The following is a 57,671-nucleotide window of genomic DNA, read 5'->3' on the forward strand; positions in this document are numbered from 1 at the left end:
CCATTTTTTCACGATAAGTTGCCAAAACTTTTTCAAAAGTCGTGTTAACTTCTTTAAGATCTGCACGAAGTTTTCGTGGCTGCAGCCCTAAATGTTGGGCAATTAATTTTAAATCTAATTGCCCTGATTCTAATAAACCAGAGCTGAGTAGGTTTTCTATATCATTAATCAAATAATATTTATCGACAACTTTCACCTGCTGTTTAGCTACATGCTCATGTATTTTTAATAGCATTGGTTCAGCCGATGCTGAAGCTAAACTCAATATTTCCGCATCAAAAATTATACAGCCGTACTGCATACCTAAACGAGTCGGGCATTTCCAGATACGTTGATATTCATCTAAACTCGCGCCTTCTTGGTAAGGCAACCATATTTCTTTGGGATGAAAATGATTGTTACTGATATAGTTTAAAAAATTAAGCATAACGCTTATGGCACATTCTAGATAATGACGAACTGGGTGCTGAAGATTCGTGATCATTGCATTTTGATTTTCAATGTGTAAATGAGCCACAAAAGCATCGGTAAAAATTTTCTGATAACGCAAGGCTCTTTGTAAGCCGTCCCCAAATGTAGGGCTACTCATAAAAATGTATTCTAATATTTCGCCTCTAAAAATGGGGAAATGTTCACCTACATGGAGTCCGATATCCTGATCAGCACTGATTTCTTCAGCTATTTCCCAAAAGCGTTGTTGGGTCGAATTATCTCGCCGAATGGTTTTGTCAGGTGGTTGTTCAGATAATCTTATTTGTGAAAATATCCGATTTGCGTCCAAATTCATTTTATTAAGCGTGTGATATGTTAACCAGAGGAAAACACCAGAATCACTAGATTTGCTTTGATCCATAAATCAAAAATACCGATTTCAACAGATACAATTTATATTCGTAGATCAGGCTACAAACGTATAAAAGTCATGAAAATTTAAGCTTGTTTTATCATCTTAGAGAAAGCCATTTGACTGTTCAATGTCATTGCGTGCTAATTTTAATTATTGTTCTACAATCTAATTTAGCTATTCAGCAAATACTCATCAAAAATCTTTTAAAAATTTCTTTTATTTCTGAGCTGCCTTCTCAACTAGTCGCTTAAAACTAGGACATTGCAAATGCGATGGTGCAGGGCAGTCACCTACGTGACGAAGTATGTCACGGAGTGCGATCAATTTATGAATTTGAAGATCGATCTCATCAGCTTTTTGGTGAATAACACTTGGGGAAAGATCAAGTGCGCCATGACTATCGAACATTGCTGCGATCTCTTTAAGCGAAAAGCCCGCCGACTTCCCCATTGAAATCAAAGTGAGTCGTAACAGAACTTCCGAAGAGAATTGTCTACGTAATCCATGACGAGAAATTGAGAAAATCAAACCGATTTCTTCGTAATAGCGTAGTGCCGAAGGTTTAATTCCACTTTTTGCTGAAACTTCACCAATATCAAGAAATTTCATACTTGACCTCAAGTCAACTTGAATTAGTAGTATGTGATTAAACACCACTGCTGACAAGAGCGCAACATGACAGAGCAGACAGAATCATTAACATTGACAAACAAGACCCAAACTGGAATCACCATCACTTTGGGGTTATCCATCTTATTGGCATCGTTGGGAACAAGCATTGTCAATATCGCATTACCTACACTTGCTGAGGTATTTCTACTGCCATTTATTCAAGTACAGGCAGTTGTAATTGGATATCTTATCTCGTTGACGATCACGGTTGTGATTGCTGGACGCTTAGGTGATCGATATGGATGTAAGTCTATGCTGATCGTTGGACTGGTTATATTCAGTTTGGCTTCATTGCTATGTAGTGTTGCACCTAGCATATGGATATTGGTTGCTGCACGATCATTTCAAGGAATAGGTGCAGCATTCTTAATGACACTTGCAATGGCACTTACACGTCAGACCGTCAGTAAATCACAGTTAGGAAGAGCAATGGGAATGCTTGGAACGATATCTGCTTTAGGTACAGCACTTGGACCTGTGTTGGGTGGGCTTCTGATTACCTTGAGCGGTTGGCAAAGCATTTTTGGATTACAGTTTATACTTGCGAGTATCGCGATTATTCTGGCTTGGGTGTTGTTGCCTAATGATTGCATTAGAAAACAAATTCCTACGTTAAGTTCATGGCAACCAGACCAGAACATAACGCCAAACCTGCTGATTAACTTGATGGTTGCCGCTGTTATGATGACCACGCTCGTCATTGGACCTTTTTATCTGAGCCTAGGTCTAAGCTTGAATCAAATGCAAGTGGGTTTGATTATGGGAATTGGACCAGTGGTTGCTATCTTAAGTGGGATTCCATCGGGTCGACTTGTCGATCGTTGGGGCAGTCGCTATATCGTCGCTATAGGGTTGATTTTTCTGATTATCGGTAGCTTTATGCTCGCTATCGTACCGAAATTGATGGGTCTAAGTGGCTATATTTTCCCTATCATTATTTTGACTTTAGGTTATCAACTGTTTCAGGCGGCCAACAATACTATGACTTTGGCGGATGTTCCCAAAGCTCGACAAGGGATGGTATCAGGACTTCTTAGCTTATCTCGTAATATGGGCTTAATTATCGGGGCTTCTGTGATGGGAGCTATTTTTTCATTCGGTGTCGGCACAATTCAGTTCAATCAGGCAACGGCTTTAGCAATCATTGATGGGATGCAATTTACCTTTTTGTGTGCTGGAACATTGATGATTGTGGGCTTGCTCATCAGTTGTGTCTCATTTCGTAGACGATATTGATCAGAAGGGCTTGTAGTGCAATCGTATAAAATAAGCTAGATTCAACAAGCCCTTAAAAAGGGCTTGTTTGCATTTATTTTTGTTTGGTTTCAATTAAATCACTTAAATCATAGCCTAAGCTTTTAGCATAATTTAAATATTCTTCAGTCGTGGCTGGATCAAGCTGTTGAGATCGACTGAGTAACCATAAATATTTTTTATTAGGAGTACCGATCAATGCAACTTGATAATTTTCATCCAGCTTTAAAATCCAATAATCACCACGTCCTACAGGCAGCCAACGAAGTACTTTTGGTAAAAAACTCACTTTTAATTTGGAGTTCGTAGGCGCGTTTTGTACAGATGCTTCGCCAATCGATTGTTGAAGCTTGCCATTTTTATCATAACAACGATTATCCACTTTGATTGAGCCATTTTCATTTAAGGAATAATCAGCAGTAACGTTATAATCGCATTTCTTTTGAAAATACATTGGTTTGCGCGCAATTTCATGCCAAGTACCCAGATATCTCTTTAAATCTACATTGTTAACGGTTTGAATCTTTTCATTTCCTGCATAAGCAAATGCCGCAACACTAAGTAATGCTATTCCACCGACGAGCGTTAATATTTTAAACTTGTTGTTCATGACATAGCCCTATATTTAAGTATTTAATATATATATTCATTATGTCGCGCCTGATGCGGGGGTATTGTAATTTTGCTTACAAGTCATGTAGTTTTTTCATGTAAAAATCTCTTCTAAGCAGTCCAAGTTGTCTTTTTCTTGCGATAATTTCATCATGCTGGTAAGGCAGTATTTCAACCAATTGATCAACAGTTAAATGGTTGTTTTCAATGAGAAAGCAATCTTGATCTGTTGACCAAGCAGAGGATAACAATTGTTTTGTGTTTGGCTTATTTCTAGGGGGCATGGATTAAATTCTTTACACCTTAAATGGCTGACAATCAATAAAATTGCGAGTGATTGAATTTTCACTCTCAGCACTTTTAGTTAATTAGATTTGATCTGTTTATATCAAATCTTGATTTTGTTACTTAATCAAAATTTTAATACGTATTTTAGAAAAACTCAAATTTTAATTGTTATCGATAAATTGAGAGGGTGATATAAGATATAAATAGTTTATGGTCAGCTTAACCTAAGAACAATGAAGCAAGTTTATGAAAAAAATAACAATGATATTGTTGCTTATGCTTATAGGTTGCATTACTCCAAATCCGCATAGTTTGGTATTGATGAAAAAAGAAAAATCCATTGAAGTCATGCATGAGCAACTGGATGATGAAAATACCAGTACTGAGGTAAATAGAGCATTATTCTGTGGTGAATATGAGCGTGTCTATAAAACAGAATACCTGCCTACTTTAATGAAATTAGACTAATCCTTGGGACAAGAAAAACCCAAACAGTATTATTTGGACGAATTAAATAACACCATTACTCAATACTTAGATCTGAAAAAGATAACCTGTTAAGGCTATTTAGTTTGTTCAGTATTTATGTTGAATTTCTTCCATTTTCTGATTTGAACTCTAAAATTGGTAAAAGGGGCGACAGTGTTGATATGAATCCATTTATACAGTGGCCAGTTGGCAGGTGTGGTTGCCCATTTACGTTGATTTATTTCAAATAGTTCTTCATCTGTTAGATTTTCAATCCAGTCTGTGACTTCTTTGACCCGTTTAGACAATAACTGAGTATTTTCTTTTAATGAATGCTGGGCATGGGTTTGATAAAAATTTTGATATAGACTTGCTAAGTTATTCCATTTATAGCCTTCTTTCGGCATTGAAACGGGGAAACCTGCAAGTTCTTTGCTTTCCCATTCTAATAATAAATTTACCCATCCCAATTGATAGGATAAATTTTGGGCAGGGGTTTTATCTACAGCTGCAACTTTATGATCTTTTAAGTCTTCGGATATTTCTTCAAATTCTGTTAAATATTGATTTAATGAATTATTGATTGCAACAATCAGTTCCTGTTTAGATTGATAGGTTTTCATCTATTCAATATTCCCAAAATAAATACAATACTGTTTATATTTAGTGCATGTTTAGATCTAATTTATTTTAACTATGAAAAGGGTGGAGCAACTCATTACCGTAGTGAATATACAGTAATGAGTCTAAAATTTATACCAATAGAGAATCAGTCATTCCAGAAGGCTTGTCTATTGTTTATATTCCGCAGCGATTATTCAAAATTATTTAGCAGCAGCTTGCTCATCGCCTTGTGCACTTCTAAACAACTTCCATTCATCAACCACTGTTCCATTTGGAAGCTTACAATATCCAGCTTCATTTCCTAATGCATCTTTTTTAATCTGAGACTCGCCTCCCATTTTTTGACAATACACACTTGCAGGATTGGCCATGCCAAGCGGTTTAGCATTTTGAGTATTTACTTCAGGGGTAGAACATGCAGAAAGAAGTGTTGTCATGAGCACAGATGCGCCAATATATATTTTATTCATTGCAAACAAAGTCTTGGTTTTAAAGTATGCAGTATAAATAAATCAGCAAGTTTTAATGTATCTACTCTGTATAATCCTGTAGCTCAAAAATAATGATGAGTACGGCTTAGTATAAAATATTAAGTGTGATTAAGTAATGTTACATGTAAATAAAGAAAATCTTTTTAATGTAAATGGTATAGTCAGTTAAATATAGGCAATGCAGTATTGATATTATATTTCGAGCAACGCTGTATTTATGGGGGAAGAGTAAATAAGATATAAAAAGCACGAAACAGAAAAGTCTATTTCATGCTGATATAGATAAACAGATTATACATTTAAGTGTTTGATAAAATGCTCTAAAACCAGTGGTGATTTTAATTCAAGATTTGGTGCATATTTTTCATTTTCAGCTCGTAAATGAGGAATATTTAAGCCAGCTTTGCGTAATTCACAAGTATGACCAATCAGCCATTTTTCCATATCATCTGCCGCAACTTCGACATGGAATTGTAACGCCAAGATATTTTGCCCGACTCTAAACGCCTGATTTGTATAAATTGCTGAACTGGCAAGTAATTCAGCCTGTACAGGCAAGTCAAAGGTATCACCATGCCAATGTAAAACTTCGGTATTAACGAGTGGCAATAACGGATTATTTTGAGCCAGATTTAGCTTCAATTGACTCCAGCCAATTTCTTTTTGATGGCCTGCATAAACCTTTGCGCCTAAAGCATGTGCAATCAATTGTGCACCTAAGCAAATGCCAATCGTTGGTAAATTCTTGGCTAAACGTTGTTTAAGATAAGCAATTTCATCATTTAAAAAGGGATAATCTTCAGTTTCATAAACACCAATTGGGCCACCTAGAATGATAACTAGACCTTCAAATTCAAATGCTTGCTTTAAATCATCCATACCCGCTTCAAAATAACGTATGCGATAGCCCAAATCATAAAAAGTGTCTTCAAGAATACCTAAATCTTCAAATGCTAAGTGTTGAATGGCATAGATTGTCTTCGGCAAAGCGTGTGTGGAGGAAGTCATGGTTTTATAATGATTTAACGAGAATATTGCTAATTTATACTAGATTGTATTGGGTTGAAAACTAAATTTATGCTGTGATTTGCAACATAGAATAAATACAGTGTTTGCTTGATTCCAAAATGGTCAATTTAACCGAATCATCAGAAACACTTCTTGCTATCAGTATAGCACCCACCAGTTGACATAAGACGCCCCAAGCTTTTTCTTCACTCCCGAGGCGTTGAGTAAATAGGGCATGACCGCGTTGTAATTCTTGTTGATAGCGTTGTTTAATCTCCTCATCAGAACGTGCGACTTCTGTAGCGAGTGTTGGCAATACACAACCATAATCTGGATGTTCAACATGCGAGAGGGTTAAGTAACGATTGAGTTCAAATTCAATCCATAGCTCAGCCTGATCATGAGGGTTGTTTTGCCACATCTGAATGCTATTTTTGAGTTCGTTTTCAACCAATGCTTTAAACAAATCCTGCTTGGAAGAAAAATGTGAATAGAATGCACCACTGGTCACACCAGCAGCTTTCATAAAGCCATCTACACCGGTTGCAGCAAAACCATCTTTTTTAGCAAGCTGTCCACTGATTTTTAATAGCTCTTTTCTTTTTTCTTGTTTATAGCCAGATTTGTATCGCATATTTTCCTCGATCAAATTTTTCCTTGACGCTCTAGTAAAACTATAACATAGTAATCGTTATAATAACGATCGTTATGCAAAAAGGGAAGCATGATATGCAAGATGAAATAACAACATCAAATCAGAAAGTTGCATTGATTATTGGAGCAGGTGATGCAACAGGTGGCGCAATTGCGAAACGTTTTGCCAAAGGGGGATATATTAGTTGTATGACCCGTCGCAATGCTGACAAGTTACAACCACTGATTGATGAGATTGAACAGGCAGGTGGAACAGCATATGGTTTTGCATCTGATGCTCGAAAAGAACAGCAAGTTATACAATTGATCGAAGAAATTGAAAGCAACATTGGCGAAATAGAGGTACTGGTTTTTAATATCGGTGCTAATGTTCCATGTAGCATCCTTGAAGAAACAGCGCGTAAATATTTTAAAATATGGGAAATGGCGTGTTTTTCTGCTTTTTTAACTGGTCGTGAAGTGGCGAAACGAATGGTAAGCCGACAACGCGGGACATTGATCTTTACTGGCGCGACTGCTGGTCTACGTGGTGCTGCTTATTTTTCAGCATTTGCAGGGGCAAAGCATGCACTTAGAGCTTTGGCACAGAGTATGGCGCGTGAACTTGGTCCACAGAATATTCATGTGGCTCATGTGGTAGTTGATGGTGCAATTGATACAGATTTTATTAAAAACAGTTTTCCTGATCTTTATGAGAAAAAAGACCAAGATGGTATTTTAAATCCTGAACATATTGCTGAAAATTATTGGCATCTTGCCCAGCAACCACGTGATGCATGGACGCATGAGCTAGATTTACGACCTTGGATGGAAAAATGGTAAGTCACTTTATATTAGTAAGTTGGTTTGTATGAGTAGGTTAATATAGCTAGATGACTTATCTCGATATAGCGAGATTAAGAAGTGATGATTTAAGTTTTTTCTAGAATCATTTTTACAGTAAAAATATGATCAGTACAGTTAAGGAATAACACTAAATGAAACAGGTAGAATTTTATTTTGATTTGGGTAGTCCATATAGTTATTTAGGCTTTTATCAGGTTCAAAAAATTGCAAAACAAAATCAAGCACAAGTGATCTGGAAACCAATCTTGCTTGGCGGCATTTTTAAAGCCACAGGGAACAGTAGTCCAATGGCTGTGCCAGCAAAAGCCAGTTATTCGATGATCGATATGGGGCGTTGGTCAAAACTCTGGAATATTCCAATACAAATGAATCCCTATTTTCCTATTAATACTTTAAATCTGATGCGCGTGATTACAGCGGTTCAGCTTTATCAAGCTGAAAAATTCTTAACAGTGTTAAACGCTTTATTTGATGCAATGTTTGGGCATCCGCGTAATTTAGATGATATCAATGAACTTATTACCTTGCTTCAATCATTGGGTTTTAGTACAGAGCAGGTTCAAACTTGGCTTTCAGATGAACAGGTTAAAGCCCAACTAAAAAATATGACAGAAGAAGCCATTGGGCGTGGTGTTTTTGGTGCACCGACATGGTTTATTGGCGATGAAATGTTTTGGGGCGTTGATCATCTTCATTTTGTTGAGATGGAATTGGCTAAATCTTGATAAATAAGCTTATAGATTCTGATTCCATTATTTAGACTGCTAGCATGAGAGAATTGCGTTGTATTGTGCTGCAGCTTGCCATGCAGTACAGCAATTCTACAAAAAAGCCAAACCATATCAAATCAGTAAAATATTTGATAAATCAACGCTATTCAAAAATATAATAGATTAAACATAATAATGCTGTAATAGCGCAAGGATCAGTGCCAAAGTAAATACTGATAAAAGTGTTTGCATGCTGATGCTTGCTGCCATTAATTGATGATCGCCGTTTAACAGTTTGGTTAAGATATATGCGGAAGATGCGGTTGGGATAGAAAAGAAAATCATGATAGCAATCACCGCGGCATGACTTAGCTCAAAAAACTGCAAACAGATAAAGGCAATAAGCGGGATCAGCAATAATCTGAGTAGGCTAATGAGCAAAGACTTTTTCAGATAAACTCTGAGCGTCGAAAACTGAATTGCTGTTCCTACACATAATAAGCCCAACATCAGGCTACTACTTGAAAAAGCATTTAACAGATTTGCAAAGCCAGACCAAATAGGGATGTTTAAAACATTAAATGTAATTCCCAATATACAAGAGCTGATCAGTGGATTTTTGATTAAAGACCAGAAAATATTTTTAATGTTCAGTTGATCTTTATCTGTCAATGAAAGGATCGAAACAACATTAACCAAGGGAATTGCTATAGCAAGGATATTTACCAAGATACTTTTGATTTCAGCATGATTGAGTGTCGTGGCAATCGAGAGTCCGAGATAGGTATTAAAACGAATCAAGCTTTGGACATATACACCGATCTGGGCAATAGGTGTGCGGTTTAACTTTGCAAACAGATAAACGCCAGCAATGATCATGGCCATAATTAAAAAAATGACTGTAAGAATGCTGTTGAGATGCCCCATATTCATATCTGCATTTGCAAGAGAACTAAACAATAAGGCTGGAAATAAAATATAGTAATTGAGCTTTTCTGCGCCATTCCAGAATTTTTCATCAAGTATACGCGACTGGAACAGATAAAAACCTAAACCAATCAGGGCGATGGATGGAAAAAGGATAGTAATCATTTGTAGCATGCTGAACGCTCTATGCAGAAACTAATTCGACCAAGTCCCAGCCACTGATTTTTTCATCTGTAAGCTAAACCCAAGTAAACTTTAATCAAGAATATGACTTATGCCTATTCATGGTAAAATGAGTCTTTACTCATGGATGGAGTGGCGATGACATTTACTCAACTGACTATTTTTGCCATGTTGGCTGAACAGAAAAGCTTTACTGTTACAGCACAGCGTTTGCAAATTTCTCAATCTGCGATTTCTCATGCAATTAAAGGCTTAGAACAAGATTGGTCGGTCAAATTGTTTTATCGCAATCATAATGAAGTTGAGTTAACTGAATCGGGTATACGGCTTTTAGTGCATGTGAAAGAAATTTTGAATATTTCCAATGTCCTAAAGCAAGAAATCTCCGATATACAAGGATTTCATTCTGGCACTTTAAGAATTGGATCTTTTGGTGCTTCATCTTCTAATGTACTGATTCCCTTAATTCTAGAAAAATTTAGTTTAAAATATCCAAATATTGAAGTGTTTATTAAAGAAGGAACGGACAAAGATATTACTCAATGGATTCATGATCGTACTATTGATGTTGGATTTGTGGTTTTACCTGAAGAACGCTTTGATACTTTTCCTGTGATTGAGGATATCTTTGTAGCACTTATTCCTAAGTCCTATATACGATCACAACAAAGTGCAGTTCGATTGGATGAATTGGTAGAACATCCTTTTTTAATGACCTCAGCAGGCAGTCAAAACCATGTGACAGAGATGTTTAGAAAAGCCAATTTGAGTCCAAAAATTAAATGTTATTTTTCTCAAATTTTGACCATTATTAATATGGTGAACAATGGTGCTGGTGTTTCAATTGTCGCAGATATGGCCTTGAATAAAGAGTTGATGACACTGTTTCCCAATGTTCAAAAATTACCTTTATCACCGAATATTAAGCGGTCTATTAGTCTGGCAGTGAAGAATAAAAAACAGATGAGTCCAATTACACAGGCATTTATTGATATTGCACAAATGGTTTAGCATTTTATCGTGAGCGTTTCGCAGAAGAATAAAAGATGAGTATAAGCACAGCATGAATGATTTGATTTATAAACTCATAGGACGTCCTAAAACAGCATTTATACTATGTGGCTGTATTGCTAACCTATCCTTATGGGCAATCAGCCATATCAAAAGCTTTAGTATTTTATGGGTACTCGGCTTCTTCGTTTTTACCGCACTTTCTGCATTATCTTTGTCTGTATATTTGATGGAAATTGTTGAGAAAAAGCCAAGATACAAAATCTACTTTCAACTGTTGTTTTACACACTTTTGATCATTTTATATTTAGCATTGAATACTTACAAATCTGTTTTAGATCAGAAATTTTTTCCACGAAGTTTGGTGATGTCTGTGATTGTATTTTTCACAATGTTATTGATGATGAATTTAAGAGTCGTGGTTGGATATAGTTTCGAAAATATTAAAATGTTATGGAAAAGACCGAAATAATTTTACTGCTGATCTCAGTATATCTGATTTAAACGTATTGGTTTATTTAACTAAACAGACAATACTAAACAGGCAATAAAGGAATGTGTTGATGGATTTAGAAACATTACAACGGCAAATCTGCAAAAAATATGAGTCAAAATATATCGAATTTAATCCGTCGGATAGGGTTGCAATTGCATTACAGAGTCTAGGTCAACAACCGATTTATGCAGTTCGAGTTGCGCTACAAAAACAAGACAATGTTTCTTGGTTTATTCACTGTGGAGAATATTCTTCAGCTGATGATTTTTATCAACCGCTGCATGCCTCGCATTTACAGCAATATTTACCTGAAATTTTACCTTATTTAGCGCTTGAGCACGGTTATCATGTCATTATTGATAAGGATGGCTATGAAGATGTTTGGTTGAATCCAACAACCGACTAAATTTAGCGAATCATCGCAATCTGTATAAAATAATGAATTGATTGTGATAGGAGTTAAAAAGTATCGTCATCACGACCAAAAAAAGCGAACCGAAGTTCGCTTTTTTAAAGTGTAAATTAACTACAGGACTTAGAAGAAGCCCATTGCTTTGGTTGAATAGCTAACCAATAAATTCTTGGTTTGTTGATAATGATCAAGCATCATCTTGTGGTTTTCACGGCCAATACCTGATTTCTTATAACCACCGAATGCAGCATGTGCAGGGTAGATATGGTAGCAGTTGGTCCATACACGACCAGCTTCAATCGCACGACCCGCACGATAAGAGGTATGCGCAGAACGCGACCATACACCAGCGCCTAAGCCATACATCGTATCATTGGCAATTCGGATTGCATCGTCATAATCTTTAAATGTTGCGACAGAGAGCACTGGTCCAAAAATTTCTTCTTGGAAAATCTTCATACTGTTGTCGCCTTTGAAAATGGTAGGTTCAATATAGAAACCTTGACCGACTTCCTGACGATCGCCGCCACCTGTAAGTAATTGAGCGCCTTCAGCACGACCTGTTGCGATACAACCCAAGATTTTGTCTTGTTGCTCTTGAGATGCCTGAGCACCAATCATGGTGTCTGTATCTAGAGGATGTCCAGTTTTGATGCGTTTTACACGTTCAACTGCCATTTCTAGGAATTTATCGGCAATACTTTCTTGAACCAAGGCACGTGATGGGCAAGTACATACTTCACCTTGGTTTAAAGCGAACATGGCAAAGCCTTCAAGCGCTTTGTCTAAATAGTCATCATCTTTATCCATGACATCTTCAAAGAAAATGTTTGGTGATTTACCACCAAGCTCAAGTGTCACAGGAATAATATTTTCAGTTGCATATTGCATGATCATTTGACCAACAGCAGTGGAGCCTGTAAATGCAATTTTAGCAATGCGTGGATTGGTTGCCAGTGGGCGACCCACTTCAACGCCGTAACCATTGACAATATTTAAAACGCCTGGCGGTAAAATATCTTGAATGAGTTCAGCAACAACTAAAATACTTGATGGAGTTTGTTCAGCAGGTTTAAGCACAATACAGTTACCCGCTGCAAGTGCCGGTGCAAGTTTCCATGCTGCCATAAGAATAGGGAAATTCCATGGAATGATCTGACCAACTACACCTAAAGGCTCATGGAAGTGGTAAGCAATGGTATCTTCATCAATTTCAGAAATACCACCTTCTTGTGCACGTAAACAACCTGCAAAATAACGGAAATGGTCAATTGCTAAAGGAATATCGGCTGCCAATGTTTCACGAATTGGCTTACCGTTTTCCCATGTTTCTGCAACTGCGAGTAATTCTAAATTTTCTTCTAAACGATCTGCAATTTTCAGCAGTACATTTGAACGTGTTGTTGGAGAAGCTTTGTTCCATGAAGCTTTGGCTTTATGTGCTGCATCTAATGCAAGTTCGATATCTTCCGCAGAAGAACGTGGAATTTTGGTAAAGGCTTTACCATCTACAGGAGAGACATTATCAAAATATTGCCCTTTAACCGGTGCTACCCATTTGCCATCAATAAAGTTTTCATATTGGGCTTTGAACTGTACTTTTGAACCAGGCTGATTTGGATCTACATAACGCATAAGAGTATCCCTTTACTTATATTCATGATCATTCATGATGTGTTTAATATGGCATGTATGAACAATGATTGTTTACATGATGGTTTGAGCATAGAGAGTCAAAGGTAGGGAAAAGGTTGGATGAAATCCAAGACATATTTGCGCTATGCTTTAATCTTTGGCAATATTTTCTTGTTTATTGGAAAATTGCTAAATATTGGAAAAAATTGGTTTTATTCTACAGCTTTGGTATGAGTTGTGTTGACTCAGGTTAAGCTCACTATGTTAATGTGGTAGAGTAATTTATAAGCAGGTCCGCTGGATAAAAACAACAGAGAAAGGATAGGATATTTTTTAACGAATTACAGAGGAAGTAGCGTATGTTAAGCCAACAAGAGTTATCAAATAAACGGAGTTTAATTGAGCAATTACGCCAAAGTAGTAGTTTGTCTTTAAAACATGCTGATCAACTCGGGCAGAGTATTGCAAGTTCATGGCAACGTTCCAATTCAGCTGCGATTCCCAAAGATCGTGATGCTGCACCCTTGATGAATGTAAAACAAGAAAGAAAAACACTGTTAGAAAAAGCAATCGAACATTGTCGTGATGAATTAACCCATATCGCAGAACAGTCGGCAATGGTTGCTGCAGTAGGGGATATTGGCAGTACCATTATCTGGTCAGCCGCAAGTGGGCAAATGCGCAATGCCGCAGAACGTGTTCATTTTATTGCTGGTGGGCAATGGCGAGAAGATTTGGTGGGAACCAATGCTTTGGCACTGTCATTAAAAACCCAACAATCCAGTTGTGTGTTTTCCAACGAGCATTTTATGTCTTCGGTGCATGACTGGGTTTGTTATGCCTCTCCAATTATAGATCCATATTCCAAACAAGTTTTAGGGGTAATTGATCTTTCAACCACATGGAATCATCACAATAGTTTGGGATTATTGGCGGCTGAGCGATGTGCCTCAATTATTCAATCGGCATTGCTAGAGTTTCAGCAACAACATTTATTTATCCGGGCTTTTGCTGTGCCACAAGTGTTGTTCAATGGCAAGATCGTGGTACTGACACCACGACAAATTGAAATTTTGACTATTCTTGCGTTGTGTCCACAAGGGATGAATCTGGAAAATTTACATCAAGCGCTGTATGGTGAACGAAAAGTGAGTGTCGGCACATTAAAAGCTGAAATGTCGCAATTGCGCGATATCTTGGGTGGCATGCTGGGTTCACGGCCTTATCGTTTATTGGCACATGTTGAAGCAGATTTCTTGCAAGCAGAGAATGCTTTAGATGCAGGCTATACCGAATCCGCTTTAAAATTATGCAAAGGTGTATTTTTAGCTAAAACTGAAAGTCCTTTTTTATCGGCATGGCGAGACTGCCTTGAATCACGCCTGAGTGAAGCGATTTTTAAAGCCAATGAAACAGATGCTTTATTAAAACACCTTGCACATTTTCCAGAGGCGATTGATGCCGTTGAACGTCTGATTGAACTTACACCAGTCGGGCATCCTGCTCATCAAATTCTAATGAAATATAAAGATGAACATTGATTTTGCAGGATACTTTTAACTGATCATTCGCTTGCAAAGAAAAATGGATTTGAGCCTTTAAAGCTGTTTTTGGGCTAACCAGGAAAAAAGTTGATGATAAACTTCTTTTCTGACTTCTGGTGCCGATAAAACCAAGTCATGTAGTCCATTTTGAATGGTCATGACATTAACATCGCCCTGTATTTTACCTGCATCCCTGATGATGTCTTTGACCTCTAAAATAACATCAGTGCTTTGAGCATCTCGGTTAAATTTCTTGGGATAGGTCGTTTTGTGAGAATGCATCACCAAGGTTGGTACATTGATCTGTACGCCTGCATGAATTTCTTTTTGCGCTTCAAAAATTGCATGCACAAAGCTTAAATATACTTTGGGGTAAGTTGGTTTTTTCCACTCTAAGCTGAAATCCCATTCGCCTTGCAAATCTTTATGCAGACTGGTGACATACCATTTATTTAATTCACTTGGAAACTTTAAATTAGGTAAGCGTTTACCCAGTGCGCTGAGTTTGGGTAGGGCTAATTTTTTCTTCCAAGCAGGCATATTAAAGTCATAAAAAGGACTATTGCACCATAAGGCTTGAATAAGGGGATGTTGTGGATAATGTGCTGCATATAATGTTGCGATCAATCCACCTGTAGAATGTCCTGCCAGTAACACCTCAGTGTGGCCTTCCTGACCAATAATCTTTAATGCTTGCGTGATTTCTTCATCATATTCATTCAAATTTAAAACATAATAATATTTTTGATGTGGTAAGTAAGAACGACCATATTTTCTTAAATCAAGTGCATAAAAATCATAATCATGTTGATTAAATTGTTCAGCCATTTCTGTTTGAAAGAAATAATCGATAAAACCATGGATATAGAGCACCGCTTTCTTGGTCGCTTGAGCTGCTTGTTTGCGTACCAAAGTTGCAATGACTTTACCATCATAGTCATCTGCTAAGTTTAAGGTTAGTTTTTCATAACCTGTACCAAGGATATCAGGTTGATATTCAGTAGATTGAGTGGTCATAGCATATTCCTGAATTTATTGAAAAATGAAATCCGAAAAATTACAGATAGTCTTTTACCAGCGCACAGGATTCATCATATAGTTTTTGTGCCAACTGTATATCTTTGGCTTTGCCTGATTTAAATGCAGGGGTTTGCAAACTCACATAATCACCATTGCGCTTTTCCCATGATGGATCAAAAGCAATTTTTTTAATTAATTCGGCAGGCTTAGATGGTGGAATAAGGCCAAGTTTAATTATTGCATATTGCCATTTGGGTAATTCACGATAAATCTCAGAATCTACGCCACCTGGATGTAATGCATTGCTGGTGACATGACTTCCATGTAGTTGTTTGGCGAGGATATTACTAAACAGCAGATTGGCTAATTTACTATTGCCATAGCTCAAAACACCGTTGTATTTTTTCACTTGATCCGCGTTAAAGTTTTCAGGTTGGATACAACCTAAAAGATGCATCATTGAAGCCAAATGAATTACACGACCTTGTTGGGCTTTTTGAACCAATGGAAGAAGTTTCAATGTCCAAAGAAAAGGCCCAAGATAATTTACCCCAAACTGTTTTTCAAAACCATCAGCTGTGGCCTCAAGATCAGGTGTCATCATGCCAGCATTGTTGACTAATACATCAATTTTTTCATATTTGGCAATAATTTCATTGGCTGCTTGGTTAATTTGTTCAAGACTATTTAAATCAAGGCGAATCACGTCTACTTGACCTGTACCGAATGACTCTAAGTGTTGTTGTGCTGTTTTTGCTTTTTCAGGATTACGACAAGCAATGATCACATGGTGACCATCCTTAATAAATGTTTCTGCAGTTGCAAGCCCGATTCCAGTGTTTGCACCCGTGATGATGATGGTTTTACTTGTTGTTGTCATTGCTGAAATAATCCGCTGATGTTTTAAGCATCATAGTCATAGATTGTGACTTTATCAATATATCTGACAATAATGATTGTCATTTTTTGATAAGCGTATAAAAAAGGAATACTACCAAAGTAATATTCCTGAGTATCAAGCATACTTCATTGTATTTGGCCTAAAACAGTTGTCAGGCTGAGTAGAACCAAAGGGGATCGTTTTTACATTGCTGATTCAAAAATTTTAATGACTTGAGCATCAGTTGCTTTACGTGGATTGGTCAACATACAGGCATCTTTTTGCGCATTTGATGTCATCACTGCATGATCTTCCGCTTTGACACCCAGTTCAGCTAAGCCAGAAGGGATACCAATAGATGATGATAACTCACGAATTGCATCAATCGCAGCAAAGGCAGCCTCAGTAACGGTTAAACCCTCAGTATTGACACCCATTAATTGGGCAATTTTTGCATAACGGTCTGGGCAGGCAATTAAGTTAAACTCACACACATGCGGTAATAGAATTGCGTTACATACGCCGTGTGGAAGGTTATAGAAGCCACCTAATTGATGAGCCATTGCATGTACATAACCTAAAGACGCATTGTTAAATGCCATACCTGCTAAATATTGTGCATATGCCATTGCATCACGTGCTTCAAGATTTTCGCCATTGGCAACAGCAGGGCTTAACCATTCACTAATCATTGAAATGGCTTTTTCTGCACATGCATCTGTAATTGGGTTCGCAGCAGTTGAAACATAAGCTTCTACAGCATGAGTTAAAGCATCCATACCCGTTGCAGCAGTTAAAGCAGCAGGTTTTGCAATCATGAGTTTAGGATCATCAATTGCAACAAGCGGTGTACAACGCCAGTCAACAATCGCCATTTTTACATGGGTATCTGTATTGGTGATAATACAGAAACGAGTCATTTCAGAAGCAGTTCCCGCCGTTGTATTGATTGCGACAAGCGGTGTCATTGGGACTTTACTTTGATCAATCCCTTCATAATCACGAATATGACCGCCACCTGCGGTGACTAAGCCAATTCCTTTTGCACAGTCATGAGAAGATCCACCGCCTAAAGACACAATAAAGTCACAGCCATTATTGTTATATTCATTTACGCCATTGTGTACATTAATATCTGTCGGGTTTGGTTCTGCACCAGGAAAAACATGACTGTCTACACCAGCTTCTTTGAGATAGTCAACAATAATGTCTGCAACACCAAATTTGAATAATCCAGCATCAGTGACGATGAGGGCTTTTTTTGCCCCTAAATTTTGTGCTTTAGCACCGACTTCTTTGGCACAACCTGGACCAAAAAGTGAGACGCATGGGATGTAAAAACCGTTTGTTTGATCTGCTATATTTTTAAAAGCCATGGTGCGATTCCTTCTACCATTGTTATTTCATCATTCCAGAAAGGTGATGATCACCTTGAGGTTGAGTATCAGTTTTGAGGGCTGGATTGAATACCTACTAAACACCTACCAAATTTTAATAATGAAAACTTTAAATTAAGTGTTTGATATTTTTATTTAAAATAAAGTGATGAAGTTTTTCTTTATAATTTTTAAGGTGAAAAGCATACTTGAACGTGAGTTTTGATTAAAAACTACAAAAACATATTTTATTTGGTATTTTTTGCTTTGACAGATCATTTTATTTTTAAAAAGTGACGCATTGAGTTAAATTTTGAGCATAAATTTTAAAACCCATCAAAATAGAATGAATTATCAATTTATGAGAATGTGTGTTAATAATTAAAAAGTGAAAATTATGTGAAAAATTTGATATTTCTATAATAGGTCAGCAGGGGCTTAAATAGACTTTTTAAATATACCAGCACTGTTAATTTATGCTAAATGATAAAAATAACACAATGATATATATCATTAATAAGTAGTATAAAAAATTTAAAAATAAAAGTACCAATATTTTTTACGGATGAGTGTAAATGCTGTTGATCAGAATTTTATACATAAATATTGTTTTTTATGTATGTTTTTTAAACAGGTTGCCACGGTTCGGTAATCTCATATTTTAAGGATAAAAAATGAAAAAAATATTAACGTTAAAAAATATTGTCATAGCAAGTTCATTGTTCGCGATTACTAGCATGAGTTTTGCGGGGGAGTATAAACGCTTTTCAGTATCGGCAGGTTGGTTACATGTCATGCCTCAAGGAAAAGCCAATCCCTTTAATATTAATACCAGTGTTAAAAATGGTACTAATGCAACAGTTGGAAGTATCTCTACAACCAGTTTTTTAAACTCAGTTGATCCTAACGCGATGGGAGAAGACTTAGGCGGAGTGCCATTTAATCAGAAAGAGGTGTTAACTGAATTTCTTAATGATGCCTTTATGCAAACCTTATTGACTGATGGTAAGGGTAATATTTTGCCAGAGGTCGCAGGAACAGCAAATATTCATGGCTTGGAAAATTGGCAAGCTAAGGGTACAGGGCTTGAAGTTGATGATGTGGATACGCTTGGCTTGATGTTAAATTATTATATCAACGACAATGTTTCTTTGCAGCTCATTGGTGGGATTCCTCCAAAAGTTGATATTAAAGGTAAAGGGGAAATCTTGGCACCCCTTACAGGATTAGCCACCTCGCCAAGTGACCTAGTCGGAATTTTATTTCCAGATGGCATTGATTTAAACCAAGCAATTCCAATCACCAATTTAGGCAACAAATCTAAAGCAGCATCAGTGCGTGCATGGACACCAGCGCTTGAAGCGCAATATCAATTTGGTCAATCTGGTGTCAACAAATTACGTCCATATATTGGTGTAGGAGTGATGTACTCTCATTTCACTGATATCAAGTTGAACTCACAAATCAAAAGTGATCTGGTTGCAGCGGGACATATGATCCAAAATGTTTTAGATGGAAAAGCAGGGGCTGCGTTGGATGGTAAACCTTCTAGTGCAAATCCTTATGTTAGAGTTAAAACGACAGATGCAATTGCACCTATTGTAAGTCTGGGTGCAACCTATGATATTAATGAAAACTGGTTTGGTGTGGGTTCCGTTTCTTATGCCAAACTCAACAATCAGGCTAAGATAGATGTCGTTGATGCGAATACTGGTAAGCGACTGATTAATTCAACGACAAAAGTTGATATAGATCCATTGATTACTTATGTTGGTGTGGGGTATCGCTTCTAAAATCAACACTATTTTCCCTAAGAATAGTGAAGATTTTAAATGGTTAGCTTCGGCTAACCATTTTTTGTGTTGAGTAGAGTAGTCTATGTAAAATCTTGTTAGCGACATGTAGATTGACGAGCAATAAAAAAGCATCCATGAAGGATGCTTTTTTGAAAGTATCGTGCAAAATCCGAGAACTTATTTCTCTATGATTGCAGTTACACCTTGACCACCAGCAGCACAAATCGAAATGAGTACACGACCAGAACCTTTTTGATTAATCAATTTTGCAGCAGTTGCCAAAATACGACCACCTGTTGCTGCAAATGGATGACCAGCAGCTAAAGAAGAACCTTTAACATTGAGTTTGCTACGGTCAATTGAGCCCAATGGTGCATCTAGACCTAAGCGTTCTTTACAGAACTTAGGATCTTCCCATGCTTTTAAGGTCGAAAGTACTTGTGATGCAAAAGCTTCATGAATTTCATAGTAGTCGAAGTCTTGAAGTTTAATACCCGCACGAGCCAACATACGTGGAACAGCATAAGCAGGCGCCATCAATAAACCTTCTTTCTTATTGACAAAATCTACAGCAGCAGTTTCAGTGAATGTTAAGTACGCGAGTACTTCATGACCATTTGCTTTCGCCCATTCTTCAGAGGCTAAAAGTACAACTGAAGCGCCGTCTGTAAGTGGAGTAGAGTTACCTGCAGTCATTGTTGCAGTATCACCTTTACCAAATGCAGGTTTAAGCTTAGCCAATTTTTCAACTGAAGAATCAGGACGTAAGTTATTGTCTTTGTCTAGACCCATAAATGGCGTGATCAAATCATCGAAGAAACCTTCTTCATATGCTTTGGCCATTTTTTGATGTGAAGATGCAGCAAGTTCATCTTGAGCTTCGCGAGGAATACCCCATTCTAAAGCAGTAATCGCTTGGTGATCACCCATAGATAAACCTGTACGAGGTTCACCATTTTTTGGCGCATCCATCAAGTCTTTAACATTGATTTTAGCTAAGGCTTTTAAACGGTCTTTACCTGTTTTTGCAATGTTTAATTCAAGCAATGCTTTACGTAAGCCGTCACCAAATGCGATCGGTGCATCAGAGGTGGTATCTACACCACCAGCAATACCCACTTCAATTTGACCTAATGCAATTTTGTTTGCAACAAGGAAAGCTGCTTGTAAGCCAGTACCACATGCTTGTTGAATATCATAAGCAGGGGTTTCAGGGGCAAGTTGAGTATTTAAAACACATTCACGTGTCATGTTGAAATCACGGCTATGTTTTAGAACTGCACCAGCAACAACTTCACCTAAACGTTGACCTTGAAGGTTAAAACGTTCAATTAAACCGTTCAAAGACGCAGTAAGCATGTCAATGTTTGACGCTCGGAAATAAGGGCCATTTGAACGTGCAAAAGGAATACGGTTACCGCCAATAATTGCTACGCGACGTACAGTGTTTTGACTCATAATTTTATCCTGCTGACCAGAAGTTTGAGTTTTAGAAGATGAAGCTGTTGTAACTTTTTTTGCCGTCGATGCTGTTGCTTTGCTACGTGAAGCAGCTGCTGGTGCACGAGTCGGTTTTTTAGTCGTGTTGGCTGCATTGGCATTTGTAGAATTTGTGTTGCTACTTTTACTCGTACGAGTACGAGCTTTTGATGTATTTGACACAGTTTCTTGTACAGTGCTTTCAGCGTTTGAATTTTCTTGAGTTGTTTTGCTCATAAGGCTTTTCCAAGCATGTTCGCAATATTCTTAGTGCTTACATTAACATAATTGGCTATGACTCGAATTGACTATAATGACATTTGCATATTCTTTCAGGTCAAGTCATCATTTTGGCAACTCAAGTATGATTTAACTGAAACTTATGGGTCATAGAGATGATAGCGTTGTTGACGATTCCTCTAAGCCTTGCGCGAAGAACAACGCAAGCCATTTAAGAAAGCGCAACACAGCTAAATATCTGAGATTATACTGCAGTTAAAAGATAGCTTAAGCCCCATACAAAATTAATTTGATGAGAGATAAGAAACATGTCTGACCAATACCAAGCATTTGCTAAATCTCCAATTGGTAAATTTGTCATAAAAAATTTAGGTTTACCATCACCCATCCAGCTAGACCGCTTTGAGTCAGCCACTCCTGTCGTTAAAGGTGCTGTATTATTCGGTGCGGCTCCAAAGAGTCATTTTACTGGTGAAGTTGCGCAGGTTCTTAGTAATATTCATGCCAACACTTATGCAGGGAATAACGCAGAGTTACAACAAGCTGCGGCAAAATCTGGTTTGAATGTTGGTGCTTTTAATGAAGGCGATAAAGAATCAAAATTTAAAGCAGTGATATTTGATGCATCAGGGATTCAAAATTCAGAACAATTACATGAACTACACAAGTTTTTTAATCCTGTTGCTCGTCAAATTGCAACATCAGGTCGTGTAATTATTATTGGTTTAACACCTGAAACTGCACCAACGATTAAGCAAGCGATTGCACAACGTGCATTAGAAGGGTTTGTTAAATCGGTTGGTAAAGAGTTTAAGAAAGGAATTGCTGCTGATCTTATTCTGGTTGATGCAGATGCTGCACAAAACTTGGAATCAAGTTTACGTTTTGCAATTTCTCCACGTTCAGCATACGTATCGGGTCAAGTGATTCGCGTATCTAAAGGTGATGTAGTTGATATCGATTGGGCAAAACCGCTTGCAGGCAAAACTGCGCTTGTTACAGGTGCAAGCCGTGGTATTGGTGAAGCGATTGCACATGTATTGGCACGTGATGGCGCACATGTAATTTGTTTAGATGTTCCACCACAACAAGCAGACCTTGACCGTGTTGCAAGTGAAATCGGTGGTTCTACGCTCGCAATTGATATCACGGCTGCTGATGCTGGTGAAAAAATCAAAGCTGCGGCAGCTCAACAAGGTGGTTTAGATATCATCGTACATAATGCGGGTATTACACGTGACAAAACTTTGGCAAATATGAAGCCAGAGATGTGGGATCTGGTGATTAATATCAACTTATCTGCTGCTGAACGTATTAACGATTATTTATTGTCAAATGATGGTTTAAATGCAAATGGTCGTATCGTTTGCGTATCTTCAATTTCAGGTATTGCTGGTAACTTAGGTCAAACCAACTATGCTGCATCAAAAGCAGGTGTCATTGGTTTGGTGAAATTTACTGCGCCTGTGTTAAAAAATGGTATTACCATTAATGCTGTAGCGCCGGGTTTCATTGAAACTCAAATGACAGCGGCAATTCCATTTGCAATCCGTGAAGCGGGTCGTCGTATGAACTCAATGAGTCAAGGTGGTTTACCTGTTGATGTTGCTGAAACAATTGCTTTATTTGCATCTTCAGCATCTACAGGATTAAATGGTAATGTTGTGCGTGTTTGTGGTCAAAGCTTATTGGGTGCATAATCACGCATAAGTGAAGTCCTGTTTCGTTTAGGGGATTATGGCGAAGAGATTATTTGTGTATTTAAATAACACTCTCGCTGGCTTTCTCTTGAACGAAATCAGGATGCTTAAGCTGTATCATCCGTTAATTTCCAACTGAAATGTTGGATTTTTTAAATGTTGAATAAGAATTAATTTTTCAAAGGTCCAGTATGAATACTCGCCATTTTAGTCAACTTCCTAAGCCATATTTAGCTTATCCAAAAGTGATTCAGGGTTTAATTTTTAAAAAGCCAAAAGGTGAAAAAGTTCTACCGCAAGTTGAATATGTGGTTGATTCATTCAAAATTGATCCAAATCATTTAAAAGCATATAACGAAGTGTGTGGCTTTAAAAATAATGGGTATATTCCCGCAATTTATTTAGCTGTTTTATCGCAAAGTTTACAAATGCATATGATGACCTCTGAAGCATTTCCTTTTGCAATTTTAGGCTTGGTGCATATTCGTAATCAAATTAAGCAAACACGTAAAATTGGGGTCAATGAACAGCTAACTTTATCTTGTCAATTTGGTGAGTTAAAACCACATGACAAAGGGGTTCAATTCGATTTCATCACGACTGCTAAAGTTGGCGGTGAAGTGGTCATGCAAGGATTAACCACTTATTTAGCGCGTCAAAAGACTGATGGTTCAGTTGCAGAAAAACCAAAAGATAAAAAAGAACCAAATTATCAAGTTCAGGCAGTTTGGGAAGTTCCTGAAAATACTGGTCGTCGTTATGCTATGACATCAGGCGACTTTAACTTGATTCATATCCATGCATTGACGGCAAAAGCATTTGGCTTTAAACAAGCGATTGCTCATGGGATGTGGAGTAAGGCACGTGTTCTTGCTGGGCTCAACTTACCAGAAGCTTATGAAGCAGATGTATTGTTTAAATTGCCGATGTATTTACCTTCAACAGTAGAGCTTTTAACTGCGCAAGAAGGTAAAACAACTGACTTTTTGATTCGTAATCAAAAATCACAAAAACCTCATGTTTCTGGTGTGGTTAACGCTTTATAAGATAAAATATAAAGCCTGAGTCGAGATGATTCAGGCTTTTTTAATTAAAAAAGTTATGATTAAAAAAAATAGGATAGGGCAATGAGCAGTTTAACGGACATTATTTTTGCGAATACGAAAAATTATCAGGGCTATGTGGATGAGCGTTTTCAAGATCTCGCTGTTCAATTTAGCCGTTTGCAGGATGGTCGTAGCGAAAATGGTGGTGCTGCTTTAACTGTTTATTTTCAAAATGAAAAAGTTGTAGATATATATACGGGTAAAAAATCAAAAACTGAGCAATGGGATGAGCAAACTTTGTCAGTGTGTTATTCCACTGGGAAAGGTGTATTGGCAACACTCGCGCATATTTTAGTGAGTGAAGGTTTCTTAGACTACGATACGCCTATAGTCAATTTTTGGCCTGAATTTGCTCAAAATGGTAAAGAGAATATGACACTGCGTCATATTTTAAGTCATCAAAGTGGCTTATACGATATTCGCAATATTATTGCTGGTGCCGTTGAAATGGCAGATTGGCAGCATATGCTCAAGGTGATGGAGCAGGCCACACCTCGTTTTGCTGTAGCAACCGATATTGCATATCAGGCATTAACATTTGGCTGGTTGGTGGGTGGTGTTTTAGAGAAAGCAACGCAACAATCTTTAACACAGTTAATGCAGAAGTATTTGGTTGAACCACTACAACTTGATGGTGCATATTTTGGTGTGCCTGAAGCTGAGTTAAATCGTGTGGCGCGTTTAATTCAAAAAGCAGCACCTGTACAAAAAACAGAAACAAAATCCAGTAAAAGCAAAACTAAGCACCATAAAACGTCATTTTCAGATAAATTAGTTGAATTAACTGGACAAAATCCGCAAGACTTTTTAGATGCCATGGTACCAAAAGGGATGCGTGATTTTAGTTTCTTTAGTGACCAAGGGCTTCAAGCGATTATTCCAGCGGCCAATGGTGTATTTAGCGCCAATAGTCTTGCAAAAGTTTATGCCATGATGGCAAATAAAGGGGTTTGGGAAGGAAAAGTTTTAATTCGCCCTGAAATATTTGCAGAGTTAAGTCAAATCCAATCGATTAAACGAGATCGCGTGATGCCAATTCCTATGAAATGGCGTTTAGGCTACCACCGAGTGATTAGTATGGGGAAACGTGCCAAGCAAGGCTTTGGTCATATTGGATATAACGGTTCTGGGGCGTGGTGTGATCCGCAACGAGGGCTTAGTTTTGCCTACACCCATAATTTTGCCATTGGTTCAATCACCGGTGATTATCGTCTTTGGGGGCTGACCCAAGAAACATTACGTTGCGCCGACGGTTTACTTAAGGGAAGTAAAGGCTGGTTCTAAATATTAAGGTCAAAGCGATTGAAATTTCATAGAAGGTTAGATGGCTGAGTCTTATAGTGCAAAAGAATTAAAAATAAGGAATTTAAACAGTGGCATATAGATCCATCTATATTTTCTTAGGCAAATAACTCCATTTTCAAGATGGTTTCGACATGATGTTTAAACGAGTGTTGGTCTAGACCTTTTAAGCCAAGTTGATAGATTCCTTCTAAACCACAAACAAAAGCAATCAGCCGCCAAGCAATGTCTTGGCTACTGCTGGCTGTAGCAATTTTAAATTCTTGTTGGGCGATGCCATGTTCAATCGCTGTAACCAAGGCAACATGCCATTGTTCCATCGTAATATTATAAGCTTTTTTAATTTCAGGATCTTGGTCGATTAAAATCTCAGCTTCATTCCAGAGTCGTAGATAGGGTTGAGTTTGTTCAATATTTTCAAAACCTAGTAAAAGAGATAAACGTTCAAAACTACTGTCGGTTTTGATTTGATCTTCTACTTCATTGAGTTGATCCATCAATTCAATAAAAACTTCGGCCTTTAAATGCGAACTTGATTCAAAGTGATGATGTACTTGTCCTGTTGAAACTTGTGCTTCTGCGGCAATACGGCGCACTGTTAATCCATTCAATCCATCTTGTAATGCAACACGCTTTGCTGCATCCAAAATCATATTACGACGTTGTTCTCGGTTTAAATAGTTCATCACTTTTAATACAACAAAATTTACAAAACAAATATTAAACAAAGTTGGACGTTTGTTCAAGTCTGGTTATAATGATGGAACTTGAACAAGTGTCCAACTTTAATTAGGTGTGTTATGTACCGCAATTGGGTGATTTTGGCAATCATCGTTTTAATTTATTTACCGGTTTCAATTGATGCAACGGTTTTGCATGTTGCCATTCCAACATTGAGTGCTGCCTTATCCCTATCCAGTAATGAAATGCTCTGGGTGATAGATATCTATTCACTGATCATGGCAGGGTTGATTTTACCCATGGGAGCATTGGGGGATCGTATTGGTTTTAAACGGCTGATGTTGATTGGTGCTGGTATTTTTGGTGTGGCTTCTCTCATGGCTGCTTTTGCGAGTTCAGCCTATATGTTGATTGCTGCCCGAGCATTTCTTGGTGTGGGCGCTGCCATGATTTTACCTGCAACCTTGGCAGGTGTTCGCAATACCTTTTTAGATGAAAAACAACGTAATTATGCTTTAGGTATTTGGGGAACTGTCGGTGGTGGTGGAGCCGCTTTTGGTCCACTGTTGGGTGGTTTTATTCTGGAACATTTTTCATGGGGAACCGTTTTCCTGATTAACGTGCCAATTATTATTTTGGTCTTGGTATTGACGACATGGCTGGTGCCAAAGCAAGCAGTACAAACCAAACAACCTTTAAATCTATTACAAGCGCTCATTTTGGTCACTGCAATCTTAATGCTGATTTATTCGATTAAGACCTCTATCTATGCGTTTAGCCTAGGGATGATTTTGATTTTTGTGCTTGGATTGGGATTGTTAGTGGGATTCATCCGCCATCAATTGAAAACAACCCAACCGATGATTGATTTTAGTCTGTTTAAGAATCCTGTGATCTCAACCAGTATTGTGATGGCAATGGTGGCTATGATTGCATTAGTTGGTTTTGAGCTACTCCTTTCACAAGAATTACAGTTTGTGTATGGATATAGCCCATTGGAAGCGGGTTTGTTTATTTTACCCTTTATGATAGCAATCAGTATTGGTGGACCTTTTACTAGTATTTTAATGAATCACTATGGTTTAAGACCTGTTGCAACTGTTGGGATGCTGATGTGTGCCTTATGTTTCTTTGGTTTGGCCATGACCAATTTTGACATCGATTATATTCAAGCTTGGGTGTGGATGGTGCTGATGGGGATCAGTGTTGAAATCGCATTATTATCTTCCACGGCAGCTATTATGTCTGCTGTACCTCCACAAAAAGCAACGGCTGCTGGTGCAATCGAAGGCATGGCGTATGAGTTAGGTGCAGGTCTTGGGATTGCGATTTTTGGACTATTGTTGTCTATATTTTATGCGCATTCGATTATCTTGCCTGATCATTTACCGCTGAATATCGCAGCTCAAGCAAGTTCTTCTATTGGTGAGGCATTATTGCTGAGCAAACAATTAGAACCTGCATTGATGCAACAGGTAAAACAAGCTGCCTTTGAAGCGTTTATTCATTCGCATAGTAAAGTCTTGGGTATTTCGGGTGTGATGTTCCTAGTTTTATCTGTATTTGTTTGGCGCGCTTTACCTGCAAAGGAACAGCTAGCAGTCTAGAATATTGCGCATAATTTAAATTATGCGCTTGTTTTTACATTTAGATTTTACAGTGTGAAAAAATGAGTTTGGTGAAGCGATTGAAAAACTTTAGCAAACTCAAATTGTGATTTAATCAACACTGCCACGGCAGTGTTTTTTTAGTAAATTTGCTAGTGTATATTTTTAAATCTATTTAAGAGATAGATAAACTTTATGTTGTAGAGCACAGTGTCAAATTAGAAGAAATTGATCGAATTATCTCTAATAAAAAATAACTCTACAGTTCTTCATTCACTAATCAGCAAAAAAACAGTATCCTTAGACCTGTAACTAGGAGCTTCCATGTATCAGGTACTTGCACGTAAATATCGCCCACGTAACTTTAATGAATTGGTCGGACAGAATCACGTTTCACGTGCACTGACCAGTGCTTTAGATCGTGGACGTTTACACCATGCCTATTTATTTACTGGAACACGTGGGGTGGGGAAAACCACAATTGCTCGAATTTTAGCGAAATGTTTGAATTGTGAAACAGGGGTAACCTCTACACCTTGTGAAGTTTGTGCAACTTGTAAGGCGGTAAATGAAGGGCGCTTTATTGACCTTATTGAAATCGATGCTGCATCACGGACTAAAGTCGAAGACACACGTGAGTTGCTCGACAATGTACCTTATGCACCGACCCAAGGGCGATTTAAGGTATATTTGATCGATGAGGTACATATGCTGTCGACGCATTCCTTTAATGCGTTATTGAAAACATTAGAAGAACCGCCTGAACATGTAAAATTTTTATTTGCGACAACAGATCCACAAAAATTACCAATTACGGTGATTTCACGTTGCTTGCAATTTACATTACGTCCATTGGCTGTAGATGAAATTACCCATCACCTTACAGATATTTTAAATAAAGAAGAAATTTCATCAGAGCAAGATGCGATTTGGCAAATTGCTGAATCTGCCCAAGGTTCATTACGTGATGCGTTGTCTTTAACTGACCAAGCAATTGCCTATGGTCAAGGTGCAATTCAGCATCAAGATGTCAAAGAAATGCTGGGTTTGATTGATAGAACCATCATTTATGATTTGATCTTGGCAATTCATCAAAACCAAAATGCACGTGTCAGTCAATTATTACTACAATTTAGGCAACAGGCTTTAGATGTTTCATTGGTTTTAGATCAGTTTATTTCGACTTTGCATGAGTTGGCAATGTTGCAATATTTGCCTGATTTAAGTCTAAAATACAGTGCTGAAATTAATCAAAAAATTATGCAGTTATCAAAAATTATCTCTGCACAAGATTTACAGCTTTATTATCAAATTGCCTGTAAAGGTCGAGCGGAGCTACAACTTGCAGTAACACAAGAGCAAGGCTTTGAAATGACAGTATTGCGTTTACTGGCATTTAGACCGATGCAAATCAATGAAATTGTAGTCTCTCAAGCTCAACAACCACAAAACAATCAGAATATCGATCAAGTTGCTATTTCACAGCAACCGCATCAAGCATCTGTTCAAACGGGGCTTGTGCAACAAGCACAGATTCAGCAAGAGCCAGCTCATCAACAGCAGGCTCAGCAAGTACCTGTTGAAAAAAACAGTGAACAACAAAATGTAGCTTTGGATGTGAGTTCTCAATCAGAAACTGACGCGCCATTAGCGGAGGTACAGCAAGCGCAGGTTGAGATCAATTCACAGAATGTAGTGAGTGATTTAGACCCTGCTTTTGACCAAGTTGAAGATCAGCAAGCTCAACAGCAAAGTGTTGACCATGAACCGAGTAGTGATGACTATTTAGATGACTTTGCTGAGGAAGTACAACAAAGCACTGTGGTTGAAGCAACGGCTCATAATAGTCAAGGTGTTGAAGCGCAGCCGCCAATTGTTCAAGAGAAAATTGACGTAGAAAATGCAGAACCAAGTTTAACCTTGTTTGGTGCTGAGTTGAGTCAACCGAAAAATACCACGTCTCCGTCTAGTCCAAATCAAGATGTATTCTTTTTAGCACCTGAAAATCAGGATCAAAATGTTGAAATTGAATTGATTGAGCCTATTCATTCTCAAACAGATACTCCAGCTCAAGTTTCTAATATTATCCCTGAAATAGAACGTGGATCCTCTTCTGAGGAACAAACGCCGCAACAGATACTTGCTTTAAAATTACAGGTCTTAGAAGGTGAGTGGACGGTTGAAAAATGGGAGTATTGGTTTAGAAATAGCTCACTTTCTCCAGCTGTTCAAGAACTTGCACAGCATGGATTAATGACAGGGGATGTGAATGGTCAATCTATTTTTCAAACTTCACAAAAATATGAAAAATTACTGAACCAAGCACAACATGACCTTGAGGCAAAATTAAAACAGCAGTGGCCGAATACGCTATTTACAGTGCAATATGGTGAAGTTGAGTCGACCACACCGTATATGATGCAAAACGAGCGTAAGCTTCGAGCTTATGATCGTGCCAGTGAAATGCTTCAAAAAGAGCCTTTGGTTAAAAGCTTAATTGAAGCATTGGATGGAAAGTTGGAAAATATTCAGCTCAAAGCTTAGGGTCTGTAGACATTTCATAAATGGCTTGCGTTGTAGACTAAAATTGAGCATGAGACGTATACCTCGTAAAGCATGAATGAGAATAGCGAGACTATTTTCGAGTTTCGTAACACAGGCTGAGATAATTTTAGCCACAACCCTTCGGGACTTGTGTGTTTTTTGCCGCTACGTTGTTACGAACTACTCATTTAGAATGACTAAATTTCGTATTTCGTGCCTAGTATCGCCTAAAAACACACGTAGTCGCAAACGTAGACGAATTGTCAACAGACCCTAATTTTAAAAAACATTTAGATTAAATATCGTTTTAAACAAGCTCAATTTCACTGGAATTGGGCTTGTTTTTATTTGCCGAAATTTAAGGAATATTCACAATTCCTTTCTGCCTGTGCCAAGATAAATCATTTTAAAATCTCATCAGGTTCTCAATTTATATAAGAATTTTAATTCAAATTATGATGATCAATCTGGCATTTATAGGCGTTGTTATGCTGGAAATCACTTGTTTTAAATATTTTTATGGTTATAATTGCGGCAACTTTAATTAGCGGAGACCCTAAGTGGCAAATTGTTCATCGAGGCGCTGTAGTTTATATACAGCCATTATTCGTATCTGAGCAAGAGAGCACTGCCTTTAGGAAAGCTGTCTTGCAATGAGACAGTTATAATCTGATTTTAAACTACATCCCCATTTTGACGTGAAGCAGCTCAATTTTGACTTTAATTAGTTCAATTTTGGCTTGTTTTTGTGCGCACTTAGATTCATACCGCCTCAGCAATGAGGATTACGGATGGTAATCAATCAACTTTGTATGATAGAAACAGCACTGATTACAGGCTGCTTTTTATTACTTATTATTCATAAATCAGCATATGCAGATCCTGTATTAATCACAGATGATGCAAGTGTTGCTGATCTATATACTTGCCATTTTGAAAGTAATATAAACTTTTATAAACATCAGGAGGTTAATTCCAGTTTTTCTCCAGTATGTGGTATCGCCAAAAATTTGGAATTAAGTTTTCAGCTGGATGATCATGTTCAAAATAAGAATCGCCATGATGTGATATCAGGTCAATTCAAACGTAATTTGAAAGCAGTGGAATCGAATAGTTGGGGCGCTGCCGCATCCCTAACAATAAGCCGAAATATGTATGGTGATGACCCCTCTAGTTGGAAAGTGAATCTCCCCGTAACTTATTTATTACTGGATGATCGGTTATTTTTAAATGGCAACATCTCCTATGAACATCAGGGCAATACTCAGTATGTTTTAGCTGCAATTTCAAGCAATTATTGGATCAATGCTAAAACTTCGCTCAGTGCTGAAATCTTTAATCAAGATCATCAGTCTGTATTTTTTCAAACCGCATTTGGTTATGAGTTGATTCAAGATTTTGTCAGGGTCCAAGTGGCTTATGCAGATCGATTTGACCGCCATCATGATCGCTGGTTTGGGCTGGGAGCTGAGTTTCTCACCAATTTTAAGCTCATAAAAAAATCAACTAATTCAATTCCTGTTCAATAGGAAGAAGTCTTTATTGCCAAAAAAGGAGAACATTATGCTTCATAATCTATGGCAACGTTTATTTTCTAATTTCATCAAAAAATATCATATTCAACACTTATTTGAACGTCATCGCTCATTTAAAGAATTACATCAAGCCAGTTATGCCAGTGAAATTAGTAAAAAGCTTTCACAAAGTTTGATCAATGCTTCCTATGTAGCTTCAGAGCAATTGCTCAATCATTTAAATACAACAGAGCAAGGCTTGTCAGCAAAGCAGGTTGAACAACGGCAAGAACAATTTGGATTAAATGAGCTTGCGCATGAAAAACCACTGTCGTGGTGGAAGCATCTTTGGTATGCCTATCGCAATCCATTTAATATTTTACTTACCATTTTGGCTTTGGTGGCTTTCTTTACTGACGATATAGAAGGCACAATCATTATTACAACTATGGTTGTACTTTCTACGGTACTGCGCTATTGGCAAGAATTTAAGTCAAATAAAGCAGCCGCTGCATTAAAAGCAATGGTGAGTAATACGGCTACTGTGATTCGTCAAGTAGATTGGGATGATCCAGACCTTGAAACCATGCAATACGAACTAGTTCAAGGATCTCAACAGGTTGAACTTGCGATCCAAGATTTGGTTCCTGGTGACATCATTTTATTGTCTGCCGGAGATATGATCCCAGCGGATTGTCGAATTATCTTTGCAAAAGATCTGTTTGTTTCACAAGCGTCGATGACGGGTGAATCAATTCCTGTAGAAAAGTTTGCTGATCAAAAAGATCATACCCTGCAAAATGCATTGGAACTGGAAAATATTGTTTTTATGGGAACCAATATTGTGTCTGGTTCTGCAAAAGCGGTGGTGGTGAATACTGGGACACAAACCTATTTTGGAGCATTGGCACACCGAGTATCCCATGCAGATCGTGCAACGACTTCATTTCAAATGGGGGTAAATAAAGTCAGTTGGTTATTGATTCGATTTATGTTGATCATGGCGCCAGTTGTATTATTTATCAATGGCTTTACCAAAGGCGATTGGAGTGAAGCATTGCTGTTTGCTTTATCTGTAGCTGTGGGTTTAACACCTGAAATGTTACCGATGATCGTGACCTCAACATTGGCCAAAGGTGCAGTATTTTTATCTCGTAAAAAAGTTATCGTTAAACGTTTAGATGCGATTCAAAATTTTGGCGCAATGGATGTTTTATGTACAGATAAAACAGGTACCTTGACTGAGGATAAAATTTGTTTATCACAACATGTCGATGTAAATGGCAAGACATCACAACGTGTATTGGTACAGGCTTACTTAAATAGCTATTACCAAAGAGGGCTGAAAAATTTACTGGATGCTGCAATCTTGGACCATGCTGCACAAGACTTACAGGATCTAAATTTTAAATTTAAGAAGCTTGATGAAGTACCGTTTGATTTTGTGCGTCGACGTATGTCAGTAGTAGTCAGAACCTTACAGGGTAACGCACGTATTATCACTAAAGGTGCGGCAGAGGAAATGCTGAAAGTCTGTTCACATGTAGAGATAAATGACAAGATTGAGTTATTAACACCAGACCATCTTGAGGCGATTCAAGAAAAAATACGCCAATTTAATCTTGAAGGTTTACGTGTTATTGCCCTCGCGTATCGAGATTTTAGTGGTAGATCAGATGACTTTTCTGTCGCAGATGAAAGTAATTTGATTTTAACTGGATATCTAACTTTCTTGGATCCACCTAAAAAATCCGCTGCACCTGCTTTAGCTCAATTGGCAGCGCATGGCGTCAAGGTCAAAGTGCTTACAGGTGATAATGAGTTTGTTACTCAAAAGGTCTGCAAAGAACTTGGTCTGGACTGTGAACATGTTCTTTTAGGTGGGCATGTTGAGAACATGACTGATGAAGAACTAAAATTTGCCGTTGAATATACACAAGTATTTGCCAAATTAAGTCCTGTTCACAAAGAACGTATTGTGATGCAGCTGAAAGAAAATGGGCATGTGGTTGGATTCCTAGGCGATGGAATTAATGATGCGGCTGCGATACGCAGTGCTGATATTGGAATTTCGGTTGATACAGCAGTGGATATTGCCAAAGAGTCAGCAGATTTAATTTTACTTGAAAAAAGTTTAATGGTACTTGAAGAAGGCGTGCTAGAGGGACGACGTACATTTGCCAATATGCTGAAATATATCAAAATGACGGCAAGTTCAAATTTTGGTAATGTTTTTTCGGTATTAGTAGCTAGTGCTTTTATTCCGTTTTTACCAATGCTACCGATTCATTTGCTGGTACAGAACTTACTTTATGATGTATCACAAATCGCCATTCCATTTGACAATGTTGATGATGAGTTGATTGAAAAACCGCAAAGCTGGAAACCAAATGAAATTGGACGTTTTATGATTTTCTTTGGGCCACTCAGTTCGATCTTTGACATTTTGACCTTTGCTCTCATGTGGTTTGTATTTCATGCAAATTCACCAGAACAGCAAACCTTGTTTCAGTCAGGTTGGTTTGTCGTAGGCTTATTAACACAAACGATTATTGTGCATATGATTCGTACAGAAAAAATACCATTTATTCAAAGTCGTGCGGCAATGCCTTTGATGGTCATGACCTTGGTCATTGTGGCTGCTGGTATTTTCTTACCAATGGGGCCATTTGCTGAGTACTTAAAATTACAAGCTTTACCATTAACTTATTTCTTATTTTTACCTTTCATCTTGCTTGGCTACATGCTGGTTGTGCAACTGATGAAAAAAATTTACATCCGTCGTTACGGCTGGTAATGGAGAACTCCAATGCAACTCCAATTCATGCAACATCTAGAATTAGCGAATATGCTAGATACCTTGATTAGTTTACTTGGCGCTTTTATTTTAGGGGGATTGATCGGGTTTGAGCGACAGTATAGGCAGCGTACAGCAGGTTTAAGAACCAATGTATTAGTCGCACTTGGCGCTGCTATATTTGTTGATATTGCCAATAACTTAACAGGTGCTGATGGTTCAGTACGGGTGATTGCTTATGTGGTTTCTGGCATTGGATTTCTTGGCGCAGGGGTAATCATGCGCCAAGAAGGCAATATTCAAGGACTCAATACTGCTGCGACCTTGTGGTGTTCTGCTGCTGTCGGTGCTGCGGCAGGTTGTGACCGTTTGGTGGAAGCAATATTGGCGACGATATTTATTTTAGCTGCCAATACTTTATTACGTCCTATTGGACATATTATCGACCGTAAGCCGTTAAATGTTGATTCGGAAATGCAACATGAAATTTATGTGGTTTGTCAAAAAGAGCACAGCAAATATGTCATGGATGAGCTGAATAAAGCTTTAAAGCGTTATCATTTTCCTGCTAAAGATTTTGATGTAGAACCGTTTGGTGAACAGGATGTGGAAATTAAGGCGATTTTGATTGCGAACTCCGTTGAGGAAAAAGAAATTCAGCCGATTATTGAAATGTTAAATCAAATGCCTGAAGTGAGTCAGGCTTTTTGGGATCAAAATACCTTGGCTTAAAATGATGTTTTATTTTTATGCTATCGGTTTTAAGCTATTTTAAGCGTCGATTTTTAGCTTTAGGCTTAAAGCATATAGTTTTGCAAAGCATCTCGCATTTTTTGTGGAATCGGGGTGCTTTTCTTTGTCTCACGTTCTACGAATACATGTACAAATTGACCTTGTGCTGAAGCTTCAGTTTTACCCTGTTTGAAAATAGCCAGATCATAGCTCAGTGATGAATTACCAATTTTTGCAATGGCGACCCCAACCTCAATAATTTCAGGATAGGTGAGTTCTTCTAGAAAATGACATGAAGAATTCACCACCAAGCCAATGATGGGTGAATGGTGTATATCAAAGTAGGTTTTTTGGATCAAGAGTGCATTCGCTGCAGTATCAAAATAACTATAATAAGTCACATTATTCACATGACCATAAATATCGTTGTCTGCCCAACGAGTTTGGATGGGGAAGATAAAGGAGTATTGGGGACGTAATTTTATTTCTGGTTTCATTTGGATTATTCATTCGAATAGATAAAAAGTTAACAGTGCTTTTTCGTGATCAATCACCAAGCCAAGGCTTTGCAAAGTTTTATTAACAAGTAACTTTATAGATGAATTTTGCATGTGTTTACAAGTGTTTTAGCACAGCACAACTATATTCAAGTGTAAAAAATAAAAAAGCTCATTAAGTTTAACCTAATGAGCTTTTACAATTTAGAACTGATTCAGTCCAAATTGATTAGAAACGATAACCAAGACCTAAATAAGTCACGATTGGTTTAATCTCAATGCTGCTTTGGCCTGAAATTAACGTTGTTTGTCCAGCTGGCGTTGTACCATTAACATTTAATTTTGCTTTTGTTGTTAAATGCGCATATGAAACAGAAGCAGTTGCATACCAATTTTTGTTGATATTGAAATCTGCGCCAAGGATTGCAACAGGTGCAAACGCGTCATCCACTTTAACTTTACCTAGTTCTGGCTTGAACGGGCCGATAGGTGAAGCTTTTAATGCATCATTGATTGCTGGATCAGTCTCAACATTTGAGAAATGAGCATACATCAAGCCTGCACCTACGTAAGGGCGGATCTTGTTGTTAATTGAACCAAAGTGATAACGAGCAGAAAGTGTTGGCGTATAAGCATCTGTTGTTGCCGCTTTATCAAATTTATTTAGATCAACGACAGTAAGACCATGAACTTTAATGCTACCTTTACCAGCAAGTTCCATTTCAGGAGGAGCGCCTAAAGTTAATTCAAGTGAAACATTGTCATTGACAAAATAATCAAGCATTAAGCCTGCTGTATCCGCATTTTGTACTTCAAAACCTGCATCTGGGTTATTGGCTTGTATATTCGCCAAAGGACCTAAGTAAGGACTATTACCAGTTTTACCATTTACGCCTTGTCCTTTACTTTGAGGCATAACATGTAACCAACCAGCAGAAACACCAAAAGTTTTACCATCTGAAGTTGCTGCGTGAGAAACGTTGCTTAATCCAAATGCTGCTAATGGCAGAATTGCTAATGTAAGTTTTTTCATAAAATCATTTTCCAATACTAGTTGTCTTAATTTTCCGATTAAGATCTGGCGCGATTTTAGAGTAATTATTTTAAAAATTAAATAAAAATTAAATAAAAACTAATTACTAGCTAGTCATTAAATAGTCACTTAATAGAGTAATATTTTGATAATTAATAATTTTTAAATAAATTTTTTAAAAAAACTTTAAGTTTGATTGATTAAAAAATATAACAAAACGACGCAATAAGATTGTTTTTTTCATATTTTGAGAATAACCAAGTTTAATTTTAATGTTGTATTTTTACAAGATTATAAATTTTTTTTAAAATTTAGCCCAATTTGATCTGATGCAGGCCGCATATTTCAAACACAAATTATAGGCCATATGATGGGCATTTTTATACTTAAAAATAAAACACTCAGCGAGTATGTATCAATTGTGCTTCATGTTGATTAAAGATCTTTTCATAAATCAAAAAATGATCATGTGGAGTGATTCATATTGTTATTGAAAGTGCCTTCTCCCACTGGGAGAAGGCTAGGATGAGGGTGCTTTTATGTTGATTTATGGTTTTAAAAAGTACTTATGAAAGAAGTCTATTTAAAAGCGCATTCAATAAATCAGTGCACTATTAATGCTGATAAATTTTAATAAATCGCCTGATAAATTTTTAATGCATCTGCGTGGAGTAGAGGCCTCGGATTATTTTGTAAAAGACGTGTTTGTAGCATTGCATCGGATGCCAATCTATCGAGTTGCTGCTCTTGTACATTTAAATCGCGTAATTTCAATGTCAAACCACTGTGATCCAAGTGTCTCTGCATATGATCTATAAATAAGTCACATAAGCCTTCTGTACTGCCTTTACTATAGGGATCAAGCCATTGCATTAACTCTGCATAATGTGCTTTTGCATTAGGCGCATTGAATTTTAACACTTCCAATAAAACCAAAGCGTTAGTATGCCCATGTGATAAATGAAAATGACCACCTAAGGGGTATGCTAAAGCGTGTACAGCACCTACAGGAGCGTTGGCAAAAGCCTGTCCTGCAAGCATAGAGCCAACCAGCATATTTTGACGAGCTGCTAAATTTGTACCATCCGCCAAGACCAATTTCAAATTTTTATTTAAAAGTTTAAGGGCTTGTTTAGCAAGCATGTCTGCATAAAAATTCTTTTTAATTTTAGAGGTATAGGCTTCAATGGCATGCACCATCGCATCTATACCTGTTGCTGCTGTGATATGTGCAGGTAGGCCTGAGGTAAATGTTGCATCTAGAATTGCCACATCGGCATATAAAATGGGGGAAACGATACCTGTTTTGGTGGTTTCACCTGTAGTGACAATTGAAATGGGGGTGACTTCAGAGCCTGTGCCCGCCGTGGTTGGAATAAGAATTAAAGGAAGGCGAGGGCCTTTGACATTATTGACCCCATAGATTTCCTGAATACTTTGTGATTGCTTTGGATTTGCCAATATCGCAATGAGTTTGGCAACATCCATGGAACTACCACCACCAAAGCCAATAACCACATCTACTTGATTGTCTTTGGCGAATTGAACTGCCGATAAAACAATCTGCTCTGCTGGATCTGCCTGTACATCAGCATAGATTTCATAGTCTAAATTACATTGCGCTAAAATTTTTAATAGTGGCAAATGCAGTGCATGTTGAATCATGCCTGCATCTGTCACGATTAATGCTTTGTGGTATTGATTGCCTAATACTGTGCTGAGCTCTTGGATTGATCCTAAACCTGAAATAATATTGGCTACAGTTTGGAATTGAAAATGACTCATATGTATTATCCTTAATCTATCATCACAAATTAAACATTATTGTTTTAAGGTTCTATAGGATTCGCCTGCTAAATAACTTAACATAAGACTTTATAAAAGAAATGATCATTTGAGGTTGTTATGTCATCCAAAATGCCATACAAAGTTTTATGTGTGTGCTTAGGAAATATTTGTCGCTCACCGACAGCAGAGGTGGTTTTACGACACTATTGTGATGAAAAACTATTAAATGTAGTTGTGGATTCAGCTGGAACGAGCAATTATCATCCAAATAAATCACCTGATAGTCGCAGTCAAAAACATGCAATAAAAAGAGGCTATGATCTTTCTGGGTTACGTGCTAGACAATTAAAAATACAAGACTTTTTAGAGTTTGATTTGATTCTTGCCATGGATCATCAGAATTTTGCGGATATACAGCATTTGTATAACCAAGCCAGTAGCCAATTTGGTCCTGCTCAAATCAAAGCTAAAATTGCTTTAATGAGTGAGCATGATCACGTTTATCCACAACAGGCGCTTCCAGATCCTTATTACGGTGAAGCTGATGGATTTGAACGTGTACTTGATCAGTGTGAATCAAGCAGTTTGGCTTGGGTACATGTGTTTCAACAACAGTTTTAATGCAAGTGATTGAAATATTTTTAGGAAATAAATTTAAGTTATGAATATTGAATCACAGGTTCAGCTCAAACCCTTTAATACATTGAGTTTGAACTCGATTGCATCACATTATGTCAAAATACAATCTATCGTAGATCTTCAACAAGCGTTGCAGTTTTCTAAAGCACACGATTTAAACGTTTTACTGCTTTCAGGGGGCAGCAATATGATGCTGCCTGAGCATATTCATGCGCTTGTAGTTGCTATAGATATACAAGGTATTGAATTTTTAAGTGAAGATGCCGAAAGTAAAACAATCAAAGTGGGTGCAGGGCAAGTTTGGCATGACTTTGTATTGTGGACGACAACGCAACAACTTTATGGTTTACAGAACTTGGCTTTGATTCCAGGCTTAGTCGGCGCATCGCCTGTGCAAAATATTGGCGCGTATGGTGTTGAAGTCGGTGAATTTATTCAATCTGTAGAAGTCTACGATCGTCAATCAGCACAGACACTTTCAATTCAAGCACAAGATTGCCATTTTTCTTATCGACACAGTATTTTTAAAGATGATCCAGATCGTTATGTGATTACCCATGTGATTTTTAAATTACTTAAACATGCTGATTTAAAAGTAAATTATGGGGATTTAAAAGATGCAATGATGGATGATATGAGTGCTGAAAACTTACAAAAGCAAGTGATTCATATTCGTCAAAGTAAACTCCCAGACCCAAATGAATATCCAAACGTGGGAAGTTTCTTTAAAAATCCGATTATTAAGCAACAAGAGTTTTCACAATTAATTGCAAAATTCCCTAATATTCCACATTATCCTCAAGCAGGGAATCACGTTAAAATTGCAGCGGGTTGGTTGATTGATCAATCAGGTTGGAAAGGTAAACAGCTTAATCAGGTGGGAATGTTTCATAAACAAGCTTTGGTGTTGGTGAATTATGCCGATGCAACATTGACAGATGTACGCGCAACGTATCAGGCAGTACAAAAAGATGTTTTTGAGAAGTTTGGTGTGCACTTAGAACCTGAACCTGTGCTTTATAATGAACTAGGCTTAATCGAAAACCATTAAATTGAGTAAATATATGGTCAAACCGCATTGGATGGTCAGATTTCTACGAATAATTGCCATATTATTTGTATTATTCGGCTGTTTGGTCGTTTTTTGGTACACGCCATTTTATTCGACAATGATGGTTAAAATCCTGAATAGCATTGTTCCAGTTGAAGTCAATCAGGTGGCAGCAAAGAGCCAGCAAAACGCTGCTCTTTCGGAGGCTGAAAACTTAGAACCTGGTTCTGATTTATGGATTGCTCGACAAGCCTATCTTAAGCTGATGGATGAAGCCATTAAGAGTAAAAATGCTCAGGATTTAATGCTACTCCAGTTACGATATAAAGCCTTGCAAGAAAAAATTGCTGAAGATCAAAAAAATGATGATGAAGAACAAAACAAACCAGTAATTCCATTGGTGTCTGAACATGCTGCATCAGAGGTTGTTGAGAATCAATCGAACGATGTTGTTAAAAACTTATTGGATTTAAATAGTGAAGACAATAAGGCTTTAATGGATGAATATTTAACATTCTTAAAAAAACATAAAATTGATGAAAAATTACTTCAAGAAAATTCACACACATTGGCAAATGAATTGTCCAGTTCACAAGTACAAGAAGATCTTGAAAGTTTGCCTACCAAAACCAGTGAACAACCGAAGCCAATCAGTCAACCTTATGCAATTGTAGTCTTGGGCGGTGGTTTAACTTTAGATAAAAATCAAAAAGACATTATTGTGAATGACTATACCAAACTAAGACTTGAAACAACCTTAGCCTTAGAAGAGAAGGTTAAACTTCCTATTGTGCTGAGTGGTGTAGAAGCACCCTATATGCAAAAATGGTTATCTGAGCGCGGTGTTCAAGCAAAACTATTAGAAAATAGAAGCATGAACACCTGTGAAAATACACGCTTTAGCTCATTACTTTTACAGAAGAAAGGTGGTGCACCTACAGTCTTATTAATTACCGATCGTTACCATATGCCAAGAACACGTCGTTTATTTGCATTAAATGGTATCGAAACAATTCCTGTCAATGCACCAATGCCAACTCAATTAACAGCATGGCAGCCGAGCAAACAAAATTATGATCATAGTCGTAGAGCCAATTATGAAACTTTAGCAACAATCAGAGATATGTTGTTTGGTTCGAGTGGCTGTAGAGAGGTACCTTAATGGCAGATATTCCATTTTTAAATCCAACAATTCTAAAGCAACTTGACTTACCTATTCCAAGTCGAGATACAACACCACAACTATTAGAAGCTTTAAACTTAAATCGTGAATATATTCCAAATAAAGAAATAAAATCTTACCAACGTCTTTATGGTTTTGATCAACTGGACTGTGTGCAATGGCAAGGTTTTATTGATATGCCGTTGTTTAAACTCCATGTGCAAGTATTTAAACCCAATATAGATAAAATAAAAGGCACTGTGTGTTTGTTGCATGGCTATTTAGAACATAGTGGTATTTACCAACCGATTGTAAAAGAAATTCTTGAACAAGGGTTTAGTGTGATTACTTATGATTTGCCTGGGCATGGACTGAGTAATGGTTCTCCTGCAAATATTCAAAATTTTGACCATTACCAACAAGTGTTACATGCGGTCTATCAATATGTAAAAAATGCAGAGCAGCTTCCTAAGCCGTGGTTGGGAGTGGGGCAAAGTACAGGTGGTGCAATTTGGATGCATCACTTACTTGAGTATGCGCAAAAACGTGAAAATCCAATTGTGGATCGGGTGTTACTGCTTTCACCATTGGTACGACCTGCAAAAACAGCGTGGTGGCATAATTCTATTGGTTTAGGAATTATTCGCAGAATTAAAAGAGAAGTTCCTCGTCACTTTAAAAGAAATAATCACAATCCTGAGTTTTTAAGATTTGTACGCCTTAAAGACCCGTTACAACCTCGAATGATGGGAATGGATTGGATTTTGGCAATGTCAAAGTGGATGCTGGAAATGGAAGCCTATCCAAAGTGCCGCATTCCGGTTTGGTTGGCACAAGGTGCACAAGACCAAACTGTAGACTGGAAATATAATATTGATTTTGTACGTCGACAATTTAGATTACAGACCTTATTGATTCTTGAAGAAGGCTCGCATCAATTGATTAATGAGCGTGCTGATATACGTGCAGCTTTAACTGGATTAATTCCTGCGTTTTTACATGCACAATCTTCTGGTGACTATTTTGAATAATAGATGTAGCTTACTTTTAAGCTGAATTTCTCAAAAATGCCTAAAAAATAGGTGAATTATGCGGTTTTTTGAATATTTAGATTAAAAAATAATCATACGATGCATTTTGTTGAAAATAGGTCTTGCGCTGGTTTAAAATCTGTATAGAATACGCAGCATCCCGACGCGATACAGCAAACGAACTTGGCTTAGAGGGTTAAGTTGTTAAATGTTTATTGCGTCTTATTTATCACTGATGAAGTGATAAATTAATCATTAAGAGAATATGAAGAACAACTTGTGTGGATTTTTACTGATTGATTGATCGAAATATTATCATTGATTGATTGGTTTAAATTACTCGAAGTTTATTTGAGAGAATTTGTCAGTACATTGATGAGCCAGAATTGTGACCTTAAGTCACTAATGATTTTTAACTGAAGAGTTTGATCATGGCTCAGATTGAACGCTGGCGGCAGGCTTAACACATGCAAGTCGAGCGGGGGAGATTGCTTCGGTAATTGACCTAGCGGCGGACGGGTGAGTAATACTTAGGAATCTGCCTATTAATGGGGGACAACATCTCGAAAGGGATGCTAATACCGCATACGCCCTACGGGGGAAAGCAGGGGATCACTTGTGACCTTGCGTTAATAGATGAGCCTAAGTCGGATTAGCTAGTTGGTGGGGTAAAGGCCTACCAAGGCGACGATCTGTAGCGGGTCTGAGAGGATGATCCGCCACACTGGGACTGAGACACGGCCCAGACTCCTACGGGAGGCAGCAGTGGGGAATATTGGACAATGGGGGGAACCCTGATCCAGCCATGCCGCGTGTGTGAAGAAGGCCTTATGGTTGTAAAGCACTTTAAGCGAGGAGGAGGCTCTCTTGGTTAATACCCAAGATGAGTGGACGTTACTCGCAGAATAAGCACCGGCTAACTCTGTGCCAGCAGCCGCGGTAATACAGAGGGTGCGAGCGTTAATCGGATTTACTGGGCGTAAAGCGTGCGTAGGCGGCTTTTTAAGTCGGATGTGAAATCCCCGAGCTTAACTTGGGAATTGCATTCGATACTGGGAAGCTAGAGTATGGGAGAGGATGGTAGAATTCCAGGTGTAGCGGTGAAATGCGTAGAGATCTGGAGGAATACCGATGGCGAAGGCAGCCATCTGGCCTAATACTGACGCTGAGGTACGAAAGCATGGGGAGCAAACAGGATTAGATACCCTGGTAGTCCATGCCGTAAACGATGTCTACTAGCCGTTGGGGCCTTTGAGGCTTTAGTGGCGCAGCTAACGCGATAAGTAGACCGCCTGGGGAGTACGGTCGCAAGACTAAAACTCAAATGAATTGACGGGGGCCCGCACAAGCGGTGGAGCATGTGGTTTAATTCGATGCAACGCGAAGAACCTTACCTGGTCTTGACATAGTAAGAACTTTCCAGAGATGGATTGGTGCCTTCGGGAACTTACATACAGGTGCTGCATGGCTGTCGTCAGCTCGTGTCGTGAGATGTTGGGTTAAGTCCCGCAACGAGCGCAACCCTTTTCCTTATTTGCCAGCACTTCGGGTGGGAACTTTAAGGATACTGCCAGTGACAAACTGGAGGAAGGCGGGGACGACGTCAAGTCATCATGGCCCTTACGACCAGGGCTACACACGTGCTACAATGGTCGGTACAAAGGGTTGCTACCTAGCGATAGGATGCTAATCTCAAAAAGCCGATCGTAGTCCGGATTGGAGTCTGCAACTCGACTCCATGAAGTCGGAATCGCTAGTAATCGCGGATCAGAATGCCGCGGTGAATACGTTCCCGGGCCTTGTACACACCGCCCGTCACACCATGGGAGTTTGTTGCACCAGAAGTAGGTAGTCTAACCGTAAGGAGGACGCTTACCACGGTGTGGCCGATGACTGGGGTGAAGTCGTAACAAGGTAGCCGTAGGGGAACCTGCGGCTGGATCACCTCCTTAACGAAAGATTGACGATTGGTAAGAATCCACAACAAGTTGTTCTTCATTGATGTATCTGAGGGTCTGTAGCTCAGTTGGTTAGAGCACACGCTTGATAAGCGTGGGGTCACAAGTTCAAGTCTTGTCAGACCCACCAAGTCTACTGAACACAGAAGAGCAGATATATTAAGATCTTAAGCTGGGGACTTAGCTTAGTTGGTAGAGCGCCTGCTTTGCACGCAGGAGGTCAACGGTTCGACTCCGTTAGTCTCCACCACTAATTAAAGACTAAGTGATTACAGAACTTAGTAAGCTGATAGCTTATTAAGTTCTGTGATTTATCACAGTTAACTACTCGCTGACGAGGCGGTAGTGAATCATTAACAGAATATATTTGAGTTGAAATAATTGTTTAAACTCGTTTTAGTTGATGTTAGCAAGCAATTGTTAATGTTGAGTGAAATGAGCACTAGCGATAAAACTGAATCAAGCGTTTTGGTATATGAATTAAATTGAAGCTGTATAGTGATTAAATTCACAGGCAACAAATAGAAGTGATTAAGTTCACATTGTTGATCCTCCTTGTAGGGATTAACGACTGTTTGGGGTTGTATAGTCAAGTAATTAAGTGCATGTGGTGGATGCCTTGGCAGTCAGAGGCGATGAAAGACGTAATAGCCTGCGATAAGCTTCGGGGAGGCGGCAAATATCCTGTGATCCGGAGATTTCTGAATGGGGAAACCCACTTACCATAAGGTAGGTATCGCATGATGAATACATAGTCATGCGAGGCGAACGAGGGGAAGTGAAACATCTCAGTACCCTTAGGAAAAGAAATCAATTGAGATTCCCTCAGTAGCGGCGAGCGAACGGGGATCAGCCCATTAAGTTATATGTGTTTTAGCGGAAAGCTCTGGGAAGTGCTACCGTAGAGGGTGATAGTCCCGTACACGAAAGGGCACATATAATGATGACGAGTAGGGCGAGGCACGTGAAACCTTGTCTGAATATGGGGGGACCATCCTCCAAGGCTAAATACTCCTGACTGACCGATAGTGAACCAGTACCGTGAGGGAAAGGCGAAAAGAACCCCTGTGAGGGGAGTGAAATAGATCCTGAAACCGCATGCATACAAGCAGTGGGAGCCGACTTGTTCGGTGACTGCGTACCTTTTGTATAATGGGTCAGCGACTTATATTCAGTAGCAAGGTTAACCGCATAGGGGAGCCGTAGAGAAATCGAGTCTTAATAGGGCGTTTAGTTGCTGGGTATAGACCCGAAACCGGGTGATCTATCCATGAGCAGGTTGAAGGTTGGGTAACACTAACTGGAGGACCGAACCCACTGTCGTTGAAAAGCCAGGGGATGACTTGTGGATAGGGGTGAAAGGCTAATCAAACTCGGTGATAGCTGGTTCTCCCCGAAAGCTATTTAGGTAGCGCCTCGGACGAATACCATAGGGGGTAGAGCACTGTTTCGGCTAGGGGGTCATCCCGACTTACCAAACCGATGCAAACTCCGAATACCTATGAGTACTATCCGGGAGACAGACTGCGGGTGCTAACGTCCGTAGTCAAGAGGAAAACAATCCAGACCGCCAGCTAAGGCCCCCAAATTATAGTTAAGTGGGAAACGATGTGGGAAGGCATAGACAGCTAGGAGGTTGGCTTAGAAGCAGCCACCCTTTAAAGAAAGCGTAATAGCTCACTAGTCGAGTCGGCCTGCGCGGAAGATGTAACGGGGCTAAAACTATATGCCGAAGCTGCGGATGTATACTATGTATACGTGGTAGGGGAGCGTTCTGTAAGCCGATGAAGGTGTATTGAGAAGTATGCTGGAGGTATCAGAAGTGCGAATGCTGACGTGAGTAACGACAAAACGGGTGAAAAACCCGTTCGCTGAAAGACCAAGGGTTCCAGTCCAACGTTAATCGGGGCTGGGTGAGTCGACCCCTAAGGCGAGGCCGAGAGGCGTAGTCGATGGGAAATTGGTTAATATTCCAATACTTCTGTGTAATGCGATGAGAGGACGGAGAAAGTTAAGTCAGCCTGGCGTTGGTTGTCCAGGTGAAAGGCAGTAGGCATGCATCTTAGGCAAATCCGGGGTGCTCTATGCTGAGAGCTGATAGCAAGCTAGTTTACTAGCGAAGTGGCTGATACTATGCTTCCAGGAAAAGTCTCTAAGCTTCAGTTACACAGGAATCGTACCCTAAACCGACACAGGTGGTCAGGTCGAGTAGACCAAAGCGCTTGAGAGAACTCTGCTGAAGGAACTAGGCAAAATGGTACCGTAACTTCGGGAGAAGGTACGCTGCTGACGGTGATAGGACTTGCTCCTTGAGCTATTGGCAGCCACAGAAACCAGGCCCCTGCAACTGTTTATTAAAAACATAGCACTCTGCAAACACGAAAGTGGACGTATAGGGTGTGATGCCTGCCCGGTGCTGGAAGGTTAATTGATGGGGTTAGCGTAAGCGAAGCTCTTGATCGAAGCCCCAGTAAACGGCGGCCGTAACTATAACGGTCCTAAGGTAGCGAAATTCCTTGTCGGGTAAGTTCCGACCTGCACGAATGGCATAATGATGGGGGCGCTGTCTCCAGCAGAGGCTCAGTGAAATCGAAATCGCCGTGAAGATGCGGTGTACCCGCGGCTAGACGGAAAGACCCCGTGAACCTTTACTGCAGCTTGACATTGAACTTTGATCTTACTTGTGTAGGATAGGTGGGAGGCTTTGAAGTAGTGACGCCAGTTGCTATGGAGCCATCCTTGAAATACCACCCTGGTAATATTGAGGTTCTAACTCTGTCCCGTTATCCGGGACGAGGACCATGTCTGGTGGGTAGTTTGACTGGGGCGGTCTCCTCCTAAAGAGTAACGGAGGAGTACGAAGGTGCGCTCAGCGTGGTCGGAAATCACGCGTAGAGTATAAAGGCAAAAGCGCGCTTAACTGCGAGACCCACAAGTCGAGCAGGTACGAAAGTAGGTCTTAGTGATCCGGTGGTTCTGTATGGAAGGGCCATCGCTCAACGGATAAAAGGTACTCTGGGGATAACAGGCTGGTACGGCCCAAGAGTTCATATTTACGGCGGTGTTTGGCACCTCGATGTCGGCTCATCTCATGCTGGGGCCGAAGCAGGTCCCAAGGGTATGGCTGTTCGCCATTTAAAGAGGTACGCGAGCTGGGTTTAGAACGTCGTGAGACAGTTCGGTCCCTATCTACCGTGGGCGTTGGAAATTTGAGAGGATCTGCTCCTAGTACGAGAGGACCAGAGTGGACGAACCTCTGGTGTACCGGTTGTGACGCCAGTCGCATCGCCGGGTAGCTATGTTCGGAAGGGATAACCGCTGAAAGCATCTAAGCGGGAAGCCTACCTCAAGATAAGATTTCCCTAGGACTTTATGTCCTCTAAAGAGCCGTTGAAGACTACGACGTTGATAGGTTGGATGTGGAAGTGCGGTGACGCATGAAGCTGACCAATACTAATTGCTCGTGAGGCTTGACTATACAACACCCAAGCAGTTGTATATGAAGCATCATTTGATTCATAAAAGATCAAACATACTTGATTTAGTTGAAAAGCTAGTTACAATACCCAACTCAAATGTTCTGTTAAACTCATTTGGTACGAAGTAAGGCATTTAAATAAGACCCGAACAAGTCCATAACAGTTTGCTGGCGACAATAGCAAGAGTGAACCACCTGATCCCTTCCCGAACTCAGAAGTGAAACCTCTTAGCGCTGATGGTAGTGTGGGGTTACCCATGTGAGAGTAAGTCATCGCCAGCTTTTAAATCTAAAACACCCCGATCTCTAGAGAGCGGGGTGTTTTTTTATTGTAGGTTTGAAGATGTATGAGAGAGTTGTTAGATAAAATAATAAAGTGGGATGATAGACACACATTTTTAAAAATAGTATAAATATTAAAAAGTATGTGTTAGTAATCAAATTAATTAAAATCAGTTATTTATAAGTCAGTGAATAATCTATAATTTTTAGCAAGCATAATTAGGTTAAATAAATAATGGAATCAGTAAAAGCAATTATAATACCAGTTATAGCAGACTCAGTTTTAAGTCCTGATATTTACTATGGTAATGATATAACAGGAATTTATTTTTCAACACATGACGATCAATTTGGAAGAATTACATTTGATAAGTTTGATGCGATAAAAATTTGTCGTGGTGAAATGATGCCCTACAAATATGAGTGGGGAACAGATGAAAGTGGAACTTGGGTTTTTAGAATAGAAAACTCAAAATGGTTGGACGAAAGATTCAATTATGAAAAGGAAAATTATGGACTGTCATATGGGTTTGGTGAAAATGTAAATGAAATGCTTATAGACTTTAAGCATTATCTCTTCTCATTTCATGATCAGTTTATAGAGGTGATTGCAAGAGGGTTCTGGTTTGAAAAATCTGAAGAAAGTTTATTTAAACAACCGCTTCAATCAGAACATCCATTTTCAAAGTTACCAGAAATAAACTCTACAATCTTTAAGAATGAGAAAATAAAATATAAGGTTATTTTCAATCCAATTCCTCTTGAGCAACTCATTAATAATAGTCAATTTTGCCAGCAAGTATTGCTTGAAATTTCAACTGAGTTTCGAGGGGAATATTCAATTGAGTATACTTTATTTCTCATGCAGCGACAGGGAAAATTAATCAGTGTATTGAGAAGCTTTTACGGAAAATCAATTTTTGAAAAAAATGGAATAGCATGTATAGATGATATAAAACTATTGATAGAAAAGGAAATATTTAAATAGTATTTATGTCAACTTTGTATGAGGTAGGTTGGTATGGAAAACTTAGTTATTTATTTTTTTGACTAACGTAAGAAGTCAAATGAGTACTTTGAAAGTCGTACAAATCCCAAAATATTGAGGAATAATTTTAAAGAGTAATGTAAGAAAATGAGAATTAAACTATATCCAAATTTTAACGAAGTTTTTATCGATGACACTCTTAAAGGGATATTTTATCCATTATGTAGCGTAGTATTGGATCAGTATCCCGAAAATGTATTCCATTTTGTTTCTTCAAACGGGCTCTGGATCAATGAAGGCTTTGAAACGGAATATAACACTTTTCATTACACTCAATTTAACCTTATAGAAAATAAATATAAATTTAAAGGCAGTAAAGAACTTTATAAAGGTGCAGAACAAGCTCAAAATATTTTTGATAGATTAGAAAAAGATTTCGAGCATAATGGAAGACATTATTTAAAGACAAAAACAAGCACGGATGATTACATTGAAAACCAAAAACGAAATCTGAACTTAAAAGCAGATGATGAGTTCGACGCAGATTATTATTTACAAACATTTTATGAGTTTTCAATTAACAAATTGAATTTTGAATTGACCAATGAATTTGGTGCGTTTAAAAATGTAATAGAGGGTTGGATTAAAAATGATCAACTTAGCTCAATTGTTTATGACATTTCTTCAAATAATTCAAGTTTTACAGACATCGAGATGAATGCTGTGTATTTATTTCCAGAAAGTATTAATATTTCTGACAATGAAAAAATAGGACAGGTTATAGGTTGTGAATTTTTTACTGATGGCAATGACAGTAATTTGCTTTACAATAAAAATGATGGAACAATCTTGAATATTAATAGTTACTCTTAGATTAAAAGCCGCTGTATGCCTAAAAAGCGGATTTGGTTGCACTTGGTGGATAATGTTATGCTAGTAAAGGCTTAAAGTCAGGCAGTAAAATAAATGATAAAACAGCAAGAAAAATTGAGTCCATTGCAAGTTGAAAAGCTATTAAAAACCTTAGCACAGCGTTTTCAGCAGCATACGGAACGACATGCACAAATGAGCTGGGATTTTGTTCAAAAACAACTTTTGCTTTGTCCTGAAAAGTTATGGGCTTTACAACAAATGGAAATGACTGGCGGTGAGCCTGATGTGGTTGTTTTACCGAACACAGGAGGTGTGTATTTTTTTGATTGTGCAATTGAGTCACCAAAAGGGCGGCGTAGTCTATGTTATGACCGAGAGGCATTACTCAGTCGCAAGGATCATCCTCCTGAAGATACGGTGATCGATTGGGTAAATAAGCATGCCTTAGCACTAATGACTGAACAACAGTATTATGCTCTACAGCAAATATTCAATTTTGACTTAAAAACATCTAGCTGGGTCGAAACTCCAACGATATTACGTCAGCAAGGTGGGGCGATCTTTTGTGACCAGCGTTATGGGCGTACATTTACCTATCATAATGGTGCTGGCTCATATTATGCGAGTCGTGGGTTTCGAACCTTTATCAAACTTTAATTGTTAAAAATTGACAGCGTGAAATCCTAAGATTCTGTCGAGTTTTTTTATATTTTGGTGTTTAGATATAACTGCTGTCATATCCTACACATTGATATTTAAGTTAATTATTTTTAGTTTTCGTTTAAGAAACTGTATGCCTATCCAACGATGAAATTCATGTTGCTAAACGAAAGATCTGTCATAGATGATGAAATGATATGTGCGCTATTTATAAGAGCGCTAAATTTATATGATGGTTACTCAGCTAATGAATATGTATTTTATAAAATGAGCTTTTGTTTTGTTGATTCGAAAAAAAACGGCAAGATCACTTGCCGTTTTTTATTAAAGGTTTGGATTAGAAGTTATATTCCATACCTAAGCCAATAACAGTTTTCTTTTTCTCTGGTGTAGATGTAGTTGACCAATCACGCTTTTGTTGACCAACAACACCGTAGAAGCGAGCTTGCTTATTGATGTTGTAATCAGCGCCAATTCCGTAAAGGTCTTGTTTACGATCATCACGGCCATCTAGTTCTGTTGTTGCAGAAATATATTCAGCTTTTAGCTTAATCGGTGTAGAAGGAATCGCATATGCAGCAGTGATGCCATAAGCATTTTCTTTCAAGCCTTTGAACGATGTTACTGTAGTACCAGAAGTGGTTGCAACAGTGTCATCAGACGGTTTAGCAGTTTGCCATAATGCACCAAATACTAAGCCATCAAGACCCGCAGGTTTCAAGTCTACAGAACCTGTAACACGGATTGCGTCAGAGTAGATTGTGTTGCTACCTAATTCAGAGTTATATGCATTATATTTAGATGCAACACCGAAGTTACCTGCAACAGCAGCAGCAAAACCGTAGTCTTTGTTGTCATAAGTAAGTGATGTAGAGATACCATCACCGAAACTATCACGGCTACCTTTTTGACCTTTAGCATCATTTTTTAAAGCAGATGATTCTTCACCTTGCTGGAACATGATGTTGAAAGCTAAACCAGCCAATAATTTTTTATCAGTTTCAAAACCGATCACGTTTTTTAAACGATCTTCACCAACTAAAATCGCAGTCATATCGAGTTCGTTGTGATCGTTGAAGATATCTTGGTTGTTACCAGCAGCATTTTTGAAATATGAATCAAACTGACCAACTTTTAAAGTTGCAATACCGTCTGATTTAATCCCCACGAAACGGTTACGGTTAGTGAAAGCATCGCCATCACCATCAGCACTGATTTGCCATTCTGCCAAGTAAACAGCAGACAATTTATCTGTTAATTTCTCTTCGCCTTTAACACCAATACGAGAAGCGTTAGAGTTTACTTTAGTTACGCTTTCGTCTTTAAAGCCATTCTTATCAATTTGATCTAAAGTTACGTTGAATTTACCATACAATGTTGGCGCTGCTTGAGCTGCGCTTATGCTAAGGGTGGCGATTGCTGCAGCGAGTAGCACTTTTTTCATTGAGATTTCTCCAAAACATGTTCAATGGGTTTGCAGTTACTTTTTTTATTCAGTAAGTGTGGGTTTGTGCACTACTTACTAACTTGCATGCAGTATCTGTAAACTTTGTTACATATCAGTGAAGAAAAAATGACAATTTAATGACGAAAATTTGACATTTGTGTAATTTAAATAAAAAAATGAGGCTTGATTAGCCCCATTGATTCTAAAAAGATTTTGAATTAAGCCAGTGCAGCCTTAATTTTTTCAGCAAACCCTTTAATTTTTTCCTGATCGCCCATTTGAATAGCATGACGACCTAATTCATGCACCGAGCTCGGAATCAGGTGAAAGTGTACATGAGGTACAGTTTGTCCAGCAGCAGCCCCAGAAAGTTGCATCAATACAATACCTTGAGCATCCAAAGCTGTTTCAATGGCTTGCGCTATTTTTTGCACAATCTTGATTGTATAAGCTGCACTTTCAGGATCTAAATCGAGCAATGTCAATGCTGGCGTCTTCGGAATAATCAGGGTATGCCCATCGGCTTGCGGCATGATATCCATAAATGCAAGCACATGATCATCTTCATAAACTTTAATTGCAGGAAGTTCACCACGTAAAATTCGTGCAAATATATTCTGATCATCATAAGCCATGTTTATTTCCTTGAAGGTGTGAATGTGATTATTTACAGTTCAATTCTTTCTGACGTTCCTTGATAGAGTCAAGTTTTTGCTGCTCTTTTTCAGAAAATTTAGGCTTACTTGTATAACAATTGTCATTATTATATTTTGCTTTTGCTTCAGGATCTTTAAAACAGAACCCTTTTGATGCATAAATGACATTGTAATCATCTTGCAATTTTTTACATTCTTGGGTGTTATCAGCAAAAGCGTGACTAGCGACTAAAATAGATAAACTAGAAAGTGTAGCAATTACATATTTATTCATGATACGACCTCGAAATTGACATATTTACATGTCACTTAATGTGATTATAAGGTTTAGTTGTGATTATTCAATGACGAAAAATTAATCTAATGTAATTTTGCTCCATGATTCATACATTTTTACCGCGGTAGAAAAATCGCTATCAGGCTCTGAAAGACTATTGGCTGCGGTAATTAAGCTTTGTGTTAAACCAAGAATAGGTGCTGATAATCTTGCATCACGAACTAAATCAATGGCAATACCTGTATCTTTTGCCAATAAGGGTAAAGCAAAGGTCAGTGGAAAGCTGCGATTGAGGATACGTTGTGGTAGTGCAGTTTCAGTCACACCACTTTTACCACTGGATGCATTGATACAATCAAGTGCTTCATTTAAATCTACCCCATGTGCTTTCAGCGTGGTAAATCCTTCAGCGGCAGCACATAAATGAACCGCCATCATCATATTATTTACAGCTTTTACTGCAAAGCCTGCACCTGAGTCACCAACACGTTTAATTAATTTACCCATCGCTTGCATTGCAGGTAGGGCAATTTGAAACGCTTCTGCTGAACCGCCGACCATAAAGGTCAGTGTTGCATTTTCAGCGCCAATGGTTTGACCACTTACAGGTGCATCTAAGAAGTGAATATTATTTTTGAGAAGATACTCAGACTGTTTACGCGCAGCATCAGGTACACCACTGGTACAATCGACCCAAATCGCGCCATTTTTGATCTTTAAATTTTGGATTAAATCATCAATATCTTGGCTGGTCGGTAAACATGAAAAAATAATATCAGCTTGCACTGCTTGATCGAGTTCGACAGCTTGAGTACCAAACTCAGTTGCATGTTGCTTAGCCTTTGCAAAATTTCGATTCCATACATATACGGTATCAAAATGTTTGGGTAAATGTGCTGCCATACGATAGCCCATTGCGCCTAAACCAATAAATGCAACTGTAGTATTCATATCTATCTCTTAAATTTTTGTCGATCTTTGTTCTAACCATCTGGACAGTGTAGGCCAAAATTCATCTGCACTTTTTTGACTAGACATTAGCCCTAAATGTCCCCCAGGAATAAGAGTAAACGTGACATCACTACTCTTTGTCAATTCGCTTAAAGGCTTAACTGCGTCTGCGGTGACCATTTGATCATTTTTTCCAGCCCCAATCATCAATGAACAGTCGATATTGCGAAGTTCAATTTTATGGTTACTGAGCTGAATTGCCCCATTTTTCAGTGGATTTTGTAGCCAAACATTAAATAACATGTCTTGATTGACACCACCGGGGTAATCCACCATGTGATTTAAAAAATTTCCAAGGGTGGCGTGTTCATGCAAGAGCTCTTTGTCGTCTAGATTTAACAACAATTGTTTATGACCCTCATACCAACCCTTTGGATCTAAAATCTTAAAACCAATGGCATTGAGTAAGCCCGGGGTATGTATCAGTTTTTTCGGTAAACCACCTTTATATAACGTATCTTTCAGTTTTTGATTCTTTATAATCAAATTATTTATTTTTTGATAAAGTTTACCGATGCCACCCGATGCATAACTGTCAATTGGGCTGGCCAGTATAATTAAGTTTTTAACATAATTGGGTTGACGTAATGCCGTGTAAAGTAATACAAAAATGCCGGCCATGCTCCAGCCATGCAATGAAATTTGCTCACTTTGAGCATGTTCTCGGATTTTATTAATGCATAGCGGCATAGCTTCATCAATAAAATATAAAAAGTTTAAATTGCGATCCTGATAACTGAGTTTTCCCCAGTCCAATAAATACACATCATAGCCTTGTTCGGTAAAATATTTAATAAGTGAACGATAAGGGTAGAGATCGTAAATTGCCATATTGATCGACAATGGCGCAGTAAAAACCAAAGGTTCCTTAAATTTTTTTTCAGCAGCTGCGTAGTAACGCACTTTGGTTTGATGATGCTCTGCAATAATTTCATAAGGGGTACTTTGAGATAAAACCAATGACTTACCATTGAAGATACGTGTGGTTAGATTCTTCAATTTGGATTTGCGCTGTTGGAACTTAGCTGATACTTGTGTCATAAGCGGTGTTTGTCTCATTTTTATGCAGATTTAAGCGAAGTGTATGTGATAATTTACGATTTTACCTTGACCTTAAATACATAGGGCGCTCAAAATGTTGGCAATATTTTACAAAGGCAGTTTTTGGACTGAGTAGTTGAAATGAGCCAGCACGACGACATTGAATACCAACTTGATACTTTAGCGATTCGTACAGGTCATACACGCAGTTTTGAAGGTGAACATAGTGAGCCAATTTTCCTCACTTCGTCATTTGTGTATGAAAACGCAGCGGAAGCAGCAGCAAAATTCTCTGGTGCTGAACCAGGTAATATTTATTCACGTTTTACCAATCCAACTGTAGCAATGTTTGAAACGCGTTTAGCTGCACTAGAAGGTGGTGAACGGGCTGTGGCAACAAGTTCAGGTATGGCTGCAATCATGGCCGTTGCAATGTCGTTCTTAAAAGCAGGCGATCATGTGATTTGTTCACGTGCTGTTTTTGGTTCTACAGTTTCATTATTTGAAAAATATGTTGCTAAATTTAATGTCGCAGTGACTTTTGTTGATTTAACTGATTTAACCGCTTGGCAAGACGCGGTACGTCCTGAAACTCGATTACTGTTTGTTGAGTCACCTTCAAATCCATTGGCTGAAGTCGCAGATATTCAAGCATTATCAGATTTAGCACATGCAAATGATGCTTTATTGGCGATTGATAACAGTTTTTGCACACCAATTTTGCAGCGTCCATTACAATTTGGTGCAGATTTAGTGATTTACTCTGCCACCAAATATCTAGATGGACAAGGTCGTGCACTGGGTGGTGCTGTGGTCGGTAATCACAAATTACTTGAAGAAGTATTTGGTTATGTTCGTACCACTGGCCCATCTATGAGTCCATTCAATGCATGGGTCTTTTTGAAAGGTTTAGAAACCTTAAGACTGCGTATGAAAGCGCATTCTGAAAGTGCACAAAAAATTGCCGAGTGGTTGGTTGCTCATCCAAAAGTGGAAAAGGTTTATTTTGCTGGCTTAACAGATCATGTTGGGCATGAGTTAGCAGCCAAACAACAAACTGGTTTTGGTGGAATCGTTTCTTTTGAAGTGAAAGGTGAACGAGAAGGTGCTTGGAAAGTTATTGACCATACACAATTTATCTCGATTACAGGTAATTTAGGTGATGCTAAGTCAACAATTACCCATCCAGCAACAACGACTCATGGTAAGCTTTCTCCTGAAGCAAAAGCAGCAGCGGGTATTCGTGAAGGTTTAATCCGTTTGTCTGTTGGCTTAGAAGATGTCGATGATATTATCCGTGACCTTTCTCATGGATTAGATTTAATTTAAGATAAGCAAAATTTGTAAAAGAGTTTCTTTCATTTTCTTCTAGGCTTTTAAAAAACTAGCCATGAAAGTGCAAGACAGAGATTTAATTTAGGACTTTTGTTCGGAGTATTTTATGAACATTAATATGCTTATGCAGCAAGCGCAACGTATGCAGAAAGATATGGAAAGCAACGTTAAAAAGGCAAAAGAACAACTTGCCCAGACTGAAGTGAATGCTGAAGCTGGTGGCGGTTTGGTAAAAGTAACAATGACTTGCCGTAATGTTGTTAAGCGTATCGAAATCAGTCCAGATTTGTTACAAGACGATCCAGATATGATTGAAGATTTGATTGCAGCAGCAATGAATGACGCGGCTCGCCAAGCTGAAGTCATTACAGAAGCGAAGATGAAAGAAGCCAATTCAGGTATGGGTTTACCACCAGGTCTTTCAGGTTTGTTCTAAGGAATCATAGGTGTTTAGCGACCGTTTTGATCAACTCGTACAAGCTTTACGAATCTTACCCAGTGTTGGGCCGAAATCGGCTCAACGTATGGCACTCCATCTGATCATGAAAAATAAAGAAGGTGCTATTGGTTTGGCGCATGCGCTAAACGAAGCAACTTCCTATATTCATGAGTGTAGTGTTTGTCATTCTTTAACTGAAAATGAAGTCTGTGATATTTGTTGCTCAAATGATCGGGATGATCAGCTGCTTTGTGTGGTTGAGTCTCCTGCAGATGTAATGGCAATAGAACAGTCTGGTAGCTTTAGAGGCAAATATCATGTATTGGGTGGACATTTGTCGCCTTTAGATGGTATTGGTCCTGAAGAAATAGGTATTCCATATCTAGTGCAGCGTTTAACCGATGGTAAAATTACGGAAGTAATTTTAGCCACCAATGCAACTGTAGAAGGGCAAGCGACTGCGCATTATCTTGTAGAAGCGACAAAACATTTGTCTTTGCAAATGACACGGATCGCACAAGGTGTGCCACAAGGTGGTGAATTGGAATATGTGGATAGTCATACGTTGA

The 57,671-nt window shown here is 38.4% G+C and carries 50 protein-coding genes, 2 tRNA genes and 3 rRNA genes (2 of these 55 running past the window's edge); 32 read left to right on the forward strand and 23 right to left on the reverse strand.

The genetic code is table 11. The annotated features are described in order from the left end of the window. Together CQZ96_RS00795 and CQZ96_RS00800 are read right to left on the reverse strand one after the other, a co-directional pair. Window positions 1-853: the 5' portion of an AraC family transcriptional regulator gene (locus CQZ96_RS00795; protein ID WP_105713702.1), read on the reverse strand. It extends 146 nt beyond the left edge of the window; only the first 853 of its 999 coding nucleotides appear in the window; it begins with the start codon at window positions 851-853; the stop codon falls past the left edge of the window. Window positions 854-1,063: 210 nt separating this feature from the next. Continuing rightward, window positions 1,064-1,456, reverse strand: coding sequence for a helix-turn-helix domain-containing protein (locus CQZ96_RS00800; protein ID WP_004719481.1), 393 nt, complete (start codon window positions 1,454-1,456; stop codon window positions 1,064-1,066). Window positions 1,457-1,522: 66 nt separating this feature from the next. On the opposite strand from CQZ96_RS00800, the gene CQZ96_RS00805 reads away from it, so the two are divergent. Continuing rightward, on the forward strand, window positions 1,523-2,755 hold the full coding sequence (locus CQZ96_RS00805) for an MFS transporter (protein ID WP_105713701.1): 1,233 nt from the start codon (window positions 1,523-1,525) through the stop codon (window positions 2,753-2,755). Between the two features lie 73 nt (window positions 2,756-2,828). Here the strand turns inward: CQZ96_RS00805 and CQZ96_RS00810 are convergent, their stop codons facing one another. Next, on the reverse strand, window positions 2,829-3,383 hold the full coding sequence (locus CQZ96_RS00810; RefSeq protein WP_105713700.1) for a lipocalin family protein: 555 nt from the start codon (window positions 3,381-3,383) through the stop codon (window positions 2,829-2,831). A 76-nt stretch (window positions 3,384-3,459) separates the two neighbouring features. After that, entirely contained in the window at window positions 3,460-3,669 is a 210-nt protein-coding gene (locus tag CQZ96_RS21570) for a hypothetical protein (protein ID WP_056512760.1), read from the reverse strand. Window positions 3,670-3,949: 280 nt separating this feature from the next. Here CQZ96_RS21570 and CQZ96_RS00815 point away from each other — a divergent pair, with 280 nt between their 5' ends. Then, on the forward strand, window positions 3,950-4,141 hold the full coding sequence (locus tag CQZ96_RS00815; RefSeq protein WP_228722760.1) for a hypothetical protein: 192 nt from the start codon (window positions 3,950-3,952) through the stop codon (window positions 4,139-4,141). 95 nt (window positions 4,142-4,236) lie between these two features. Here CQZ96_RS00815 and CQZ96_RS00820 read toward each other — a convergent pair whose 3' ends face one another. The 4 genes from CQZ96_RS00820 to CQZ96_RS00835 form a co-directional block, all read right to left on the reverse strand. Beyond that, window positions 4,237-4,764, reverse strand: coding sequence for a ClbS/DfsB family four-helix bundle protein (locus CQZ96_RS00820; protein WP_105713699.1), 528 nt, complete (start codon window positions 4,762-4,764; stop codon window positions 4,237-4,239). Between the two features lie 201 nt (window positions 4,765-4,965). Beyond that, window positions 4,966-5,235: a DUF333 domain-containing protein gene (locus tag CQZ96_RS00825; protein WP_004719494.1), complete on the reverse strand. Its 270-nt coding sequence runs from the start codon at window positions 5,233-5,235 to the stop codon at window positions 4,966-4,968. Window positions 5,236-5,547: 312 nt separating this feature from the next. Continuing rightward, window positions 5,548-6,264 carry a glutamine amidotransferase gene (locus tag CQZ96_RS00830; protein WP_056512768.1) on the reverse strand — a complete coding sequence of 239 codons (717 nt, stop codon included), beginning with the start codon at window positions 6,262-6,264 and terminating at the stop codon, window positions 5,548-5,550. 67 nt (window positions 6,265-6,331) lie between these two features. Next, window positions 6,332-6,898 carry a TetR/AcrR family transcriptional regulator gene (locus CQZ96_RS00835; protein WP_105713698.1) on the reverse strand — a complete coding sequence of 189 codons (567 nt, stop codon included), beginning with the start codon at window positions 6,896-6,898 and terminating at the stop codon, window positions 6,332-6,334. Between the two features lie 95 nt (window positions 6,899-6,993). Between CQZ96_RS00835 and CQZ96_RS00840 the strand changes: the two genes are divergently transcribed. Both CQZ96_RS00840 and CQZ96_RS00845 read left to right on the forward strand, forming a co-directional pair. Continuing rightward, on the forward strand, window positions 6,994-7,740 hold the full coding sequence (locus tag CQZ96_RS00840) for an SDR family oxidoreductase (protein WP_096734377.1): 747 nt from the start codon (window positions 6,994-6,996) through the stop codon (window positions 7,738-7,740). A 155-nt stretch (window positions 7,741-7,895) separates the two neighbouring features. Further along, window positions 7,896-8,489 (forward strand): 2-hydroxychromene-2-carboxylate isomerase, encoded by a 594-nt coding sequence (locus tag CQZ96_RS00845; protein ID WP_105713697.1) that lies wholly within the window; start codon window positions 7,896-7,898, stop codon window positions 8,487-8,489. Window positions 8,490-8,657: 168 nt separating this feature from the next. Here CQZ96_RS00845 and CQZ96_RS00850 read toward each other — a convergent pair whose 3' ends face one another. Next, a complete protein-coding gene (locus tag CQZ96_RS00850) occupies window positions 8,658-9,575 on the reverse strand; it encodes an AEC family transporter (RefSeq protein ID WP_105713696.1) in 918 nt (305 codons plus the stop codon). Between the two features lie 147 nt (window positions 9,576-9,722). Here CQZ96_RS00850 and CQZ96_RS00855 point away from each other — a divergent pair, with 147 nt between their 5' ends. The 3 genes from CQZ96_RS00855 (at window position 9,723) to CQZ96_RS00865 (ending at window position 11,497) form a co-directional block, all read left to right on the forward strand. Next, window positions 9,723-10,595 (forward strand): LysR family transcriptional regulator, encoded by an 873-nt coding sequence (locus CQZ96_RS00855; RefSeq protein ID WP_146113216.1) that lies wholly within the window; start codon window positions 9,723-9,725, stop codon window positions 10,593-10,595. Window positions 10,596-10,647: 52 nt separating this feature from the next. Next, a complete protein-coding gene (locus tag CQZ96_RS00860) occupies window positions 10,648-11,067 on the forward strand; it encodes a hypothetical protein (RefSeq protein WP_004719511.1) in 420 nt (139 codons plus the stop codon). Between the two features lie 91 nt (window positions 11,068-11,158). Further along, a complete protein-coding gene (locus CQZ96_RS00865) occupies window positions 11,159-11,497 on the forward strand; it encodes a hypothetical protein (RefSeq protein WP_004719512.1) in 339 nt (112 codons plus the stop codon). A gap of 129 nt (window positions 11,498-11,626) precedes the next feature. On the opposite strand, the gene CQZ96_RS00870 is transcribed toward CQZ96_RS00865, so the two are convergent. Then, window positions 11,627-13,138, reverse strand: a complete 1,512-nt coding sequence (locus CQZ96_RS00870; protein WP_004719517.1) for an aldehyde dehydrogenase family protein — start codon at window positions 13,136-13,138, stop codon at window positions 11,627-11,629. 359 nt (window positions 13,139-13,497) lie between these two features. Here CQZ96_RS00870 and CQZ96_RS00875 point away from each other — a divergent pair, with 359 nt between their 5' ends. Continuing rightward, window positions 13,498-14,679, forward strand: a complete 1,182-nt coding sequence (locus CQZ96_RS00875; RefSeq protein ID WP_004719519.1) for a hypothetical protein — start codon at window positions 13,498-13,500, stop codon at window positions 14,677-14,679. Between the two features lie 57 nt (window positions 14,680-14,736). Here the strand turns inward: CQZ96_RS00875 and CQZ96_RS00880 are convergent, their stop codons facing one another. From CQZ96_RS00880 to mdh, 3 genes are all read right to left on the reverse strand, one after another. Beyond that, window positions 14,737-15,699 (reverse strand): alpha/beta hydrolase, encoded by a 963-nt coding sequence (locus tag CQZ96_RS00880; RefSeq protein WP_004719521.1) that lies wholly within the window; start codon window positions 15,697-15,699, stop codon window positions 14,737-14,739. Between the two features lie 40 nt (window positions 15,700-15,739). Further along, window positions 15,740-16,582, reverse strand: coding sequence for an SDR family oxidoreductase (locus CQZ96_RS00885; RefSeq protein ID WP_105713694.1), 843 nt, complete (start codon window positions 16,580-16,582; stop codon window positions 15,740-15,742). 203 nt (window positions 16,583-16,785) lie between these two features. Continuing rightward, window positions 16,786-17,958 carry an iron-dependent methanol dehydrogenase gene (gene mdh / locus CQZ96_RS00890; protein ID WP_105713693.1) on the reverse strand — a complete coding sequence of 391 codons (1,173 nt, stop codon included), beginning with the start codon at window positions 17,956-17,958 and terminating at the stop codon, window positions 16,786-16,788. Between the two features lie 674 nt (window positions 17,959-18,632). Here mdh and CQZ96_RS00895 point away from each other — a divergent pair. Further along, on the forward strand, window positions 18,633-19,751 hold the full coding sequence (locus CQZ96_RS00895; RefSeq protein WP_105713692.1) for an OmpW/AlkL family protein: 1,119 nt from the start codon (window positions 18,633-18,635) through the stop codon (window positions 19,749-19,751). A gap of 180 nt (window positions 19,752-19,931) precedes the next feature. Here the strand turns inward: CQZ96_RS00895 and CQZ96_RS00900 are convergent, their stop codons facing one another. Beyond that, the gene (locus tag CQZ96_RS00900) at window positions 19,932-21,470 is read right to left on the reverse strand and encodes an acetyl-CoA C-acetyltransferase (protein ID WP_105713691.1); all 1,539 of its coding nucleotides are present in this window, start codon (window positions 21,468-21,470) and stop codon (window positions 19,932-19,934) included. Window positions 21,471-21,781: 311 nt separating this feature from the next. Here CQZ96_RS00900 and CQZ96_RS00905 point away from each other — a divergent pair, with 311 nt between their 5' ends. The 3 genes from CQZ96_RS00905 (at window position 21,782) to CQZ96_RS00915 (ending at window position 25,563) form a co-directional block, all read left to right on the forward strand. Continuing rightward, window positions 21,782-23,173: a 3-oxoacyl-ACP reductase gene (locus CQZ96_RS00905; protein ID WP_105713690.1), complete on the forward strand. Its 1,392-nt coding sequence runs from the start codon at window positions 21,782-21,784 to the stop codon at window positions 23,171-23,173. Window positions 23,174-23,364: 191 nt separating this feature from the next. Beyond that, entirely contained in the window at window positions 23,365-24,219 is an 855-nt protein-coding gene (locus CQZ96_RS00910; protein WP_056512797.1) for a MaoC family dehydratase, read from the forward strand. 81 nt (window positions 24,220-24,300) lie between these two features. Continuing rightward, window positions 24,301-25,563, forward strand: a complete 1,263-nt coding sequence (locus CQZ96_RS00915) for a serine hydrolase domain-containing protein (RefSeq protein ID WP_105713689.1) — start codon at window positions 24,301-24,303, stop codon at window positions 25,561-25,563. 116 nt (window positions 25,564-25,679) lie between these two features. On the opposite strand, the gene CQZ96_RS00920 is transcribed toward CQZ96_RS00915, so the two are convergent. Beyond that, on the reverse strand, window positions 25,680-26,267 hold the full coding sequence (locus CQZ96_RS00920) for a TetR family transcriptional regulator (protein ID WP_004719539.1): 588 nt from the start codon (window positions 26,265-26,267) through the stop codon (window positions 25,680-25,682). 114 nt (window positions 26,268-26,381) lie between these two features. Between CQZ96_RS00920 and CQZ96_RS00925 the strand changes: the two genes are divergently transcribed. The 5 genes from CQZ96_RS00925 to CQZ96_RS00945 all read left to right on the forward strand — a co-directional run bounded on the left by CQZ96_RS00925 (window position 26,382) and on the right by CQZ96_RS00945 (window position 35,456). Beyond that, window positions 26,382-27,869 (forward strand): SmvA family efflux MFS transporter, encoded by a 1,488-nt coding sequence (locus tag CQZ96_RS00925; protein WP_105713688.1) that lies wholly within the window; start codon window positions 26,382-26,384, stop codon window positions 27,867-27,869. A 324-nt stretch (window positions 27,870-28,193) separates the two neighbouring features. Then, window positions 28,194-30,413 carry a DNA polymerase III subunit gamma/tau gene (gene dnaX, locus CQZ96_RS00930; protein ID WP_105713687.1) on the forward strand — a complete coding sequence of 740 codons (2,220 nt, stop codon included), beginning with the start codon at window positions 28,194-28,196 and terminating at the stop codon, window positions 30,411-30,413. Between the two features lie 791 nt (window positions 30,414-31,204). Next, the gene (locus CQZ96_RS00935) at window positions 31,205-31,942 is read left to right on the forward strand and encodes a hypothetical protein (protein ID WP_105713686.1); all 738 of its coding nucleotides are present in this window, start codon (window positions 31,205-31,207) and stop codon (window positions 31,940-31,942) included. Between the two features lie 34 nt (window positions 31,943-31,976). Further along, window positions 31,977-34,724 (forward strand): magnesium-translocating P-type ATPase, encoded by a 2,748-nt coding sequence (mgtA, locus tag CQZ96_RS00940; protein WP_105713685.1) that lies wholly within the window; start codon window positions 31,977-31,979, stop codon window positions 34,722-34,724. A 12-nt stretch (window positions 34,725-34,736) separates the two neighbouring features. Beyond that, the gene (locus CQZ96_RS00945; protein ID WP_004719550.1) at window positions 34,737-35,456 is read left to right on the forward strand and encodes an MgtC/SapB family protein; all 720 of its coding nucleotides are present in this window, start codon (window positions 34,737-34,739) and stop codon (window positions 35,454-35,456) included. 65 nt (window positions 35,457-35,521) lie between these two features. Here CQZ96_RS00945 and CQZ96_RS00950 read toward each other — a convergent pair whose 3' ends face one another. From CQZ96_RS00950 to CQZ96_RS00960, 3 genes are all read right to left on the reverse strand, one after another. Next, window positions 35,522-35,953: an acyl-CoA thioesterase gene (locus CQZ96_RS00950; protein ID WP_105713684.1), complete on the reverse strand. Its 432-nt coding sequence runs from the start codon at window positions 35,951-35,953 to the stop codon at window positions 35,522-35,524. A gap of 229 nt (window positions 35,954-36,182) precedes the next feature. Beyond that, entirely contained in the window at window positions 36,183-36,986 is an 804-nt protein-coding gene (locus CQZ96_RS00955) for an OmpW/AlkL family protein (protein ID WP_004719553.1), read from the reverse strand. Window positions 36,987-37,616: 630 nt separating this feature from the next. Continuing rightward, window positions 37,617-38,771, reverse strand: a complete 1,155-nt coding sequence (locus CQZ96_RS00960) for an iron-containing alcohol dehydrogenase (RefSeq protein WP_004719554.1) — start codon at window positions 38,769-38,771, stop codon at window positions 37,617-37,619. A gap of 120 nt (window positions 38,772-38,891) precedes the next feature. On the opposite strand from CQZ96_RS00960, the gene CQZ96_RS00965 reads away from it, so the two are divergent. From CQZ96_RS00965 to CQZ96_RS01020, 12 genes are all read left to right on the forward strand, one after another. Next, window positions 38,892-39,395, forward strand: coding sequence for a low molecular weight protein-tyrosine-phosphatase (locus CQZ96_RS00965; protein WP_105713683.1), 504 nt, complete (start codon window positions 38,892-38,894; stop codon window positions 39,393-39,395). A gap of 40 nt (window positions 39,396-39,435) precedes the next feature. Then, on the forward strand, window positions 39,436-40,464 hold the full coding sequence (murB, locus tag CQZ96_RS00970) for a UDP-N-acetylmuramate dehydrogenase (RefSeq protein ID WP_004719558.1): 1,029 nt from the start codon (window positions 39,436-39,438) through the stop codon (window positions 40,462-40,464). A gap of 13 nt (window positions 40,465-40,477) precedes the next feature. Further along, window positions 40,478-41,626: a YdcF family protein gene (locus CQZ96_RS00975; RefSeq protein WP_056512837.1), complete on the forward strand. Its 1,149-nt coding sequence runs from the start codon at window positions 40,478-40,480 to the stop codon at window positions 41,624-41,626. After that, window positions 41,626-42,657, forward strand: coding sequence for an alpha/beta hydrolase (locus CQZ96_RS00980; RefSeq protein ID WP_004719563.1), 1,032 nt, complete (start codon window positions 41,626-41,628; stop codon window positions 42,655-42,657). Before CQZ96_RS00975 ends, CQZ96_RS00980 begins: the two co-directional genes overlap by 1 nt. 413 nt (window positions 42,658-43,070) lie before the next feature. Beyond that, window positions 43,071-44,609 (forward strand): 16S ribosomal RNA (locus tag CQZ96_RS00985). Between the two features lie 59 nt (window positions 44,610-44,668). Next, a tRNA-Ile gene (locus tag CQZ96_RS00990) sits at window positions 44,669-44,745 on the forward strand. A 44-nt stretch (window positions 44,746-44,789) separates the two neighbouring features. Next, window positions 44,790-44,865 (forward strand) — tRNA-Ala (locus CQZ96_RS00995). A 337-nt stretch (window positions 44,866-45,202) separates the two neighbouring features. Then, window positions 45,203-48,093, forward strand: a 23S ribosomal RNA gene (locus CQZ96_RS01000). A gap of 167 nt (window positions 48,094-48,260) precedes the next feature. Continuing rightward, a 5S ribosomal RNA gene (rrf, locus tag CQZ96_RS01005) occupies window positions 48,261-48,375 on the forward strand. Together the 16S, 23S and 5S rRNA genes with 2 tRNA genes alongside form the textbook arrangement of a ribosomal RNA operon. A gap of 235 nt (window positions 48,376-48,610) precedes the next feature. Further along, on the forward strand, window positions 48,611-49,363 hold the full coding sequence (locus tag CQZ96_RS01010) for a hypothetical protein (RefSeq protein WP_105712431.1): 753 nt from the start codon (window positions 48,611-48,613) through the stop codon (window positions 49,361-49,363). A 147-nt stretch (window positions 49,364-49,510) separates the two neighbouring features. Further along, window positions 49,511-50,236 (forward strand): hypothetical protein, encoded by a 726-nt coding sequence (locus CQZ96_RS01015; RefSeq protein ID WP_105712432.1) that lies wholly within the window; start codon window positions 49,511-49,513, stop codon window positions 50,234-50,236. Window positions 50,237-50,332: 96 nt separating this feature from the next. After that, window positions 50,333-50,893 (forward strand): DUF4256 domain-containing protein, encoded by a 561-nt coding sequence (locus CQZ96_RS01020; RefSeq protein WP_228722801.1) that lies wholly within the window; start codon window positions 50,333-50,335, stop codon window positions 50,891-50,893. A gap of 340 nt (window positions 50,894-51,233) precedes the next feature. Here CQZ96_RS01020 and CQZ96_RS01025 read toward each other — a convergent pair whose 3' ends face one another. The 5 genes from CQZ96_RS01025 to CQZ96_RS01045 all read right to left on the reverse strand — a co-directional run bounded on the left by CQZ96_RS01025 (window position 51,234) and on the right by CQZ96_RS01045 (window position 55,328). After that, complete coding sequence (locus tag CQZ96_RS01025; RefSeq protein WP_004822251.1) at window positions 51,234-52,340, reverse strand: porin; 1,107 nt, start codon at window positions 52,338-52,340, stop codon at window positions 51,234-51,236. A gap of 221 nt (window positions 52,341-52,561) precedes the next feature. Continuing rightward, window positions 52,562-52,978: an HIT family protein gene (locus CQZ96_RS01030; protein WP_105712434.1), complete on the reverse strand. Its 417-nt coding sequence runs from the start codon at window positions 52,976-52,978 to the stop codon at window positions 52,562-52,564. Window positions 52,979-53,006: 28 nt separating this feature from the next. Then, window positions 53,007-53,273: a YARHG domain-containing protein gene (locus CQZ96_RS01035; RefSeq protein WP_004719576.1), complete on the reverse strand. Its 267-nt coding sequence runs from the start codon at window positions 53,271-53,273 to the stop codon at window positions 53,007-53,009. Window positions 53,274-53,354: 81 nt separating this feature from the next. After that, window positions 53,355-54,227: an NAD(P)-dependent oxidoreductase gene (locus CQZ96_RS01040; protein WP_105712435.1), complete on the reverse strand. Its 873-nt coding sequence runs from the start codon at window positions 54,225-54,227 to the stop codon at window positions 53,355-53,357. A 9-nt stretch (window positions 54,228-54,236) separates the two neighbouring features. After that, a complete protein-coding gene (locus tag CQZ96_RS01045) occupies window positions 54,237-55,328 on the reverse strand; it encodes an alpha/beta fold hydrolase (RefSeq protein ID WP_056511927.1) in 1,092 nt (363 codons plus the stop codon). A gap of 141 nt (window positions 55,329-55,469) precedes the next feature. On the opposite strand from CQZ96_RS01045, the gene CQZ96_RS01050 reads away from it, so the two are divergent. From CQZ96_RS01050 to recR, 3 genes are all read left to right on the forward strand, one after another. After that, on the forward strand, window positions 55,470-56,657 hold the full coding sequence (locus CQZ96_RS01050; RefSeq protein WP_105712436.1) for an O-succinylhomoserine sulfhydrylase: 1,188 nt from the start codon (window positions 55,470-55,472) through the stop codon (window positions 56,655-56,657). A 112-nt stretch (window positions 56,658-56,769) separates the two neighbouring features. Beyond that, window positions 56,770-57,099, forward strand: coding sequence for a YbaB/EbfC family nucleoid-associated protein (locus tag CQZ96_RS01055; protein ID WP_004719585.1), 330 nt, complete (start codon window positions 56,770-56,772; stop codon window positions 57,097-57,099). Between the two features lie 10 nt (window positions 57,100-57,109). Then, window positions 57,110-57,671, forward strand: the 5' portion of a protein-coding gene (gene recR, locus CQZ96_RS01060) for a recombination mediator RecR (RefSeq protein WP_004719588.1). Its footprint extends 35 nt past the window's final position; 562 of the gene's 597 nt are visible here — the first part of the coding sequence; the start codon lies at window positions 57,110-57,112; its stop codon lies off the right edge, out of view.

Origin of the sequence: Acinetobacter sp. MYb10, from assembly GCF_002980175.2 — a bacterium.
In the GTDB taxonomy this organism is placed as follows: domain Bacteria; phylum Pseudomonadota; class Gammaproteobacteria; order Pseudomonadales; family Moraxellaceae; genus Acinetobacter; species Acinetobacter guillouiae.

Coding starts and splice junctions, on each gene's coding strand:
- CQZ96_RS21570 (WP_056512760.1), bottom strand. CDS start 3,669: ATGCCCCCTAGAAATAAGCCAAACACAAAACAATTGTTATCCTCTGCT.
- CQZ96_RS00935 (WP_105713686.1), top strand. CDS start 31,205: ATGGTAATCAATCAACTTTGTATGATAGAAACAGCACTGATTACAGGC.
- CQZ96_RS00825 (WP_004719494.1), bottom strand. CDS start 5,235: ATGAATAAAATATATATTGGCGCATCTGTGCTCATGACAACACTTCTT.
- CQZ96_RS00800 (WP_004719481.1), bottom strand. CDS start 1,456: ATGAAATTTCTTGATATTGGTGAAGTTTCAGCAAAAAGTGGAATTAAA.
- CQZ96_RS00920 (WP_004719539.1), bottom strand. CDS start 26,267: ATGAACTATTTAAACCGAGAACAACGTCGTAATATGATTTTGGATGCA.
- CQZ96_RS00810 (WP_105713700.1), bottom strand. CDS start 3,383: ATGAACAACAAGTTTAAAATATTAACGCTCGTCGGTGGAATAGCATTA.
- CQZ96_RS00880 (WP_004719521.1), bottom strand. CDS start 15,699: ATGACCACTCAATCTACTGAATATCAACCTGATATCCTTGGTACAGGT.
- CQZ96_RS01055 (WP_004719585.1), top strand. CDS start 56,770: ATGAACATTAATATGCTTATGCAGCAAGCGCAACGTATGCAGAAAGAT.
- CQZ96_RS00885 (WP_105713694.1), bottom strand. CDS start 16,582: ATGACAACAACAAGTAAAACCATCATCATCACGGGTGCAAACACTGGA.
- CQZ96_RS00805 (WP_105713701.1), top strand. CDS start 1,523: ATGACAGAGCAGACAGAATCATTAACATTGACAAACAAGACCCAAACT.
- CQZ96_RS00975 (WP_056512837.1), top strand. CDS start 40,478: ATGGTCAAACCGCATTGGATGGTCAGATTTCTACGAATAATTGCCATA.
- CQZ96_RS00965 (WP_105713683.1), top strand. CDS start 38,892: ATGTCATCCAAAATGCCATACAAAGTTTTATGTGTGTGCTTAGGAAAT.
- CQZ96_RS00955 (WP_004719553.1), bottom strand. CDS start 36,986: ATGAAAAAACTTACATTAGCAATTCTGCCATTAGCAGCATTTGGATTA.
- CQZ96_RS00840 (WP_096734377.1), top strand. CDS start 6,994: ATGCAAGATGAAATAACAACATCAAATCAGAAAGTTGCATTGATTATT.
- CQZ96_RS01045 (WP_056511927.1), bottom strand. CDS start 55,328: ATGACACAAGTATCAGCTAAGTTCCAACAGCGCAAATCCAAATTGAAG.
- CQZ96_RS00895 (WP_105713692.1), top strand. CDS start 18,633: ATGAAAAAAATATTAACGTTAAAAAATATTGTCATAGCAAGTTCATTG.
- CQZ96_RS00835 (WP_105713698.1), bottom strand. CDS start 6,898: ATGCGATACAAATCTGGCTATAAACAAGAAAAAAGAAAAGAGCTATTA.
- CQZ96_RS00815 (WP_228722760.1), top strand. CDS start 3,950: ATGCTTATAGGTTGCATTACTCCAAATCCGCATAGTTTGGTATTGATG.
- CQZ96_RS00915 (WP_105713689.1), top strand. CDS start 24,301: ATGAGCAGTTTAACGGACATTATTTTTGCGAATACGAAAAATTATCAG.
- CQZ96_RS01030 (WP_105712434.1), bottom strand. CDS start 52,978: ATGGCTTATGATGATCAGAATATATTTGCACGAATTTTACGTGGTGAA.
- CQZ96_RS01035 (WP_004719576.1), bottom strand. CDS start 53,273: ATGAATAAATATGTAATTGCTACACTTTCTAGTTTATCTATTTTAGTC.
- CQZ96_RS01015 (WP_105712432.1), top strand. CDS start 49,511: ATGAGAATTAAACTATATCCAAATTTTAACGAAGTTTTTATCGATGAC.
- CQZ96_RS00860 (WP_004719511.1), top strand. CDS start 10,648: ATGAATGATTTGATTTATAAACTCATAGGACGTCCTAAAACAGCATTT.
- CQZ96_RS00905 (WP_105713690.1), top strand. CDS start 21,782: ATGTCTGACCAATACCAAGCATTTGCTAAATCTCCAATTGGTAAATTT.
- CQZ96_RS00855 (WP_146113216.1), top strand. CDS start 9,723: ATGACATTTACTCAACTGACTATTTTTGCCATGTTGGCTGAACAGAAA.
- CQZ96_RS00950 (WP_105713684.1), bottom strand. CDS start 35,953: ATGAAACCAGAAATAAAATTACGTCCCCAATACTCCTTTATCTTCCCC.
- CQZ96_RS00945 (WP_004719550.1), top strand. CDS start 34,737: ATGCAACTCCAATTCATGCAACATCTAGAATTAGCGAATATGCTAGAT.
- CQZ96_RS00900 (WP_105713691.1), bottom strand. CDS start 21,470: ATGAGCAAAACAACTCAAGAAAATTCAAACGCTGAAAGCACTGTACAA.
- CQZ96_RS01010 (WP_105712431.1), top strand. CDS start 48,611: ATGGAATCAGTAAAAGCAATTATAATACCAGTTATAGCAGACTCAGTT.
- CQZ96_RS01040 (WP_105712435.1), bottom strand. CDS start 54,227: ATGAATACTACAGTTGCATTTATTGGTTTAGGCGCAATGGGCTATCGT.
- CQZ96_RS00850 (WP_105713696.1), bottom strand. CDS start 9,575: ATGCTACAAATGATTACTATCCTTTTTCCATCCATCGCCCTGATTGGT.
- mgtA (WP_105713685.1), top strand. CDS start 31,977: ATGCTTCATAATCTATGGCAACGTTTATTTTCTAATTTCATCAAAAAA.
- murB (WP_004719558.1), top strand. CDS start 39,436: ATGAATATTGAATCACAGGTTCAGCTCAAACCCTTTAATACATTGAGT.
- CQZ96_RS01025 (WP_004822251.1), bottom strand. CDS start 52,340: ATGAAAAAAGTGCTACTCGCTGCAGCAATCGCCACCCTTAGCATAAGC.
- CQZ96_RS00830 (WP_056512768.1), bottom strand. CDS start 6,264: ATGACTTCCTCCACACACGCTTTGCCGAAGACAATCTATGCCATTCAA.
- CQZ96_RS00980 (WP_004719563.1), top strand. CDS start 41,626: ATGGCAGATATTCCATTTTTAAATCCAACAATTCTAAAGCAACTTGAC.
- CQZ96_RS00910 (WP_056512797.1), top strand. CDS start 23,365: ATGAATACTCGCCATTTTAGTCAACTTCCTAAGCCATATTTAGCTTAT.
- CQZ96_RS00870 (WP_004719517.1), bottom strand. CDS start 13,138: ATGCGTTATGTAGATCCAAATCAGCCTGGTTCAAAAGTACAGTTCAAA.
- CQZ96_RS00865 (WP_004719512.1), top strand. CDS start 11,159: ATGGATTTAGAAACATTACAACGGCAAATCTGCAAAAAATATGAGTCA.
- CQZ96_RS00875 (WP_004719519.1), top strand. CDS start 13,498: ATGTTAAGCCAACAAGAGTTATCAAATAAACGGAGTTTAATTGAGCAA.
- CQZ96_RS00925 (WP_105713688.1), top strand. CDS start 26,382: ATGTACCGCAATTGGGTGATTTTGGCAATCATCGTTTTAATTTATTTA.
- mdh (WP_105713693.1), bottom strand. CDS start 17,958: ATGGCTTTTAAAAATATAGCAGATCAAACAAACGGTTTTTACATCCCA.
- CQZ96_RS00960 (WP_004719554.1), bottom strand. CDS start 38,771: ATGAGTCATTTTCAATTCCAAACTGTAGCCAATATTATTTCAGGTTTA.
- CQZ96_RS01050 (WP_105712436.1), top strand. CDS start 55,470: ATGAGCCAGCACGACGACATTGAATACCAACTTGATACTTTAGCGATT.
- dnaX (WP_105713687.1), top strand. CDS start 28,194: ATGTATCAGGTACTTGCACGTAAATATCGCCCACGTAACTTTAATGAA.
- CQZ96_RS00820 (WP_105713699.1), bottom strand. CDS start 4,764: ATGAAAACCTATCAATCTAAACAGGAACTGATTGTTGCAATCAATAAT.
- CQZ96_RS00845 (WP_105713697.1), top strand. CDS start 7,896: ATGAAACAGGTAGAATTTTATTTTGATTTGGGTAGTCCATATAGTTAT.